The following is a 57,671-nucleotide window of genomic DNA, read 5'->3' as shown; positions in this document are numbered from 1 at the left end:
TGGCACAATTGCGCTAAAGTAATTTTTGAAAAGGCTAAATCCTTTTTATATACCGTGGCAAACAATCACTTTTTAAATGAAGTGGCTCATAAAAAAGTGGTATTAGAATATCAAAAACAAAATACTACCAATAATACATCAATAGAAACTCCTCAGTTTATATTGGAAGAAGATGAATTTCATAAAAAATTAAAAAAAGCGATTGCTGACCTTCCTGAAAGGCAACGAGAAGTTTTTTTACTAAGCAGAATAGATAAGAAAAAATACAGTGAAATTGCTGAAATTGTTGGTGTTTCTGTTAAGGCTGTAGAGAAAAGAATGAGTAAGGCATTACTTACTTTAAAAGAACAAATAGGTAAAGTGTAATAAAAAATACTATTTGTAGTAGGGTAATTAGTTTTTTAATTGTTTTTAATACAAATAGCACGAATAATAGGAAATGAAATTAAATTATAAAGATGAGACTTTTTTAGCCAGATGGATAGCCAATGAGCTTTCCTCTAAAGAGCTGGAAGAATTTCAACAATCTGACGTTTATCATCAATTTAAAGCCATTGATGATGCTTCTCAGTTGTTAAAAACTCCTGATTATAATCAGAAAGAAGCGCTTATCCAAATTCAAAACAAGTTACAATCTAAAAAGGCAGAGAAAAAAGTCGTTAAATTAATTCCTACATGGATGTACGGCGCTGTTGCTACTATAGCTTTGCTACTTAGCTTTTTTTACTTTAATTATAGTACAATTAATATTTCTACAAGTTACGGAGAGCATTCAACTATAACTTTACCAGATAATTCAACGGTACATCTTTCTCCTAACTCTACTGTTAGCTACAAAAAATACAAGTGGGATGGTAATAGAGAGTTATCTTTAAAAGGTAAAGCTTTTTTTGAAGTTGAAAAAGGTAAATCTTTTACTGTAAACACTTCAGAGGGTAACGTTACAGTTTTAGGAACTAAATTTACAGTTAATACTTCTGAAAATTATTTTGAAGTTCTATGCTACGAAGGAAAAGTAAAAGTTACTTCTAAAAGCAATGATGAAACTATTTTAACCTTAGGAAAAGCTTACAGAAATTATAATGAAAAAGCTGAAAAATGGACTTTTAATTCAGATAGCCCTTCTTGGTTAAAAGGCGAAAGTTCTTTCACTAATGTTCCCTTACACCAAGTAATTAAAGCATTAGAAAACCAATTCAACTTAAAGTTTGATTCTTCAAAAATAGATACCGAAAAACGATTTACAGGTACTTATACACATGAAGATGTTAATATAGCATTACAAACTGTTTTTGCTCCTATGAAAATTTCTTATAAATTAGCAAAAAATAGTACTGTTATATTGACATATAATTAATGAATATAAAATTAAGTATACTTTTTATATGCTTAGCAATGTCTATTTTTTCTCAGGAAAAGATAGACATTTCTTTTATAGACACTCCTTTATTAGACGTTCTAAAACAAACGGAAGCTAATTTTGGGGTTAAATTTTCGTATAACCCTGAAATAATTCAAAAAGATATTTTTTCATTTTCACAAAAAAACTGTGAATTAGTATATCTCTTGGGGGAAATTGAGCGTCAAACTTCCTTTGTTTTAAAAAAAATAAACGAGCGCTACTATTATATTACAAAAAATACGACTCTTAGTGAAGAAAATTATACGCTTCTTAATGAAATTCTTGTTACCAACTATATAACCTCTGGAATTAACAAAAAGAAAAATGGAGCTATTTCTATTTTACCAAAACAACTTGGAGTATTACCTGGGTTAACAGAACCTGATGTTTTAGAAAGCTTAAAAATTATTCCTGGAGTTCAAAGTCCTGATGAAACTGCTGCGGGTATATATATTAGAGGAGGGACTCCTAATCAAAACTTAGTACTTTGGGATGGAATAAAAACGTACTATTTAGGCCATTTTTTCGGAATGATTTCTGCTTTTAATCCATACACTACCAAAGAAGTTGTGCTGTCTAAAAGTGGTACAAGTGCTAGATATGGAAATAGAGTTTCTGGAGTAATCGACATAAAAACTTCTGAAGAAATTCCTGGAAAAATTACTGGAAGCTTTGGCTTAAATATGACACATACTGATGCTTTTATTAACGTTCCTTTATCAAAGCAAACAGCTTTATCTTTTTCCGCTCGAAGCTCATATTCTAATATTTTAAAGACTTTTACTTTTAATAAATTATCTACAAGAGTATTTCAAACATATAATAACAATCAAGAAAATTATATTATTGATAAAAACATAAAGTTTAGTAGAGATAATGAGTTTAATTTTTCAGATTACACCGCAAAATTCATCACTAATCCTTCTGAAGAAGAATCGTTAACGTTTAGTTTTTTACACACTAAAAATAAAATGTATAATGATTTTACAGTTCCTGATTATAAAGACAAATACCACGACCAGATAAATATTAAAAATACTGGTATGAGCGCTAATTGGAAAAAGGAAACTAGCGAAACAACAACTCATAACGTAAAAGGGTATTTTTCTACTTTTACATTAGACTACAATGCCAATTATAGTTACTACGAAGATTTTCTTGTTGAATTTTCGAGCAAAAGCAATACTTTAAATGATGTGGGGCTTTCGTATAATGTAAACTACTCTCTTAACGATAAAACAGATATCCTTTTAGGATACGATTTCACATCTACAGAGGCCGAATATGATTTAAAATACTCATACAGTCTACAAGGAGAAAATCAATATCGCTCTCAACAAGATGATAAAAGCTCGAACGATACTCATTCAATTTTTGGAGAATATCTATACGACTCTGATAACTGGAATATAAATACTGGAGTACGTTTTAACTACTTTTCTAAAATTAAAAAGCTTGTTGTAGAACCTAGATTATACCTTGAAAAAAAATTAAATACTAACTTTAGTTTTAAAGCTTCTTATGAGCAAAAACACCAAACACTTAGTCAAATCATAGAGTTCCAATCCTCTAGTTTAGGATTTGACTTGGAAAACCAAATTTGGGCACAGGTAAATGATGATGACATTCCTCTTCAAAAAAGTTTACAAGTTTCTACAGGAATTATTTTTAACAAAGACAATTGGAAAATAGATATTGAACCTTACTACAAAAAAGTAACTGGTATGACCTCGCTAACGAGCGGTTATAACGATCAGACCAACGATTTTTCTGACGGAATAGGTAAAATATATGGTATTGATATATTAATCAATAAAAAAATTAATAATTACAGAACTTGGGTTAACTATTCGTACACCAAAAACAGGTTTAAATTTTTAGATTTAGAAAACAAGTATTTTCCTGCCAATCATGATATCACAAATTATTTTTCATGGTCTCATGCCTATACATTAAACGCTTATGAATTTTCTTTAGGTTGGATTTACAGAACAGGAAATCCTTATACTGCTTTAAGAGATTTTTATGTAACCGATAATGGTTTTCCGGTTGTTTATATAGATACAGACAATATTAACGCTCTTAGACTCCCTAATTATCATCGTTTAGACGCTTCTATGACTTACACGTTTAATTTTTCTGAAAAATGGAAAGGTAAATTAGGAGTATCTGTTTTAAACATTTACAACCAAAAAAATATCTTAAGTAGAACTTATAATGCTATTCCTATTATAAATTCAGATAATGAGATTGAATACCAACAAGAACAAGTTGACAAAGTTTCTTTAGGAATGACACCTAATATTGTTTTTCGTGTTAGCTTTTAATAAAAAAAGGTCCTACTAAAAAGTAAGACCTTTGATGTTAATAATTTCTATATTGTTTTGTTTCTTCAAAAATGTGTTCTAAAATCTGTTTTTCTTGATCATCAAACGCAATACCACGTCTTTCCATCACCACTTCGGCTACTTCAAAAACTTTATTCGTTTTATATTCTGTAAAACCTGATGCTCCTCCCCAACTAAACGATGGTACAAAGTTTCTTGGAAATCCACTACCAAAAATATTAGCAGAAACACCTACAACAGTACCGGTATTAAACATGGTGTTAATTCCGCATTTTGAATGATCTCCCATCATTAAACCACAAAACTGTAATCCTGTTTTAGCAAAACGACCCGTTTCGTAATTCCATAAACGAACTTCAGCATAATTGTTTTTCAAATTCGAATTATTGCTATCAGCTCCGATATTACACCATTCTCCTAAAACTGAATTTCCTAAAAACCCATCATGCCCTTTATTAGAATATCCAAATAACACAGAATTATTCACCTCTCCTCCTACTTTACTATGAGGTCCAAGAGTAGTTGCTCCGTATATTTTCGCTCCTAATTTTAACACTGAATGTTCACACATTGCTAACGCTCCGCGTACTACAACACCTTCCATAATTTCAGCATTCTTACCAATATAAATAGGACCTGTTGAAGCATTTAAAGTAGCAAAAGTTAACTTTGCTCCTTTCTCTACAAAAATATCATCTCTATTAATACAATTAACTGTTTCTGGAATTGGTTGTGATTTTCTTCCATCCGTAATTAAATCAAAATCAGCACGAATAGCCTTATCATTTAAAGAAAAAATATCCCATGTATTTTTAATTTGAATAATATCATCTTCAAACTCTATATGCTCATAAGAAGAAAAATCCACCTCTTCTTGATTATCTGAAGTAAAAAAAGCTATTACATCTTCTCCCTTAAATATCGCTTGATTTTCTTGTAAATTCTTCACCATTTCAACCAAAGGTTTTGTTGGCAAAAAAGAAGCATTTAGCAATACATTTTCTTCCATTTCAACCATTGGATATTTCTCTTCTAAATATTCTTCGGTTACTGTAGTTGTTGTTAAACCCAAGTATTTTTCCCACTTTTCTCTAATCGTTAAAATTCCAACTCTTATATCTGCTACGGGTCTTGTATATGTAAATGGTAATAAAGCAGTACGCACATCACCATCAAATAAAATATAATTCATAATCATCATTTTTTGAAGCAACACAAACTTACCACTTTCAATTCATTTTACAAGTCAAAATATAAATCTTACTTTTGTTATTATACATTCTTCAATTAAACACTATGAAAAAAATTTTAGGTCTAATTTTAATTGGTATTGCCCTTATCGCGGCGTTATACTATGCTTTTATTTATTTTGTTCCTTATAGCGAAGGAGTTCGCTCAGGAGAACTCATAAAAATTAGTTATAAAGGTGTAGTTGTAAAAACTTGGGAAGGAGAAATTAGCCAAGGAATTTCTGGTGCTCAAATTTTTGCTTTTTCAGTTGAAGATAATCAAAAGGAAGTTATTGATAAACTTCAAAAATACCAAGGTCGCTATGTGAAAGTCACTTACAAAGAACGTTTTGGTACGTTCTTTTGGCTTGGAGACACCAAATATTTCATCACACATGTTGAAGAAGAACAATCTCCTCATTTTAGAGGTTTAAACAATGATAATGAATAATATTTTTAGAAATATAGAAGACACTCGCATTAGCATTTCTGAGCTAATGCTTCCATCTCATGCCAATTTTAGTGGTAAAATTCACGGTGGATACATTTTAAAACTAATGGATCAAATAGCTTTTGCTTGTGCATCAAAACACTCTGGAACCTATTGTGTTACAGCATCAGTAGATACAGTTGATTTTTTAAACCCGATAGATGTTGGAGAGTTAGTTACTATGAAAGCTTCTATCAATTATGTAGGAAGAACCTCTATGGTAGTAGGTATTCGTGTTGAATCACAAAACATACAAACTGGTAAGGTTAAACACTGTAACTCTTCTTACTTTACTATGGTTGCTAAAAGTGATGAAAACAAACAAGTAACTGTTCCTGGAATCATTATTAACAATGAAAAAGAAATGCGTCGTTTTTTAGAAGCTATAAAACGCTTAGAAATGAAAAAGAAACGACAAGAAGAATTTAATAGCGATAATTTTGTTGCCAAAGATTACATTGAAGATCTAGAAAAATACAATGTAAAAATAGAGTTATAAAAAAAATCCGAAGTAAATTTTACTTCGGATTTTTTGTCTATTTTCTATTCTCTCAGTTCTCTTATCTAAAAAGAATTATTTACTCAAATACATTTTACGTCTTGCGTATAAATCGTAGAACTGATCGTCTCTTAAACTTTCAATAAATAAGATACTTTCTCCTGTCGACTTCATCTCTGGTCCTAATTTCTTATTTACATTCGGAAATTTATTGAAAGAGAACACTGGTTGCTTAATTGCAAATCCTTCTAATTGTGGATTGAAATCAAAATCAGTTACTTTTTTCTCTCCTAACATCACCTTAGTTGCGTAGTTTACGTAAGGTTCTTTATATGCTTTTGCTATAAATGGAACTGTACGAGATGCACGTGGGTTAGCTTCGATGATATATACTTTATCATCTTTAATAGCAAACTGAATGTTGATTAATCCAACTGTATCCAATGCTAAAGCAATCGTTTTTGTGTACTCTCTAATTTGTTCTAACACTAACTCCCCTAAGTTAAACGCAGGTAAAGTTGCATTTGAATCTCCTGAGTGAATTCCACAAGGCTCTATGTGCTCCATAATTCCGATGATGTACACATTTTCACCGTCGCAAATAGCATCTGCTTCTGCTTCAATAGCTCCTTCTAAGTAGTGATCTAATAATAATTTATTATTAGGAATCTTACGTAATAAATCTACTACATGCTCTAATAACTCCTCTTTATTGATTACAATCTTCATTCCTTGACCTCCTAATACATATGATGGACGTACTAAGATTGGGAAATCTAATTCATCTGCTAACGCTAAAGCTTCATCTGCATTTTCTGCAACTCCAAACTCAGGGTAAGGGATATTGTTATCTTTTAATAACGTTGAGAAACTACCTCTATCTTCCGCTAAATCTAACGCTTTATAGCTTGTTCCGATAATTGGAATTCCATAACGCTCTAATTTTTCAGCTAATTTTAAAGCTGTTTGTCCTCCTAACTGAACGATAACTCCTTCTGGTTTCTCGTGCTTGATAATATCGTAGATATGTTCCCAGAAAACTGGCTCGAAGTATAATTTATCAGCCGTATCAAAATCAGTAGAAACTGTTTCTGGGTTACAGTTAATCATAATGGTTTCGTAACCACATTCTTTTGCTGCATATACCCCGTGAACACAACAGTAATCAAACTCAATTCCTTGTCCAATTCGGTTAGGTCCTGATCCTAAAACGATAACTTTTTTCTTATCAGAAACCACACTTTCGTTTGATACTGAAACTTCTCCGTTAGCAGTTTCAATTTCACTTTCGAAAGTTGAATAGTAATATGGAGTTTGCGCCTTGAATTCCGCAGCACACGTATCTACTAATTTATAAACACGTTTTATTTTTAACTCCTCACGTTTTTTATACACTTCACTTTCTAAACAACCTAACATGTGAGCGATTTGACGGTCACCATATCCTTTTTGTTTAGCTTCTAATAACAATTCTCTGTCAAGTGTATCAATTGTATAGGTAGAAATTTCTTTTTCTAACATATACAACTCTTCATATTGACGTAAGTACCACATGTCAATCTTAGTGATTTCGTGGATTTTACTCAACGGCATTCCTATTTGAATAGCGTCATAAATAGCAAATACACGATCCCAAGAAGCATATTTTAACTTGTCTTTAATTTGGTTGTAATCTTTATAACTTTTACCGTCAGCTCCTATTCCGTTACGCTTAATCTCTAACGATTGTGTTGCTTTGTGTAACGCTTCTTGGAACGAACGCCCAATACCCATTACTTCTCCAACCGCTTTCATTTGTAATCCTAATGTTCTGTCAGATCCTTCAAATTTATCGAAGTTCCAACGAGGAATTTTCACGATTACATAGTCTAACGTTGGTTCAAATAAAGCTGAAGTTGACTTTGTAATTTGGTTATCTAACTCATCTAACGTATATCCTGTAGCTAGTTTAGCTGCGATTTTTGCAATTGGATATCCAGTTGCTTTTGATGCTAATGCAGATGAACGAGATACACGTGGGTTGATTTCAATTGCAATGATATCTTCTTTTTCATCTGGTGAAACCGCGAATTGTACGTTACAACCTCCTGCAAATTCACCGATAGAACGCATCATTTTAATTGCCATGTCACGCATTTTTTGGAATGTTTTATCCGAAAGCGTCATGGCTGGAGCTACTGTAATAGAATCTCCTGTATGGATCCCCATAGGATCCATGTTTTCAATAGAACAGATAATTACAACATTATCGTTATCATCACGTAATAACTCTAACTCGTACTCTTTCCACCCCATCATTGCTTTATCAATCATTACCTCATGGATTGGAGAAATCTCTAATCCTCTTGATAATAATTCTTCAAACTCTTCTTCATTATAAACGATAGAAGCTCCTGCTCCTCCTAAAGTAAACGAAGCTCTAATACATAATGGAAAACCAAACTCTTGTGCTATTTCTTTTCCTTTTAAGAATGAAGTAGCTGTAGCTTGAGGCGCCATAGGCACACCTATTTCTTCCATTAATAAACGGAACTTATCTCTATCTTCCGTAATATTAATTGCATCAATATCTACTCCAATAATCTCTACGTCAAAATCTTTCCAAATTCCTTTTTCATCAGCTTCAATACAAAGGTTTAAGGCTGTTTGCCCACCCATTGTAGGTAAAACAGCATCAATTTGTGGATGTTCTTTTAAAATTTGAACAATCGACTTTGTATTAAGTGGCAACAAGTATACATGATCAGCCATTGATGGGTCTGTCATAATCGTTGCAGGGTTCGAATTAATTAAGATAGTTTCAATTCCGTCTTCTCTCAACGATCTTAATGCTTGCGATCCTGAATAGTCAAATTCACATGCTTGACCAATAACAATTGGTCCTGATCCAATAATTAAAATCGATTTAAGGTCTTGTCTTTTAGGCATTTTAGTTCGTGTTGTGTTGTGGTGTAAAAATAAAAATTGTTTGGTTATAAAAAAAGGCGATACTTATTAGTAACGCCTTTAAATATTAACAATAGTTAATCATTATTTCTTTGGTCTTGATTCAGATGAAACAGACAACTTTTTTCTTCCCTTTGCTCTTCTTCTAGCTAATACTTTACGTCCATTAGCAGAAGCCATTCTTTCGCGGAAACCGTGTTTGTTTCTTCTTTTTCTTTTCGATGGTTGGTACGTTCTTTTACTCATTACAGTATATCTTAAATATCTTCTTTAAATAATGTTTTGCTTTTTGTGAAATTCCGTCTGCTAAAAGCGTGGGCAAATATACAACAGTTTTTCAGTCTGGCAAACCCTATTTTTATTTTTTTTTAAAAAAAGTAGGTTTTGCAAAAGTACTAAAACTCAAACTATCTTTTTTCTCTTTTTTTATTTGCTGTAATTGCCAGACTTCTTACTTTTGCGCAAACCTAACAACACCATGAACAACACAAAATACGTTTTTGTAACTGGAGGCGTAACTTCATCACTAGGAAAAGGAATTATAGCCGCTTCTTTAGCTAAATTATTACAAGAAAGAGGATACTCTGTAACTATTCAAAAATTAGATCCATATATTAATATTGATCCAGGAACATTAAATCCATACGAACATGGAGAATGTTATGTTACTGATGATGGTGCCGAAACCGATTTAGATTTAGGACACTACGAGCGTTACTTAAACATTCCTACTTCACAAGCAAACAACGTAACTACTGGTAGAATTTATCAATCTGTAATTAATAAAGAACGTAAAGGAGAGTTTTTAGGAAAAACCGTACAGGTAATTCCTCATATTACAGATGAAATTAAAAACAGAGTTCAAATTTTAGGAAATACTGGTGATTTTGACATCGTTATTACTGAAATTGGAGGAACTGTGGGAGATATTGAATCTTTACCTTATATAGAAGCTGTTCGTCAATTACAATGGGATTTAGGTGAAGACAATGCTGTAGTTGTTCACTTAACCTTAGTTCCTTATTTGGCTGCTGCAGGTGAATTAAAGACAAAACCTACACAACACTCTGTAAAAATGTTAATGCAAAGTGGTGTTAGTCCTGATATTTTAGTGTGTCGTTCAGAACATGAAATTTCTGATGATATTAAACGTAAACTAGCATTATTCTGTAATGTTAAAAAACAAAACGTAATTCAATCGTTAGATGCTGAAACTATTTACGACGTTCCTAACTTAATGTTTAAAGAAGGATTAGACTACGTTGTATTAGACAAATTACGTTTATCTACTCGTAAACAACCTAAGCTAACTGCTTGGAACCGTTTTTTAGAGCGTCATAAAAACCCTACTTCTACTATTGAAATTGGTTTAGTAGGGAAATATGTAGAATTACACGATTCTTATAAATCAATTACCGAAGCATTTATTCATGCGGGTGCTGCCAATAAAACCAAAGTTAACGTTCGTTGGATTCACTCTGAAGAATTAACTCCAGAAAGTGCAGTAAAACAATTAGAAGGTGTAGACGGTGTTTTAGTAGCTCCAGGATTTGGTGATAGAGGAATTGAAGGAAAAATTGCAGCAGTACAATATGTACGTGAAAACAACATTCCGTTTTTAGGTATTTGTTTAGGTATGCAAATGGCAGTTATTGAGTTTGCTCGTAACGTATTAAACTTAAAAGATGCTAACTCTACCGAAATGGATCCTAAAGTTGCACATCCAGTTATTAACTTAATGGAAGAGCAAAAAGATGTTACTGAAAAAGGTGGAACAATGCGTTTAGGCGCTTGGGACTGTCAATTAACACAAGATTCTAAAGTTTTTCAAGCATATAAAGAAGAATTAATCAGTGAACGTCACCGCCACAGATACGAATACAATAACGAATATAAAGAACAATTAGAAGCAGCAGGAATGAAAACTGCGGGTATCAATCCTAAAACTGGATTGGTAGAAATTGTTGAAATACCTACTCACCCTTGGTTTGTTGGTGTTCAATATCATCCAGAATATAAGAGTACGGTGCTAAATCCGCACCCATTGTTTGTAAGCTTCATTAAAGCAGCTTTAAAACACTCTAAAAAATAATTTCAAAAATCCTGTAACTAAAATTACAGGATTTTTTATTTCTCAATAAAATTGGAATACTGTTTGAACTACTATTCTTAACAAAATTAATCATTGTAAATCCTCTAATAATCTTTGGGGTTTTATTACCTTTGTCGGGTTTTTCAGACAACTAGGAAAACTTTAAGTGACAAGTTGACATTTTAACATATATCAATGGAACAAAAAAAATTTGATTTAAATTCCTTTATAGGAATGCTTTTATTAGGAGGAATTATGCTTTGGTGGATGAATACCCAAAGACCAGACGAAACTCCTGAAGCCACTACTCAAACAGAACAAACCACTAACGCTACCGAAAACGTTCAGAACAACTTAACTGAAAACACCGTTTTAAACGATTCGTTACAGCAAATTGCTTTACAAAATAAGTTTGGAGCCTTTGCTTATGGTGCTTCAACAACTAAAGAAGGTAGTACTACTATTGAAAACAACCTTGTTAAATTAACGGTAGATAACAAAGGTGGACAAATCATTGAAGCCTTAATTAAAAACTATAAAACGTACGATTCGTTACCTTTATACTTAGTTAAAGACAAAAACGCATCGTTCAATATCAACTTCGGTACTACTGACAACCGAATTTTAAACACCAAAGACTTACTATTTACTCCTACCCTTACTAAAAATGGAGAGGCGCAAGTACTTTCTATGAAGTTAAAGGTTGCTGAAGATAAATTCTTAGAGTACCGTTATGAAATGAAAGAAGGTGATTACCGTGTCGGTTTCGCTATTCGTTCACAAGGTTTAAGTAATGTTATCAACAGTTCTCAAGAAATCAACTTAGATTGGAACTTAAAAGGTTTTAGACACGAAAAGAGTTTACAAACCGAAAACATGTACTCTTACTACTATTACAAAGCTGATGATGAAGTAGATTACTTACAAATGGACGATAATGAAGTGGTTAATGATATTGACTGGGTTGCGTTTAAACAACACTTCTTCTCTTCTGTATTAACCTCAGAAACTCCTTTAAACAATGCTACGTTAAAATCTGTTGATTTTGCAGGTGAAGATGTAGATAGCGTTTATACTAAAACCTACGGATTAAAAGCTCCTTTAGCTTTAACTAACGGAGAATTAAATTATAACATGCAATGGTTTTACGGACCCACCGATTATAATTTATTAAAGTCATATAAAGGTACTAGCCTTGACGAAATTGCCGATTTAGGTTGGGGAATCTTCGGTTTCTTAAACCGTACAATATTTTACCCTGTTTTTAACATGTTAAAAGGATTTATTGGTAACTACGGATTAATCATCATTTTAATGACGATTGTTGTTCGTATACTAATGTCTCCTGTTTTATACAAATCATATTTATCTAGTGCTAAGATGAAAGTGATTCGTCCAGAAATGGAAGAAATCAACAAAAAATACCCAGGTAAAGAAAACGCTATGAAGCGTCAGCAAGAAATAATGGCGGTACAGCGAAAAGCTGGAGTTAACATGATGTCGGGTTGTATTCCTGCATTAATGCAAATGCCAGTGTTCTTTGCTTTATTCAAATTCTTCCCTACGAATATCGAATTTAGACAAGAAGGATTCTTATGGGCTACTGACTTATCTTCTTATGATACGGTTTTTCAACTTCCTTTTAAGATTCCATTTTATGGAGATCACGTAAGTTTATTCCCAATTTTAGCATCTGTGGCGATTTTCTTTTATATGAAAATGAACCAAAGTCAACAAGCTAATATGCAGGCACCTACACAAGAAGGGATGCCAGACATGAGCAAAATGATGAAGTGGATGATCTACTTCTCTCCTATAATGATGTTATTCTTCTTTAACAACTACGCAAGTGGATTAAGTTTATACTATTTCATTTCTAACTTGTTAACTATTGCAATTATGTTTATTATTAAAAACTACGTAATTGATGAAGATAAGATTCACGCTCAGATAGAAGAAAACAAAAAGAAGCCTGTTAAAAAGAGTAAATTCCGTGAGCGTTTAGACGCTGCGATGAAGCAGGCTCAAGAACAACAAGCTGCACAACAACGCGCTAAGAAAAAATAAATTACCTACCTTTAGGTTATTCAATTTTAAAAAACCAACTTTTTCTACTCGATGAAAAAGTTGGTTTTTCATTTTTACCCTTTCTATTTTTCGTTGTTAATTTCTCCTTTTTTCACTTCCATTTCTGATTTAACATTCTTTTAACTAAACACCATTAAACCTTTCGGGAAATTTGCAGTCAAACATGCTTTATAAATCAACGTAATGAAGAAATTTACCTTACTTATTATTTTACTAATTAGTTTTACAACTTTTGCCCAACGTGGTTCAAAAATTACTTTAACAGGAAAAGTTGTTGAAACCAACTCAAAACAACCATTAGAATACGCAACATTAGTACTTACAAACATCAGCACTCAACAAATTGTTGGAGGGGTAACTGATGCTAAAGGAAACTTTTCTATAGATGTTTCATCGGGTACTTATGCTGTACAAGTTGAATTTATTGGTTTTAAATCTAAGAACTTAGGAAACCACACACTAACCGAAAATAAAAACTTAGGTGTAATTTCTCTTTCTGAAGATACCGAAACCTTAGATGAAATTGAAATTATTGCAGAAAAATCAACCGTAGAAATACGATTAGATAAAAAGATTTACAATGTTGGTAAAGATATGACTGTTAAAGGAGGTAATGCTTCTGATGTGCTAGATAACGTACCTTCTGTAAACGTAGATGCTGAGGGAGCTGTAAGCTTACGAGGAAATGAAAACGTTCGTATTTTAATTGATGGTAAACCTTCTGCCTTAGTAGGATTAACAGGTACAGACGCCTTAAGAAACCTCCCTGCTGATGCTATTGAAAAGGTAGAAGTAATTACTTCTCCTTCTGCTCGATATGATGCTGAGGGTACTGCAGGTATTTTAAATATTATTCTTAGAAAAGGAAAAATTACAGGATTTAACGGATCTGTAAACTTCTCAGTAGGAGATCCTGACTTATATCAAGTAAGTAGTAACTTAAACTACCGTACAAAAAAAATTAATATCTTTTCTAACCTAGGGTATTCATACAGAAAAGGTCCAGGAAATTCTTTTAGTGACTTCACTTATTTATCTGATGGTGTAATCGATAGTTTAAGTACAGAAAAAAGAGTTTTTGATAGAAAAAATAAAAACTTTAATGGTTCTTTTGGACTAGAATACTACTTAAATGATAAAAGCTCTATTACAGGTACTGTTTTCTATAGAAATAATGATGGAGAAGATATCGCAACCAACAACACCCGTACTTTTGCTCCAGATGAATCTCTTATTAGGAGTTCTGAAAGAATTGAGTTTGAAACAGAAGATGATGTCGATACCCAATATTCATTAAACTATACGAACAATATAGACGACAAAGGTCAAAAATTAATCATCGACTTACAGTATAGCGAAAACGAAGAAGATGAATATGCTAACATTACAAACAATTCTGTTTTAACTGAAAGAAATAATCAAATCACTAAATCTAAGAACAGATTATTACAAATAGATTATGTATTACCTTTTGGTGAAAAAAGCCAGTTAGAATTAGGACATAAAGCTGATTTACAAGATCTAACTTCTGATTTTAAAGTACGTGATGCAAATGGGCAACCTTTTGAGTTTGATCCTTCAAACGCTATTGATTTTAAACAATATATTTATGCCTACTATGCTCAATATGGTAGTAAAATAGATAAATTCTCTTATCTTTTAGGATTACGTGCTGAATACACAGATATAGATTTAAAAGTTTTAAATACTGGAGACTTTTCTGACAAAAACTATACGGAATGGTTTCCAACCGTTAATTTAGGGTATGAATTTAATGAAACTGATAATTTAACTTTAGGGTATGCACGTAGATTACAAAGACCACGCCACTGGTTTTTAAACCCTTTTGAAACCCGAAGTTCTAGCACTAATGTTTTTAAAGGAAACCCTGATTTAAATCCTGCTTACACTAGTTCTTTTGATTTAGGATATACTACACGAGTTAGTAAAATTACTTTAAACTCATCTTTATATTATCAATTTTCAACAGATTTAATTAGACCTGTATCAAGAGTAGAAACTAGAGATAACGGAAACGTGTTTGTTCGTCAATTCTTAAATTTAAATGATGAAAATCGTTACGGTTTCGAATTAACAACTAACTATAATCCTGTTAAATGGGCACGTTTATCAGCAACCTTTAACTATTTTAAGTTTAATACTGATGCTTTCGATTACTCTTTTTCTTATATAGATGCTGATACTGGTAATACAGTAACAGAAACAAAAACATTACCCGAAGTTAATAGTAGTAGTTGGTTTGCTCGTTTTAATTCTAGAATTACCTTACCTGCAAAAATCGATTGGCAAACACGTATTATGTATCGTGGTCCTCAAGATGATGCACAAGGAAGTAGAGAAGGTATTTTTGTAACAAACTTAGCTTTTAGTAAAGATATTTTTAAAGAAAAGGCTTCTGTAGTATTAAATGTTAGCGACTTGTTTAACGAACGTAAAAGAAAAGGCTACACCAATACTGAAGATGTAAGATCATACCAAGAATTCCAGTGGAGAGAACGCCAAATATCTTTAAGCTTCACGTATCGTTTCAACCAAAAGAAAAAACGTGAACGCCCTGAACGAAACGGAGATTTCGATGGTGGTGGTGAAGGGTTTTAATACTTCATTCAAATACAATAATAAAAAGAGAGCTGAACAATCAGCTCTCTTTTTTGTTGTAAAAACTTAGGTTGACAAACTTATTTCTAGTTAAATAAAGGCACAAAAAAACCACGTAAATAACGTGGTTTGAATATTTTTTTATGATATCTAAAGATTACTTACCTTCTTCGGCAGCTCTTTTAGCTTCTCTTTTTAATTTCATGTTTTCCCAGATAGTTCCACCAATCCAGTAAGGAACTACAAATGTTAATAAGAAAATTAACAGCCAAAATCCAGCTGTAAAAATAAACATGAATAATACTAATCCTGAGAATTCTGAAAAATCTAACATTTGTTTCTTCTTAATAATTGTTATGCCACAAAATTATAACTATTTTTCTTTTCTTCCAATAAAATCTAATAAAAATAACTCGTAAAAACTATAAGAATTTGTAATTTTGGACATCATTAATTTTTAGCATTTTAAATCATTTCATAATGACAAAATATAGAATTGAGAAAGACACTATGGGACAGGTAGAAGTACCTGCTGATAAATATTGGGGAGCACAAACTGAGCGTTCTCGTAACAATTTTAAAATTGGCCCTGCTGCCTCTATGCCTTTAGAAGTAGTATACGGATTTGCATACTTAAAAAAAGCTGCTGCTTACACTAACGCAGAGTTAGGTGTTTTAGCTGCTGAAAAACGTGATTTAATTGCACAAGTATGTGATGAAATTTTAGAAGGAAAGCACGATGATCAATTCCCTTTAGTAATTTGGCAAACAGGTTCTGGTACACAAAGTAACATGAACGTTAACGAAGTTATAGCAAACCGTGCTCATGAAATTGCTGGAAAAGTAATTGGTGAAGGTGAAAAAACTATCCAACCGAACGATGATGTAAACAAATCGCAATCGTCTAACGATACTTTCCCAACGGGTATGCACATTGCTGCTTACAAAAAAGTTGTAGAAGTAACCATTCCAAGTGTTGAGCAATTACGTGATACGTTACAAGCAAAAGCAGAAGCTTTTAAAGATGTTGTAAAAATTGGACGTACGCACTTAATGGATGCTACTCCCCTAACCTTAGGACAAGAATTTTCTGGATATGTAGCGCAATTAAACTTCGGATTAAACGCTTTAAAAAACACCTTAGCGCATTTAGCGCAATTAGCTTTAGGAGGAACTGCGGTAGGAACTGGGTTAAACACTCCTGCTGGTTATGATGTGTTAGTTGCTAAATATATTGCTGAGTTTACAGGATTACCATTTGTTACTGCTCAAAATAAATTTGAAGCCTTAGCAGCGCACGATGCTTTAGTTGAAACACACGGAGCTTTAAAACAATTAGCGGTTTCATTAAATAAAATTGCCAACGACATTCGTTTAATGGCTTCAGGACCTCGTTCAGGAATTGGAGAAATCATCATTCCTGCTAACGAACCAGGATCTTCTATCATGCCAGGAAAAGTAAATCCAACACAAGCAGAAGCTATGACTATGGTTTGTGCACAAGTTATGGGTAACGATGTTGCTGTAACTGTTGGTGGTACGCAAGGTCACTACGAATTAAACGTATTCAAACCTATGATGGCTGCTAACGTATTACAATCAGCTCAATTAATTGGAGATGCTTGTGTATCGTTTGATGTAAACTGTGCCGCTGGTATTGAACCAAACCAAACAAGAATTACTGAGTTATTAAACAACTCATTAATGTTAGTTACAGCATTAAATACTAAAATTGGATATTACAAAGCTGCTGAAATTGCAAATACAGCACACGCTAACGGAACTACTTTAAAAGAAGAAGCAGTACGTTTAGGATATGTAACTCCAGAACAATATGACGAATGGGTAAAACCAGAAGATATGATTGGAAGTTTAAAGTAAAAACGTATTTTTGTTATAAAACCATAAAAGCCACTTAATTGTGGCTTTTTTTAGCTAATAAAATCTGTTAGTAATTTGATAAAAATTTGTCAATTCGAGTGAATTTTACTCATTTTTATGAGTAAAATTAGTATCGAGAATAAAATTAAGAAATATGAATACACACGAAGAATATATGAGCGAAGCAGTAAAAGCTGCTTTAAAAGGAATGCAGAACAACGAAGGAGGGCCTTTTGGTTGTATTGTTGTTAAAGATGGAAAAATCATCGGAAGAGGAAACAACAAGGTTACTTCTACCAACGACCCAACTGCACACGCAGAAGTAACAGCCATTCGTGATGCTTGTAAAAATATAGGTTCTTTTCAATTAGATGGATGTACTGTATATACCTCTTGCGAACCTTGCCCTATGTGTTTAGGCGCTATTTATTGGGCACGTCCTGATAAAGTTTTTTACGGAAGTAACCAGCAAGATGCTGCTAATATTGGTTTTGATGATGAATTTATTTACAAAGAAATTCCGTTACCATACGAAAAAAGAAGCATTCCGTTTGAACAAATTGGACGTAACATTGCCTTAGAACCTTTTCAGAAATGGTCTGAAAAAGAAGATAAAATTGAATATTAAAAAGTAAATTCCCTTTGTATTTTTTACAAGGGAATTTTTTTTAACTACTATTTTTAGTGAAGTAGTAAACACTTTTATTCATTTATATCACTCACTTTAAACTTAGGATTTCTCCTCAATAAAAATCACCTTCTTTCTTCTATTTATTTTTTATATTTGAGAAAATAAAAATTGCTAAACTTTATTATATCCCATGTTATTGTCGGGATAAAACAAATAAAGTTTGACATATAACAAGTTGCCAACCATTAAAAAATTACGCTCTGAATGATTGAAATTAACAAGAAAACTTTTGAATACGCTTTAACTGAATTCAAAAATATTGTGGAAAAAGACACGACTGAAAAACTCGTTGAATTTAAAACAAACAGTTTCATAAATGAACGCGAAAACTACAAATACGCAGTTTTAGAACAAGCAAAAAATAGTCTTTTGACCAAAACTTGGAAAGAGGATGAAATTGGAAATGGCAGAATTTTAAAATCAGTAAAAGATTCAATTCAGACAAATGTCATTTACAATTATGAAACTCATCAAAACAATTTAATTGATTGGAGAAAAAAGGACAATTTTAGTAAACTAAAAGCGAATCAAAAAAACGAAAAATTACTTTTTGATTTTTTTAAAAGTAAAATCAAAGACAAAAAGGCTTTTGACCAATTTTCAGAATTGGGATTTTCATATCAATTAATTGCATATTTATTCTTTATTAAAAACTCTCAAAAATATCTTCCGATTTCACAAACGAGATTTGACTTAATTTTTAGTTCTTTAAATATCGACTTAAAAACAAGTCATAATTCATCTTGGGAGAATTATCAAGAATATGTTGGAATAATTAAACAATTTCAAAACTATCTTAAAACAAAGTTTAGCGGAATTGAATTGCTTGACGCTCATTCGTTTTTATGGATTTATGGTTTTCAATTTGAGAAATCTAAAGAAAGTAAAGAAGTAAGAATTCAATCTAAAAAAACTGGCGAAAAGAAAAAACCTGAATTGCCAAATTACCAACCGAGAAAAGCTATTGACTTGGAAACTTTGGTAGAACCTGAAACCGAAATTGATTATATAAAACAACTTGAAAAACAAATAGAAATCGGAAATTTAGCCGAAGAAATTGTTTTGAAGAGCGAAATAGAGTTTTTAAGAACTGATTATCCAGATTTAGCCGAAAAAGTTCGTTCAATTGCTAATAATCCGAAACTTGGTTTTGACATTATTTCGTTTGAAATAGATGGAACACAGAAACAAATTGAAGTCAAGGCTATTTCGACTAACAAATCGAACAAAAGTTTCTTTCTATCTCGAAACGAATTTAGAAAGTCAAAAGAATATCCAAATTATTATTTATACTGCGTTTCTGAATTAAGTTTAGAAAAGCCAAAAATATTGAGAATTAAACAACCGAATTTTGAAAACGAAAATGATTTTAAAATGGAACCTATGACTTATAAAATAACATTTGAATAGAAAAATAAAGGTTGGCTACACCGTATATAATTTATTGCTGGCTTATCGCCTACTTACGAAAGTCCTCGCGGACTTTCTTGGTCGGTAATTATTTACTAAATTAGTTGCTTAAACCACGCAACAAACCATATACAAACACGTTACAAAACTTAGTCTACGGCAAAATCTCAATCAACAACCCAACTCCCCCTAAAAACAAACACAACGGAGAAAAATACTTGGTATCGTTTATGGCAAACTCTGTCGCTTTTACTTTCTTAAAAAAGCCTACATAGTTAAAATCCCCTATAGCTCTAATAAGAAAAATACTAGCCACTACATAAAGTCCATACTCTTTTAGCCATGTGGGCATTGAACCTAACGTAAAAAGCTGTATTTTTTCTGCATACACTACTGGAAAACCACTGATAACCATAGCCACCAAAAACGTTAGTATTTTAGGCGGATTCATTGCTTTTTCATTGGCTATTTTGGTTGGTATTACAGCATTTACCCATAAAGTTCCACCAAAAGCCCAATAAACGTGAATTAACGAGATAAAAAAGAGAATTAAAACACAAATCACTCCTAAAAAATGTACCATAAATTGTAGTTTTTACCGTAAGTTTGTCTAACAAATTTAAGTATTTAACATGACAACTTTATTCATAAACATCAAAGAATTAATCCAAATCAGAGAAACAGATACCAAAAAAGTATCAGGAGCTGCGATGAACATTTTACCTACCATAAAAAACGCTTTTTTATTGGTTAAAAACGATGTTATTATCGATTATGGAAGCATGAAAAAAGCCCCTACTTCTGCTGATAAAACGGTGGATTGTACAGGTAAAATGATGTTACCTACTTGGTGCGATTCGCATACACACATTGTATATGCAGGAAATCGTGAACAAGAGTTTGTGGATAGAATTAACGGTTTGAGTTATGAAGAAATTGCCAATCGTGGTGGTGGTATTGTAAATTCTGCTAAGAAATTACAAGAAACTTCAGAAGAAGAGTTGTACCAACAATCGGCAAAACGATTGGAGGAAGTGATTGCTTTAGGTACGGGAGCGGTTGAAATAAAATCAGGATATGGTTTAACTGTTGATGCTGAGTTAAAAATGTTACGTGTTATTAAAAAACTACGCGAAAACTACAATATTCCTATCAAAGCTACTTTTTTAGGGGCACATGCTTTCCCTACCGAATATAAAAACAACAAAGAAGGATACATTAATTTAATTATTGAAGAAATGTTACCTAAAGTTGCCGAAGAAAATTTAGCGGATTTTGTAGATGCTTTTTGTGAAACTGGATATTTTTCGGTAGAAGATACTGACAGAATTTTAACCGCTGCGCAACAATACGGATTAAGGCCAAAGGTACACGTAAATCAGTTTACTACCATTGGTGGAGTTCAGGTAAGTATAAAACACAATGCATTGTCGGTAGATCACTTAGAAATAATGAATCCTGAAGATATCGAAGCCTTGAAAGGAACACAAACTATGCCTGTAGCATTGCCTTCGTGTTCGTACTTTTTAAGTATTCCGTACACGCCTGCTCGTGATATTATCAAAGCAGGATTACCTCTTGCTTTAGCTACTGATTACAATCCAGGTTCAACGCCTTCTGGCAACATGAATTTTGTCGTAGCAACAGCTTGTATTAAAATGAAAATGACTCCTGAAGAAGCGATTAATGCTGCAACGATTAACGGAGCATATGCGATGAACTTATCTGATGAAGTTGGAAGTATTACCAAAGGAAAAAAAGCGAATTTAATTCTTACCAAAGAAATTCCTTCATATGGGTTTTTACCGTATTCATTCGGAAGTAATTTAATTGATTCAGTATTTATTAACGGGAAAGAGCTGTAAATTACACCTTGTCATTCCGAGTGATAAAAAGAAACCGTAAGGTTCAGCGAAGCTAAATCTCATTAAGGTGAGTTACAAACATTCTTAAGACTTCTCTCTTCGTTCGAAATGACATTTTAACAAAGCTTGTCATTCCTGCGTAGGCAGGAATCTCTTAGAGGATATTAAGATGCATAAAACCAATCATCAATATTATATTTATATCATCACCAATAAAAAAGATGGTGTTTTATATATTGGTGTTACTAACAATCTTGAAAGAAGAATCTTTGAGCATAAAAACAAACTTATAAAAGGTTTTTCTTCAAAATATAACCTAGATAAATTGATTTACTTTGAAGAACATCAATTTATTGAGGAAGCTATCAAAAGAGAGAAAAACATGAAAAAGTGGAAAAGAGAATGGAAGATAAATTTAGTAATCAAAGAGAATCCTAATTGGGACGATTTAGCTAAAAACTGGTACAACTAACAAAAGATTCCTGCCTACGCAGGAATGACAATACAACAATATGCTAACAATATTCAACGAAAAAGACATACAAGGACTTGTAACTCCTCGTGAAGGAGAAACAAAATTAGGAGAATGCGTTGCTGTTATCAATCCTAAAAAAGAATTACAATCAGCGCTTGAAAATTCAGATGCTTCCTTTGTAATTTTAGGAGTTCCTGAAGATATTGGTGTTCGTATGAATGGTGGAAATGGTGGCGCACATACCGCTTTTATTCCAACTTTAAAGTCTTTTTTAAACACCCAACAAAACCAATTTATCGACGGAAATGATATTCTAATTTTAGGATATCTAGACTGTTTAGATGATGTATATGATTTTGATGTTTCTGATAGAGAAAAGGGTGATTTATTAGTAAAAGCTATTGATAAAGAACTTTCAAGCCTTATCAAAAGAATTGTTGAAAGTGGTAAAACTCCAATCATTATTGGTGGCGGACATAACAATGCCTACGGAAATATTAAGGGACTTTCACAAGCTAAAGAAAAACCTATAAATGTAATCAATCTAGATGCACATACCGATTTACGTCGTTTGGAGGAACGTCATAGTGGTAATGGGTTTTCGTATGCTTTACAAGAAGGTTTTATCAACCATTACTTTATGTTTGGATTGCATGAAAACTATACACCTCAGTATATTTTTGAGATGATTCATGACAGTTTAAACCTAGAATACAACACTTTTGAAGAATTAGAAGTCTATCAATCTACTTCTTTTGATGGAGAATTACAACGCGCTAAAAACTTTATTCAAGAGCAACCTTTTGGTATTGAAATAGACTTAGATTGTATTCAACATTTCCCAAGTAGTGCCATGACTCCGAGTGGATTTACACCACAACAAGCACGTAGGTTTACACATTATTTTGGGAAGCTACAAAACGCCTCATATCTACATATTTGTGAAGGTGCTCCCGCAGTAGTTAAAGATGAAATTGCTAACGGACAAGTTGGAAAATATATCAGCTATCTAATTTCTGATTTTATAAAGGCTAAAAGTAATTCATAAAAAGTTGTCATTTCGAACGAAGAGAGAAATCTTAAGAATGTTTATTTCTCAATTTTAAGATTCCTCCTCGTACCTCGTTCGGAATGACGAATTTCTTTATTTTTTGGCAATCGTCCTGCGATTAAAACAATTGCTCTTTTTTTACTTGCTCATATTCAGAAATTATAGCTTCCAGCACTTCTTTCGCTGGTTTAATTTCGTGAATCAATCCTGCTACTTGACCAATCTCAAGCTCACCATCGTCTAAATTACCTTCAAACATTCCTCGTTTAGCACGAGCGCGTCCTAATAACTCTTTTAAATCTTCTATCGTTGGATTTTGTTGATATAATTCTTGTACTTCTTGATAGAATTTATTTTTCACCAAGCGAACTGGTGCTAACTCTTTTAATGTTAAATGCGTGTCACCATCTTTTACATCTACAATTGTTTTTTTGAAGTTTTCATGCGCTGATGATTCCACAGTTGCAGCAAAACGACTTCCTATTTGTACACCATCTGCTCCCAATACCATTGCCGCTAACATACCTCTACCCGATCCAATTCCACCTGCAGCAATTACAGGAATTTCAACTTGTTCTTTTACCATCGGAATTAACGTAAACGTAGTGGTTTCTTCACGTCCGTTATGACCTCCTGCTTCAAAACCTTCACAAACTACGGCATCAACTCCAGCAGCTTCCGCTTTTAAAGCAAATTTCACTGAACTTACTACATGTACTACAGTAATTCCTTTTTCCTTTAAAAAAGATGTCCAGGTTTTCGGATTTCCAGCAGAAGTAAATACAATCTTCACTCCTTCTTCAACAATGATATCCATGATTTTTTCAATATCAGGATATAACATTGGTACGTTTACTCCGAAAGGTTTATCAGTTGCTTTTTTACATTTTTGAATATGTTCTCGTAATACATCAGGATACATAGAACCTGCTCCGATTAACCCTAATCCACCTGCATTAGATACTGCTGAAGCTAGTCTCCATCCTGAAACCCAAATCATTCCACCTTGAACGATTGGATACTGTATATTAAATAGTTTAGTAATTTTATTTTGCATCTCGTAAATGTACAATCATTAGCTAGGAAGCACAAAAAAACCTCGAGAAAATCGAGGTCTTATTTTATTTATTATTTAGCTATCTAATCAATAACTCTTGTCTTTATATTAAGAGCAATACTGTAAACATATGGTATTTTTCTGTTCATTTCTTCAGCAGGCTCCCATCCTTTAATCGATTCAAAAAAGTTACTTATCTCTTTTCTTAATTTATTTGGAATCGTATTAGCTACCCATACATCTCGAATTCTACCATCAACATCAATAATAAAATTTATATCAATTTTAGTATTAATAGCATAGCTTAGATTATCCATTAAGTAGTTTATTTTTGAACTAAACTCTTCTTCTCCTTTTTTAAAAACAGGCTTTCTAAACTTTGTATAAACATCATCTTTAAGCTCTTCTCCTTTTTCATTAAACAAGATATATTTTTCTATATCTCCACTTACATCATAATAAAATTTTGCTGCTAAATTACCATTGTAGTGATAATACTTCCATAAACCTGAAGGAACTCCGTTTTTATGAAACCCTGTGTAATTTTTATTTCCATTATCAAATAATGTAAGTATTTTTCCTTCTAATTCACCCCCTACATTATAAAAAGATCTTTTTGATAGTTTTCCATTTCGGTGAAATTCTAGAGATTTTCCTACATATTTCTTTCCTACATTATTTTTTGAGAACCTTTTCTTAAAAATTTTACCATCTCTATAATAGAGTGCAAACTCCCAAAGAGAATCTTTTTTTACAATGGTCTCAATATATTTAGCATCATTTTTATTAGTCGTTATTTTTAATTCTCTATCTAAATAACTTGTAATAGAATCTTTTTGAGAGTATCCATTAGCACAAATGAATACTACAAATAATAGCAATATTTTTTTCATAATTTATATTTTTCTTTTTCTACGAAATCACTCCCGAGCCTAATAATTCTTCATTTGTATACCAAGCAACAAATTGTCCTTCTTGAATCGCTGATTGAGGATTATCAAACTCAACATACAATCCATTTTCTACTTTATGTAGCGTTGCTTTTTCTAAAGGTTGACGGTAACGAATACGTGCCTCTACTTCCATCGTTTCACCAGTTTGTAATGCTAAATCTTCACGCACCCAATGCAATTCTTCATTAGAAACAAACAAGACATTACGATACAATCCTTGGTGATCCTTTCCTTCTCCTGTATAAATGATATTGGTATCAACATCTGTTTCGATAACAAATAGTGGCTCTTTAGTACCACCAACCGCTAAGCCTTTACGTTGTCCTTTAGTGAAATAATGTGCTCCTTGATGCTTACCTACAACTTTTCCATTTTCTTTGTTGTAAGAAAACTTTGTAGAAAAGTAAGCTAACTCACCTTCTTTATTCTCAAATTGAGGAGTTGTACGATTGTACTGTTCAAAATCTGTTGGAATTTGAATTATTTCTCCTTCTTTAGGCTGTAATTTTTGCTGTAAGAAATCAGGAAGTCTTACTTTACCAATAAAACATAATCCTTGGCTATCTTTTTTATCGGCAGTAATTAAATCGGCTTCTTTTGCTATTTCACGAACTTCTGGTTTTGTCAACTCACCTATTGGAAACAATGCTTTTGATAATTGTTCTTGTGATAACTGACATAAAAAGTACGACTGGTCTTTATTGGTATCTTTTCCTGCTAATAATTTATATACAGGCTTTCCATCAATAATTTCTTCTGCTTTTCTACAATAATGTCCCGTTGCTACATAATCAGCTCCTAAACTTAATGCGATGTCCATAAACACATCAAATTTAATTTCGCGATTACATAATACATCAGGGTTAGGTGTGCGTCCTTTTTCGTATTCGTTAAACATATAGTCAACAATACGTTCTTTGTATTGCTCACTTAAATCAACCGTTTGAAAAGGAATTCCTAATTTTTCTGCAACAATCATTGCGTCGTTACTATCTTCTAACCACGGACATTCATCGGAAATAGTTACTGAGTCATCATGCCAGTTTTTCATAAACAGCCCAATAACTTCATATCCTTGTTCTTTTAGTAAATAAGCTGTTACACTACTATCTACACCTCCCGAAAGTCCTACTACTACTCTTTTCATTTTGTACTTTTGAAGCTGCAAATTTACGAAATAATAAATGTTTTTATTATGGAAATATTTGATGACATCATTATAAAAATTGATGGACTCAAGTATACCTGAGTCCATCATCATTTATTATAAACTTAATTTTGTATTTACTATCTCTAGCTGTTAATTTTTGGGTATTGAATGTACGGTTCTTTTTCTTTTATCGGTAACGACTTCTCCATCCATATAAAACTCCCATTTACCGTCTCTTTTTCCGTTTTTATACATCCCTTTTTCTTTTAGGTTTCCTTTTAAATCGTAATATTTTCCTTCATCTTCAAGTTTTCCTTCTACATAATTTACCTCCTCAATCATAATACCTGAATCGGTAAATATTTTAGACATTCCGCTTTTTTTTCCTTCTTCATAATAGGTTTCTTCGGTTAGTTTTCCGTTTCTGTAATAATTTTTTACTACTCCATCTAACTTACCATCCACATATTCTTCTTCTGAAAATAATTTTCCATCAGTAAAATAATACGTCCATTTACCTACTCGTTTTTTCCCTATCATCCAACCTTCTGTTTTCACTTTTCCTTTTGGTGTGAAAAATTGAACAAAAGCACTATCAGATTTTGTTGAAAATTCTTTAGTCATAGACGGAACTCCATAAGAATTTAGTTCATAAAACTTAAAAGTTCCTATTTCTTTACCGTTTTTGAACTGTCCTGTATATCGAACATCGTTTTTATCATCATCATAATATTTTTTCCACACTCCATCTCTCTTTCCGTTAGCATCTAACTGATTTATTTTTTGTGCCTGCGCAGTGCTTATAAAAAATGCTGACAATAGAAGTGCTGTTGAAAATATCCTGTTTATATTTATCATGCTATTATTTCTTTTACTATTCAAATTTACATAAACCATACCAATATGAATGCTGATTTTTTAATTTCTGTTTTAAATGATGTTGATACTGCTGCTAGAATAAACAGAGAAAAAGCTTCAAATATTGTATTACAAAACCCAATACTTGTAAAAAACTTAGTAGAATTTACTTTTGATATCGATAATAAACTATCTATCAAAGCTGCTTGGGTATTGGAATGGATTTGCACTCATCACGGAATAGAGCATATTCTTCCTTATTTAGAAATTTTTACTCAAAACATTTCCAAAGTACATTTTGATAGTGCTATAAGACCTTGTGCTAAAATTTGTGAACACATAGCTATTGCATATACTTCTAAAACAGCAAATAAAACTCAGCAACAACTCACCCAAAAACATATAGATTTAATTATTGAAACTGGATTCGACTGGTTAATTACCAATCAGAAAATAGCAGTTAAAGCTTATACCATGAATACTTTATACTTATTTGGCTTACAAAAAGATTGGGTGCATCCTGAACTGGAACATGTTATTCGTACTAAAGTGATTCATGAAAGTAAAGGTTGTGCTGCGAGAGGTAAAAAGGTTTTAGTTTTTATTGAAAAGAGTAAATCTTAATCTTACTCATTCAAATTCGTAGGTTTTCTGTACCCTTGAAAAGGTTGCTTTAATAGCTCTTTTAAACTAGAGTTTTTTTCTTCATCAGGAAATGTATCGACTCCATACACTATTTTTTCTCTATCTAACTCCATGTACGTTCCTAATAAACGATCCCAAATAGAAAAAATATTTCCATAGTTAGAATCGGTATAGGGTAATAAGTTATGGTGATGCACTTTGTGCATATCTGGTGATACAATTACATAACTTAATACTTTATCTAATTTTTTAGGCATCTTAATATTAGCATGTGTTAATTGCGTAAATACCAAAGACATTGATTGATATAACATAATGATACCTATTGGGGTTCCGACTAAAAAAACGCCTAGTAAAGTAAATGTAAAACGGATAACACTCTCTATCGGGTGATGTCGGTTTGCAGTGGTAGTGTCTACCTTATGATCTGAATGATGTACCAAATGTACCATCCACAAAGGTTTTACTTTATGCTCTACCAAATGTGCTAGATAAGCTCCGAAGAAATCTAAAAACAATACCCCTAATAACACATACAACCACAACGGCATTTCTGGTAACCAATTAATTAAGCCAAAATTAGTTGCTTGTACCCAATCGGCAGTTTTTAATAATAAAAAAGCCAAAACGAAATTGACAATTACCGTAGTTGCAGTAAAAAACAAATTAGGCCATGCATGCTTCCATTTATTATATTTAAAATTGAATAACGGTACAGCACCTTCTAGTAGCCAAAAAAAAGCAATTCCGCCTACTAAAATAATACTTCTATGACTAGAAGGAATGGTTTCAAAATAGTGTATAAGGGTTTCCACAATGATATATTTTCTCTAAAAATAGAAAAAATATATGATTTTCTTCCTTTCTACTTTACTGAGGCAACCTTTTTTTAAGCTCTTCTACAATCCTATAAGTAGCAGGACAAACCTCTGTGTTTTTAATCGTCAAATCAGCTAACTGAATAAATTTCTTGCGATTGGTATGTGGATATTCCGAGCAGGCTTTCGGGCGCACATCATAAATAGAACAAGTATTATCAGACTCGTCTAAAAAAGTACAAGGAGCAGATTGCAACACCATAAAATTGTCTTCATCTCTTCTTAAATACTGCTTAGTAAAATCAACCACCTTCATTTTTAAGTGCTTTGCTATACGCTCAATATCTTTTTCTGTAAAAATAGGTGAAGTCGTTTTACAACAATTAGCACATGCTAAACAATCAGTACGCTCAAATTCTTCATCATGCAGCTCTTGCATTAATAAATCTAAACGCTTTGGTGTACGCTTTTTTAACTTTTGAAAATACTTCTTATTTTCTTGTAAAGCGTCATTCGCTAATTTCGATAAGTTTTCTAGGTCTTTATCCATACCGCAAAGGTACAAAAGCAGTATTGAAGTATGCTATAGAAGTGCTTCAAAAAATCATCTGTAAAATCGTGGGAATAAAAAATTAAAAACACTAATTTTGTCCGATAATCTAAAAAGAACCAATGAATATTCAATCGTTAATTGAAGCGAAAGTAAAAGAAGGATTTTTAGCCTTGTATGATGTAGAAATTCCTAATGTAGAATTTCAAGCAACCCGTAAAGATTTTGAAGGAGACGTTACTGTTGTTGTCTTCCCATTACTACGGTACAAAAAAGGAAATCCTGTTCAAATTGGTGAAGATTTAGGTAAATACTTAGTTGAAAACATCAACGAAATTACTAGCTACAATGTCGTAAAAGGTTTTTTAAACTTAGTTGTTGATGATTCTTTCTACGTAAACTTTTTTAATGAAATTGCATCAGATGCAACTTATGGCTTTGTAAAAGAAGACAAAACAGATGCACGTATGGTGGAATATTCTTCTCCTAACACTAACAAACCTTTACACTTAGGACATGTTCGTAATGTATTGTTAGGATATTCTGTTGCTGAGATTTTAAAAGCTGCGGGACATAAGGTTTACAAAACACAAATTATCAACGATCGTGGTATTCATATTTGTAAGTCAATGTTGGCTTGGAAAAAATTTGGAGAAGGTCAAACTCCTGAATCAACTGGATTAAAAGGCGATAAACTGGTTGGAAATTACTACGTAAAATTCGATCAAGAATATAAAAAAGAAATTAGCAACCTAGTCGCTTCTGGTGTTCCTGAAGACGATGCTAAAAAACAAGCTCCTTTATTTGTTGAAGCACAAGAAATGTTACGTAAGTGGGAAGCTGGTGATAAGGAAGTTGTTGCTCTTTGGGAAATGATGAACGGATGGGTATACAAAGGTTTCGACGTTACTTATGAAAACATCGGAGTTAACTTTGATAAATTATACTATGAAAGTAACACCTATTTATTAGGAAAAGATATTATTGAGGAAGGTTTACAAAACGGAGTTTTCTACAAAAAAGAAGACAGTTCTGTTTGGTGTGATTTAACTGACGAAGGGCTAGATGAAAAATTAGTGTTACGTTCAGATGGAACTGCAGTATATATGACACAAGATATTGGAACTGCTATTCAACGTTCTAAAGATTTTCCTGATGTAAACGGAATGGTATATACCGTAGGTAACGAACAAGATTATCATTTCAAAGTGTTATTCTTAATCTTACAAAAATTAGGATACTCTTGGGCAAAACAATTATTCCATTTAAGTTACGGAATGGTTGATTTACCTTCAGGAAAAATGAAATCTCGTGAGGGTACTGTAGTTGATGCTGACGATTTAATGGATGAAATGACAAACACTGCTCGTGAAATTTCACAAGAATTAGGAAAGCTAGAAGGGTATTCAACTGAAGAAAAAGAGGAATTATATAAAACTATCGGATTAGGAGCTTTAAAATACTTCATTTTAAAGGTAGACCCTAAGAAGAGAATTTTGTTTGACCCACAAGCATCGGTAGATTTCCAAGGAAATACAGGTCCGTTTGTACAATATACGTATGCAAGAATTCAATCTATCATACGTAAAGCTGATTTTGATTATTCAACACCTGTATCAGTAGAATTACACGAAAAAGAAAAAGAATTGATCAAACAATTAGAATTGTACCCTGAAGTAATTCAGCAAGCGGCGAGTAATTATTCACCAGCTGTGATAGCTAATTACACTTATGATTTGGTAAAAGAGTTCAACTCATTCTATCAAAACGTATCAATTTTAGGAGAAGAAAATCAAGATAAAAAAGTATTTAGAGTTCAGTTATCTAAAAAAGTAGCTGATACCATAAAATCTGCATTCAAATTATTAGGAATTCAAGTTCCTGAAAGAATGTAGTAATCAATGAAGCAATGAGTTAATGAGAAAGTTAACTACTTATAAAGTTCATTAATGGCTTGCGTTAGGGATTGAACGGTTTGTTTGAGCTCTTTTTTCTTTGGTTGTTGAGCGTAGTCGAAACACCAATTAAAAAAAGCGAGTAGTGAAAGCCCGCTCGAACGCCCTAATTAATAAAAAATTAAAAGGTTGAACGATTAAAAAATTCAATCGAAAAAATAAAAACAACTAAAAGATTGAATGATTCTGTAATTAAAATGAGCTTTAATCTTTTAATTTTAAATCTTTAAATAACGAAACATGAAATACGACGTACTAATAATCGGAAGCGGTCCTGGAGGTTATGTAACTGCTATTAGAGCCTCTCAATTAGGGTTTAAAACCGCTGTAGTTGAAAAGGAAAACTTAGGTGGAATTTGCTTAAACTGGGGGTGTATTCCTACCAAAGCTTTATTAAAATCTGCGCAAGTATATGATTATTTAAAACATGTTGATGAATACGGTTTAAAAGCAGAAGCTATCGATAAAGATTTCGAAGCTGTGATTAAGCGTAGTCGTGGTGTTGCTGAAGGAATGAGCAAAGGTGTTCAGTTCTTAATGAAGAAAAATAAAATTGATATCATCGACGGATTTGGTAAGGTGAAACCAGGAAAAAAAGTAGATGTTACTGATAAAGATGGTAAAGTAACTGAGTATTCAGCTGACCATATTATTATTGCTACAGGAGCTCGTTCACGTGAGTTACCAAGTTTACCACAAGACGGTAAAAAAGTAATTGGTTACCGTGAAGCGATGAGCTTACCAAAACAACCAAAATCGATGATTGTTGTAGGTTCGGGTGCTATTGGAGTTGAGTTTGCACACTTCTATAACTCGATGGGAACTGATGTAACTGTGGTTGAATTTATGCCAAATATTGTTCCTGTTGAAGATAAAGATGTTTCTAAACAAATGGAGCGTTCTTTCAAGAAAGCTGGAATTAAAGTAATGACTAGTTCTTCTGTTGAGTCTGTTGATACTTCTGGTGATGGAGTAAAAGCAACTGTAAAAACTAAAAAAGGAGAAGAAATTTTAGAAGCAGACATCGTTTTATCTGCTGTTGGAATTAAAACAAATATTGAAAACATCGGTTTAGAAGATGTTGGAATTATTACTGATAGAGATAAAATCTTAGTAAACGACTGGTATCAAACGAACATCCCAGGATACTATGCGATTGGAGATGTAACTCCTGGTCCTGCTTTAGCGCACGTTGCTTCTGCGGAAGGAATTACTTGTGTAGAAAAAATTGCAGGATTACACACTGAAGCTATTGACTATGGAAATATTCCTGGTTGTACCTATGCTACTCCAGAAATTGCTTCTGTTGGTTTAACAGAAGAGCAAGCAAAGGAAAAAGGTTACGAATTAAAAGTTGGTAAATTCCCATTCTCTGCCTCTGGTAAAGCAAAAGCAGCGGGTACTCCTGACGGATTTGTAAAAGTTATTTTCGATGCTAAGTATGGTGAATGGTTAGGATGCCACATGATTGGTGCTGGTGTAACTGATATGATTGCTGAAGCTGTTTTAGGTCGTAAATTAGAAACTACTGGTCACGAAGTCTTAAAAGCCATCCACCCTCACCCAACAATGAGTGAAGCGGTTATGGAAGCTGTAGCTGATGCTTATGATGAAGTAATTCACTTATAAAATATAGATTTCAGATTATTCAATTTCTAGATTTTAGAAAACACATAAAGATTGACAAACCTCACCAAAATGGTGAGGTTTTTTTTATATTTGAAATATGAAAAAAATATTCACACTATTCGTTTTATTATGCTGTTTTTATTCTTGTAAAACAGAGGAAAAGAAAGCACCTGTAAACCCGTTAACAGTTCCTTTTAACGAACGTCCAACTCCTCAACTTCCAAATGCTAACAATAGTACTGTTAATATTATTGGAGGAGCACATTATATATGTCCTAAAAATTGTGAAGGAGGTACATCAAGTATACAAGGTACCGCTTGTCCTGTTTGTAAAACTCCTCTTGCGCATAACCAAGCGTTTCACAATTCTCAAAACACGAACTCAAACACACCAATATCGACACCTATAGCTCCAACTACTTCTAGTGGACCAAATGCTTCTGGACAATATCATTATACCTGTGCTAATGGTTGTGCTGGTGGTGGAGATGCTGCTGGAAAATGTAACAGTTGTAATGGGGATTTAGCTCATAACGCTGCTTATCATCAGTAAAAAAGGAAGTACATAACTAGAGAACTATTTAATCTCCATTTATTTATCAGGTTTAAATATTAGATTCTCAACCTTAAGATATACAAAGCTCACCAATTGGTGAGCTTTTGTTATTTTAATAATTACATTTTTAAAAAACCTTAATTAAAACCATTATAAATTACAGTTAAAGCAACAATTAAACAAAAAAAAAATTTTAGGAATGATTATTGTTAAATTTTTAAAACATTAACACAATACCATTACTATGAAAAACTATCTACAAAACAGTTTAACATTGGGGGGATAATTGTTATAGAAAAAGAAAAAACTCGAAGCTGCTAACTTCGAGTTTTGTTTTATCTAATTTATGATAACTAATTATTATCTAATTAACTTCTTGTATTTGATACGTTTTGGCATTAAATCACCTCCTAAACGTTTCTTTTTGTTCTCTTCATAATCAGAGAAAGAACCTTCAAAGAAATACACTTGGCTATTTCCTTCAAAAGCTAAAATATGTGTACAAATACGATCTAAGAACCAACGATCGTGACTAATTACTACGGCACATCCTGCAAAATTTTCTAAACCTTCTTCTAACGCTCGTAAGGTATTTACATCTAAATCGTTTGTTGGCTCATCTAATAAAAGTACGTTTCCTTCTTCCTTTAACGTCATTGCTAAATGTAAGCGGTTACGCTCTCCCCCTGATAATGTAGATACTTTTTTATTTTGCTCATTTCCTGAGAAATTAAAACGACTTAAGTATGCTCTAGAGTTTACTTGCTTTCCTCCCATCATTACTAAATCCTGACCTTCTGAGAAGTTTTCCCAAATAGTTTTTTCAGGATCAATATTTGAATGCGACTGATCTACATAGGCTATTTTAGCTGTTTCCCCAACAGAAAAGTTTCCAGCATCAGGAGTTTCTTCTCCCATGATCATTCTGAAAATAGTAGTTTTACCTGCTCCGTTCGGACCAATAATTCCAACAATTCCTGCTTGTGGAAGATTGAACTCTAAGTTTTCGTATAATAATTTATCTCCATATGCTTTAGAAACACCTGTAGCTTCTATTACATTGGTTCCCAAACGTGGACCATTCGGAATGTAGATTTCTAATTTTTCTTCCGTTTGCTTTTGGTCTTGGCTCATTAATTTTTCATAGTTCTTCAAACGTGCTTTTTGCTTAGTTTGACGACCTTTTGCTCCTTGACGAACCCATTCTAACTCTCGTTCTAGGGTCTTTTGACGCTTAGAAGCAGTTTTACTTTCTTGTGCTAAACGTTGAGATTTTTGATCTAACCAAGAAGAGTAGTTTCCTTTCCAAGGAATACCTTCACCTCTATCCAATTCTAAAATCCATCCTGCAACGTTATCTAAGAAATAACGGTCGTGCGTTACCGCAATTACCGTTCCTTTATATTGTGCTAAATGATGCTCTAACCAGTGTACCGACTCAGCATCTAAGTGGTTGGTAGGCTCATCAAGTAATAAAATTTCTGGTTCTTGTAATAATAAACGACATAAGGCTACACGACGACGCTCTCCTCCAGATAATACTCCGATTTTTTTATCTCCTTCAGGGGTACGTAAGGCATCCATTGCAATTTCTAACTTGGTATCTAATTCCCAAGCGTTTGAAGCATCTATTTTATCTTGTAGCTCCGCCTGACGCGCCATTAACTTATCCATTTTATCTGGATCAGAATACACTTCTTCCAATCCAAACATATCGTTTATTTTGTTGTATTCATCTAAAATAGCAACCGTTTCTGCTACTCCTTCTTTAACAACTTCTAAAACAGTTTTTTCTTCGTCTAATTGCGGTTCTTGCTCTAAGTATCCAACCTTATACCCTGGAGAAAAAGTAACATCTCCTTGATAATTCTTTTCTACTCCTGCAATAATCTTTAACAAGGTAGATTTACCCGAACCGTTTAAACCTAAAATACCAATTTTAGCTCCGTAAAAGAAACTTAAATAAATATCTTTTAAAACTTGTTTTCCTGTACTTTGATAGGTCTTAGAGACCTTATTCATTGAAAAAATGACTTTTTTATCGTCGCTCATTTGTTTTGTTGTTTATAATTTATTGTTTGTGGTTTAGGGTTTTCTGTTGAATTTTTGTCCTTTGATATCTGAATTTCTTAGATAATACATGAAAGCTCCTATTTTATTCTTTTCAATTTCACACATTTCAGATAATTTTTCAAATTGTTCTTTTGTAATCAATTTTTTATCAAAAGCTCTATAAGTTTGAGATTTTAGTTCTCCTGCAGAACCTTTAGCATAACTTAAAAAGTTATGAAATTCACGATTTCCATCTCTATCAAAACCTTCTGCTATATTATCCATTATTGAACCCGAACTTCTTTCTATTTGATCTTTCAAGCTATGATTCTTTGATAAATTAGATTTTTGAAAAAGTTCTTCAACATATTGACAAATTAACCTTCCTCTTTGCCAAACTTCTAAATCTTCAAACTTTTCAATCTTTCCCATAATTTAGTTTTATAGCTTTATTATTTTTGAAATTTAGCAAGAACTTATTAACAAAAAACTACAAACCATAAACTTATTTTAAACTCTACCTTTTAGGGCATTAAACACCCATGCATTTGCAAAAAAACCTAAACCAACAGCACCAAAGCCATATCCAGCTATTTCATCATACTTGAATATTGCTAATCCAATAAGTAATATTCCCATTAAAATCATTACAAGCGTTGCCCAACCTAGGACAGTGTTTTTGTTCATTGCCATAATTTACTTTTTTCAAAAAAATTGTGAGCCACAAATATCGGTAATTATTTACACTTATTCATGTTTATAATACGCATAAAAAAAGTCCTGCGAAAGCAAGACTTTTTTAGTGATTTTAAATTTATATAAAGCTAAATTTCAGCAGCTAATCTACTTCCTTGATTTATCGCTCTCTTTGCATCTAATTCTGCTGCTACGTCTGCTCCACCTATTACATGTACTTTCATTCCTTTTGCTTGTAAAGGCTCTAACAATACTTTAAACGGAACCTGACCTGCACAAATAATTACATTATCTACTGGTAATACTTTTTGCTCTTCGTTTTGTGTATAGTGTAAGCCCTCATCATCAATTTTTGTGTATTGTACTTCATTAATAAACTGTACTTTTTTCTTTTTTAATACAGAGCGATGAATCCATCCTGTAGTTTTTCCTAAGTTACCACCAAACTTTCCTGAACTACGCTTAAACATAAATATTTCTCTAGGAGAAGGATGAATTTTAGGTGTTACACCTTCTATTCCTGCACGTGCTGCTAACTTTTTATCAATTCCCCATTCTTCTAACCATGCATCTATATTTTGAGAAGTACTTTCTCCTTCGTGGGCTAAGTATTCTGAAACGTCAAAACCAATTCCTCCTGCTCCAATAACTGCAACACGTTTACCAACAGGTTTCTTTAATTTTACAACATCTATATAACTCAAAACTTTTTCGTGATCGATTCCTTCAATTCTAGGAGTTCTTGGCGTAATTCCAGTAGCTAGAATAACCTCATCAAAATTTGCATTGTATAAATCTTCCGCAGTAACTCGTGTGTTTAACTTTACATTTACGTTGTGTAATTCTAGCTGCTTGTTAAAATATCTAATTGTTTCGTAAAATTCTTCTTTCCCTGGAATTTGCTTAGCAATATTGAATTGCCCTCCGGTTTCTGAATCAGCATCAAACAAAGTTACTTGATGTCCTCTTTGTGCTGCTACAGTTGAAGCTGCTAACCCTGCTGGACCTGCTCCTACTACTGCTATTTTTTTCTTTTTTGAAGTCGGATTATAGTTCAATTCCGTTTCATGACAAGCTCTCGGATTTACTAAACAGCTTGCCACTTTCTTCTGAAAAGCATGATCTAAACAAGCTTGGTTACAAGCTATACAAGTATTTATTTCATCTACTCTTTCTTCTTTTGCTTTATTTACCCATTCTGGATCCGCTAAAAATGGACGAGCCATAGAAATCATATCTGCATGACCTTCTGCTAACACTTTTTCAGCAGTTTCTGGCATGTTAATTCTGTTGGAAGTAACTAATGGAATAGATAACTCCTCTTTCATTTTTTTGGTAACCCAAGTAAATGCTGCTCTAGGAACCGATGTTGCTATAGTTGGTATTCTCGCTTCATGCCAACCAATACCTGTATTGATAATGGTTGCTCCAGCTTTTTCTATTTCTTTTCCTAATTGTACTACTTCTTCCCAAGAACTTCCTTGCTCAACCAAATCTAACATTGACAAACGATAGATGATGATAAAATTTTCACCTACTGCTTCTCTAATTTTACGTACCAATTCAACAGCTAAACGGATTCTATTTTCATATTCTCCTCCATAATCATCGGTTCTTTTATTGGTTCTTGTAACAATAAATTGATTGATTAAATAACCTTCAGACCCCATGATTTCTACTCCATCATACCCTGCTTCTTGCGATAACTTCGCGCAGTTAACAAAATCTTTTACTGTTCTTCGTATTCCTGATTGTTTTAACGCAAATGGTTTAAACGGTGTTATTGGTGATTTTATTTTTGAAGGCGCTACATTAAACGGATGATATCCATAGCGACCTGAATGCAAAATTTGCATACATATTTTCCCGCCTTCTTTATGCACTGCTTCTGTGATTACTTTATGCTCACGTGCATGTTTTTTCGTACTCATACGAGCAGAAAAAGGTGCTGTCCACCCCTGAATATTAGGCGAAATTCCTCCAGTAACAATCAACCCTACTCCACCTTTAGCACGTTCAGCATAATAAGCAGCAATACGCTCTATTCCGTTTTTTTCTTCCTCTAAACCTGTATGCATAGACCCCATTAAGATTCTATTCTTCAAGGTTGTAAATCCTAAATCTAAAGGCTCAAAAATATGTTTGTACTTCATTATTCTAGTATTAAAATATTATGCACGCATAATAAATGGCAAGATACGATTTTTTAGAAAATAAAAAACTCGAAGTTTACATCTTCGAGCTCTATATTTTATTATCTGCTAAAATGGAGTTTTTGAATCATTTCTGGAGAGAGTGAGTCTGCGTAAACCCCATAAGCATCTACTAAAACTCCTTTAACTCCTGTTTTGGTTTGAATTGCATACACAACCGAATTATCACCTGGACTACTCATACCTTCAAAACGATATACCTCAACTACTTCAAAAACTTCTGGTGAATAAACTTCTTTGGTCGTTTTACTTTCTATTTGTGAATAAGTGAGGTTAAAATCATGCGTAAAGCCTCTTTTTTGTAGATCATTTAAGGCTTCTGAAAGTGTGTCGTATGTATACATAATTGTAATCTTTTTAGCTTACTTTTAAAGATACAACTTTTAAATCACAACCTCAATTATAGCCATAAAAAAAGAGTAAAAAACGGTGGTTACTGTCTTATTTTATCTAATAAATTACTGAGCTGAGTCGCTTCCTCCTCTGTTAGGTTATCAACAAAATCTAAATGTAAATTTTTATCAATTTCTTCCAACAACTCCTCTCCTTTCTTAGTTATACTTATGTAAACTACTCTTCTATCATGTTCGCAACGTATACGATTAATTAAACCTTTCTCACAAAGTTTATCCATTAATCTTGTAGCGTTTGGCGCGCGTTCAATCATTCTATCCTTAATTGTTTGCACTTTAATTGCTTCTTTAGCTCCCCTTAAAATACGTAGGATATTAAATTGTTGCGAAGAGATACTGTATTGTTTAAAAAACTCATTCTCTTTACTGCTTACCCAATTCGCAGTGTATTTTATATTGATAAATGCTTTAATTCTATCATTTGGAAATTTGGAATTGATGTCTTTTGAAATATCGCCCATAGTTTTGGTTATTGGCTGTTTGCTTTTAGCTGTTAATTAATAACAAATGTACTAGCTATGACTAACTACCCTCTTAGTTTTAAATCTTGCATTAATTTGTTAAACGTATCTGATGTTGGTGTTAAGTACACTTCATCATCAATAAATAAAGTTGGATACTTTACTTGCCCTTCATACAACTCTTTACTATGCTCTCTAGCTTCTTCATCTATAGAAACGTCTTTGTATACAAAAGGCACTTCTGCAGAATTTAAAAAGTTCTTATAAGCTACAGTATGCGCATGTCCTTTTCTTCCGTATAAAACTATCTTCATTTTAATCTCCTTTCTTTTTTGCAAAAATACAACAACCCTTAATTATTTACCAAGGAAAATAAATCTATTTCAAATAATTAAATGGAATATTTTTTAACTACCCTTTTTACATAGGGAAATATTATCCTTTAAACTCAACTTTTACATGAGCTCCATCACAATAGGGTTTATTTTGAGAAGCACCGCACCTACAAAAGGCCGTTGTTTTACTTTTCTTTTCAACCTTTCCGTCTGAATTTGTAACATGTAATGTTCCGTAAATTAATAACGGACCATCTTCTAAGGCTTCTACTTTTGTTTCAGTATGTGCAGCTGCTTGACTTCCATCCTTTTTAGACATATAGGATAGCGCTCCAGACGGGCATTCTTCTACTTGTTTTTTTATTTTATCTGTAGAAGCTCCGTCCATATTGACCCAAGGTTTATTCTGCGGATTGAATACTTGTATTAATCCTTTCCAACATTTTTTAGAATGGATACACTTATTGGGTTGCCAAACTACAGTAATATCATCATTACTGTACTTTTTAATAATTTCTTTAGCTCCTGACATGACTTTATGTTTTAAGAATTATACCTCTTTCTCGAAAGTCTTCACTGCTTTTATCAAGTCTTCATTAAACTCCTCATTTACAACACTTCCGTCTTTAAAGTTATCATAAAATTTTGGCAAAGAAAAATCGGTTATGATATTTGCTCCCATATGCGGAAATCCGTTTTTAGCAATCGCCATAGAAGAAGCTCCTCCTCTTCCCCCAGGTGATGTAGATAACAGCAACATTGGTTTGTTATTCCAAAGTTTTTGCTCTATGCGCGACATCCAATCTACAATATTCTTAAAAGCCACTGTAAAATTTCCGTTATGTTCTGCTAATGATAACATAATACCATCAGCTTCTTTAAGCTTGTTTAAAAAGATTACTGCATTCGCAGGAAATCCATTCTCTATTTCTTCATCAACCCCATAAATTGGCAGTGGGTAATCATTCAAATCTAAAACTTCTACCTCAAAGTCATTTAATAAACTAGAGGCATATACCACCAATTGTTTGTTTATGGATTTTTTGCTGTTACTACCTGCAAATGCAATAATTTTCTTCATTTAAGTCGTTATTTTTGAATTAATTTCTGTTTCTCCTTTTACCATTTTAGCTACAGGACATTTACCTGCTATTTCTAACAACTTGGTACGTTGTTCTTCTGTAACTTCTTTTTCAAAAGAAATTTCTTCAATTAATGATTTTTTTATTCCTTCGGGAGTTAGCTGTTCTTTTTGACTCACATTTACCGTGATTTTTCCTAAATCCCAACCTTTACGTTCTGAATACATACGCAAAGTGATAGAAACACAACCGCCTATTGCAGTTAATAAATATTCTACTGGAGTTGGTCCGTTATCATCTCCTCCTTTGTCTAAAGGTTCATCAATAACAGCAAAATGATTTCTCATTTTTGCTTCTGCTAAATAATTACGATCTGTTAAAGTTACTTTTGAAGTCGGATTATTACTCATTATATTTTTTTACTATAAATATACGAAACTATTAATAGAATCATAGCAATTATAGCTCCCATTTGCTCACCATCTCCAATCATAAAATGAGCAAAGAATGCCAATATAAAAGCAAAGAAATACCCTGCATACGCCCATTCATTTAAAAACTTACCTCTAAAAAACCATAGCGCTACCAATCCTAACAATTTAACTACTGCATACGGGTAAATAATGTAAGTTGGATACCCAAATGCGTCAAACATTTTAGCTACTTCTTCATAATTAAAAAAGTACATCCCTGACGAGAAAAACATTAATAAGGTTAACAAACCAGTAGCTACATAAAAAATAATTTTGTCTTTTTTCATTTTGTTATTTTTTAAATTCTTTACAAATGTATACAAAATAATCAAATATATACCATGGAATATAAAAACACGGTAATTAATTGTTTTTTAATTTATCTTTATATATTTATAATAATAAACTAAACTGATGGAAATAATTGATTATAAAGAAGAATACGCTTCAAGTTTTTACAATTTGAATATTGAATGGCTACGAACTTTTTTCTACGTAGAACCTTACGATGAAGAAGTTTTAAGCAACCCTAACAAATACATTATTGATAAAGGCGGATACATTTTCTTTGCCAAATTAAATGATGAAATTGTAGGCACAGTTGCCTTAATGCTTATGAGTGAACCAAATGTTTATGAGCTAACCAAAATGGCTGTTTCACCTAATCATAGAGGTCACAAAATAGGACAGAAACTAATGCAACACTGTATTGATTTTGCTCAAAAAAACAACTTTGACAAGCTTGTTTTATATTCAAACACTGTTTTAGAAAATGCTATTTATATCTATAGAAAATATGGTTTTGTAGAAATTCCTGTAGAAGAAAATTGTCCGTATGAACGATGCAATATTAAAATGGAGCTAAAAACAAAACTCCCTTAAAATTAAGGGAGTAAACTTCAAAATAAAATTTACAACTATTAATTATAAATTTATAACTTTTTAATTTTTTAGTGCTTGATAAAATTTCCCGTTATGCAAACAAACAACTGAAACAAACTAAACATAAACGGGAAATTTACAGACAACTAAAATTATTTATACACTAACTATCAAAGTATTTATGCTACCTCTTCTACAACTTCTTTATTTTTTGAAGAAGTTTCAAACTGATTAGAAGTATTCTTTTCACCTCCTGCTTTTAACGCCTTTTCTCCAGCAAAAAATGTTTTATGATCATCTCCTAAATCAGAACCTGCCATTCGTTGATGCTTTACACAAGAAACTCCTTTTCTAATTTCTTGTCGTTGTACTCCTCTTACATAGGCTAACATTCCTTCATTACCAAAATAACCTTCGGTTAAATCGTTCATATGTAATGCTGTGGTATGATAGGTTGGTAACGTAATTAAATGATGGAAAATTCCTGCTTCTCTTGCACTATCTATTTGGAAAGTACGGATTTTCTCATCAGCCCTGTGACACAGTTCTGTTCCGTCGTAAGCTGCATTCATTAAATTGTTTCTGTCGTATCCCGTCATATTTTCACCTTCAGCAACCATTTCATCATATACTTGATTACGGAAATTCAACGTCCAGTTAAACGAAGGCGAATTGTTATACACCAACTTCGCATTAGGAACTACTGCTCTAACTCTATTTACCATATGTGCAATTTGGCCCACATGAGGTGTTGGCGTTTCAATCCATAATAAATCAGCTCCGTTTTGTAAACTAGTAATACAATCTAGCACTACCCTATCAATATTCGTTCCTTCTCTAAACTTATACAAACCATTAGCCAAACGTACAGGACGCACTAGCTTTCCATCACGTTTTAATAATACATCATCTTCTTTTGCTTCATCAATTGTAATTTCTTCAGCTTCTACAAAGGCTAAATATTGAGAAGCTAAATCTCCTGGCTCTTGACTTACTGGTAATTTTTGAGTTAATCCTGCTCCTTCCGAATCGGTTCTAGCAACAATAACCCCATCTTCTACTCCCAATTCTAAAAAAGCATATCGAATTGCATTTAATTTTGCTATAAAATCCTCATGTGGCACGGTTACTTTTCCATCTTGATGTCCGCATTGTTTGGCATCAGAAACTTGGTTTTCTATCTGGATAGCACAAGCACCCGCTTGAATCATTTTTTTAGCTAACAAATACGTAGCTTCTTCATTTCCAAAACCAGCATCAATATCAGCTATGATGGGTACCACATGTGTTTCAAAATTATCGATTTCGTCTTGCACATCTTCTCCGTTTTCTAATCTTCTAAATAAATCATTTAACTCAACTGCATCCGCTTGACGTAAAAAGTCATAAATTTCTTCAATCAAAGCTGGAACCACTGTCTTTTCATGCATCGATTGGTCTGGTAACGGCCCAAATTCAGAGCGTAACGCAGCAACCATCCATCCTGAAAGGTATAAATATCGTTTACTCGTTGTTTTGTGATGTTTTTTTACCGCAATCATTTTTTGTTGCGCTACAAATCCATGCCAACACCCTAACGATTGTGTATAATTAGATGAATCTGCATCGTAATCTGCCATATCTTTTCGCATGATAGCGGCAGTATATCTAGCGATATCTAACCCCGTTTTAAATCGATTTTGCGCTACCATTCTAGCAGCATTTTCAGGAGAAACTGAGCTCCAAGTTGTCCCGTACTTTTTCTTTAATTCTTTTACAGTTTGTAAAGCAGAACTATAATTAGCGTGTGCTAAATTTTTCATAATTTTGTAATTGATAAGGTTATTAATTTTTATTGATAGCTTGCCCTCTTGAATGTTGCCGCATTTTTGGGGGCTTTTTCTCGATAATTGAGATTTAAATATTTTAAGTTTAATTGCTTTTTTCTACAAATATTTATATGCTGGTAGGGTTAAAAACTCAACAAATTCTTTGTTTAAAATCAACTCATCAAATAATTGAACCGCTAATTCAAACTTCCCATTACCATACCTGTCTTTGCCTACATAACTTTTTATTTTTTTGAGTTCTTCTTTTTTGAATTGCTCATACATTCCTTCTGTGAATGTTCGACCATCTTCTAACAACTCATTATTCTGTAACCACAACCACACTTGTGTTCTAGAAATTTCAGCAGTTGCCGCGTCTTCCATTAAATTATATAAAGCTGCTGCTCCCTGTCCCATCAACCAAGATTCTATATACAAAATACCTACATTAATATTTTCTCTAATTCCTTCTTCTGTAATAGTTCCCAAAGGTTGTTGCACCAAAGCTTCTTCTGTTATATGAACATCTTCTCTTAATTTATTAATTTGATTAGGTGCTTTCATGTATGCATCGAACACTTCCGTTGCTAACGACACCAATCCAGGATGCGCCACCCAAGTGCCATCATGTCCATTCATTACTTCTCTTTCCTTCCCTTTTCTTACTTTATCAAAAGCTACTTTGTTGGCTGCTTCATCATTCTTAACGGGGATTTGTGCTGCCATTCCGCCCATGGCATGCACTCCACGTTTATAACAAGTTTGAATAACACGTAACGAATAGGCTCCCATAAATGGGGTTTCCATCGTTATTTGTGCCCTATTTGGAACAAAGAAATTGGTATGATTCCTGAACTTTTTAATATATGAGAAGATATAATCCCAACGCCCACAGTTTAAACCTGCCATGTGATCTTTTAACTCATAAATAATTTCATCTAACTGAAAACTTGCCGTAATCGTTTCAATCAATACCGTTGCTTTAATAGTTTTTTGAGGAACTCCAATATAGTCTTGTGCAAATACAAAAACATCATTCCACCATCGAGCTTCTTTGTAATGTTCTAGTTTAGGTAGGTAAAAATAAGTAGCACTTCCTTTCGCTAACAAAGTTTTGATGTTATGAAAGAAGAACAAACCGAAATCTACCAGAGAACCAGACATTTCTACACCTTCTACCAACAAATGTTTTTCGTTTAAATGCAAACCTCTTGGGCGTACTAATAACGTAGCTACGTTCTCATTTAATTGATACGTTTTATTTTTTGACGCATTGTAAAATGAAATTGTTTTGTTTACAGCATCTCTTAAATTTATCTGTCCATCTAAAATATTTTGAATCGTGGGTGCATTACTATCTTCAAAATCTGCCATAAACATTTTTGCCCCTGAGTTTAAAGCATTGATAACCATTTTTCGCTCTACAGGACCAGTAATCTCCACCCTTCTATCTAATAAATCTTCTGGCAACTCAGCACAAACCCAATCACTTTCTCTTATCTCTTTGGTTTCAGAAGGAAAAGAAGGAAAGTTTCCAGCATCAAAATACGCTTGTTCTATTTCTCTTTCTTCTAATAATTGAAGTCTTTGTTGGTTGAATTTTTCATGTAGTTGTATCAAAAATACTTTTGCTTCTTCTGTCAAAACACTTTCATACTTAACTGTATCAAAACCTATACATTGAACTTCTTTTACTAAAACATCTTGATTCATACTATTTTATTTTTATTGATTGACAGTTCAATATTAAAAAAAAGAACTGAAACAAAAAAGCGAACGTTCGCTAAAAATATAAAATTTACTAATTTTTATTAATTCGCTAATTTTTATACCTTTGAATTACGAATCTTTTAATAAAACACTTTGGAAGAAGAATACATCAGACTTGTTTTTGGTTTAAAACTGAAACAAATACGCACAGATAAAAACCTATCTCTCTTTGGATTAGCTAAACTAACAGGCTTATCTAAATCCTATTTAAATGAAATTGAAAAGGGAAAAAAATACCCAAAAACAGATAAAATCGTTATCCTTTCAGAGAAGTTAGAAGTGCCTTACGATCATTTGGTATCCTTAAAACTTGATAAAAACTTAGCTCCTATTGGTGAAATTTTACAATCGAAAATTTTAAAAGAAATACCGCTTGACCTATTTGGTATTCAGGAAAACAATTTAATTGATATTATTGCCAATGCTCCAGCTAAAGTAAATGCGTTTATCAGTACTATTATTAAAATTGCTCAAAATTACAATCTAACAAGAGAAAGCTTTTTTTTGGCTGCCTTACGTTCTTATCAAGAAGCACATAATAATTATTTTGAAGATATAGAGAGTAAAGTAATCGAATTTGCGAAAGCGTATCATATCAAGTTAGATGAACCAATCAATTCAAAAGATTTAGAAGATGTTTTAGTCGAAGAATACGGATATACTATTGATACCGAAGAATTATCTCAACATCAAAAATTATCTGAGTTAAGAAACATCTTTATTCCAAAAACTAAAACACTCTTATTATATAATGATATAAGTGAAGCTCAAAAAACATTTATTTACGCAAAAGAATTAGCCTACAACTATCTTGATGTAGAAAATCGTTTATACACCTTCCCTTGGATAAAATTTGAAAGTTTTGATCAAGTCTTAAATAACTTCATAGCTTCTTATTTTGCAGGTGCTTTAATTATTCCAAAAGATGATTTAACTAAAAAGTTAACCCACTTATTTTCTTTACAAACGTGGCAACCGTTGCAATTACACAAAATCATCCGAAGTTATAACTGTTCAGACGAAACTTTTTATCAGCGTTTAACTAATATTCTACCTAAATATTTTAGTATTAAAAACTTGTTCTTTTTACGCTTTACACACAAAGAAGACTCTCCTATTTATAGGCTTTCTAAGGAACTACATATTACACAGCAACAAAGTCCGCATGCAAATCGCAACAATGAGCATTATTGTAGAAGATGGGTTGCGATTAAAACTATTCAAGATTTAGAAGCTTCCAAAGAGAAAAAATCTGCTTATGGAATTCAAATATCATCCTACGAAAATTCTGACAATGAATATTTAGTATTATCTGCTGCCACAGCTGATCCTTTCAAAGAAAACATCAATAGAAGTGTGAATATTGGTATGCTACTTTCTCCTCACTTAAAGCGTAAACTTCAATTTTTTAATGAAGATATGTTTATTAAAAGAACTGTTGGGGTTACCTGCGAAACTTGCGCTGTACAAAATTGTAAAGAGCGAGTAGCCGAACCTAGCGTTTTAATAAAACAATCAAGAAATAAAGAAATAGAAAAAATCGTAGAAAACATCATTCAATCGCACACCTAAACACCTTGTTTTATACATTGATTTTCTTATTTTAGCACACGCAAACAAATAACTTACCATGGATCTTAACTTCAATAAAAACGAAGACCACAATAAACTTTTAGTATCAGATTTACGTAGACGCTTAGCCAAAGTTAAATTAGGAGGCGGACAAAAGCGTATTGATAAACATCACGAAAAAGGAAAAATGACCGCTCGTGAACGTATCGACTATTTATTAGACGACAAATCAAAATCTATCGAAATTGCTGCATTTGCTGGTGAAGACATGTATCAAGAACACGGTGGATGTCCTTCAGGTGGTGTGGTTGTAAAAATGGGATATGTTAGCGGTAAGCAATGTATTGTTGTTGCTAATGATGCTACAGTAAAAGCAGGTGCTTGGTTCCCTATTACAGGAAAAAAGAATTTAAGAGCACAAGAAATAGCAATTGAAAACAAACTACCTATTATTTATTTGGTAGATTCTGCTGGAGTTTACTTACCAATGCAGGATGAGATTTTTCCTGATAAAGAACACTTCGGAAGAATTTTTAGAAACAATGCTGTAATGAGTAGCATGGGAATTACCCAAATCGCTGCTGTTATGGGAAGCTGTGTTGCTGGTGGTGCTTACTTACCTATTATGAGTGATGAAGCACTTATCGTAGACAAAACAGGAAGTATTTTCTTAGCTGGTAGTTATTTAGTTAAGGCTGCTATTGGTGAAACTATTGATAATGAAACATTAGGTGGAGCAACCACACACTGTGAAGTATCTGGGGTTACCGATTACAAAGCAAAAGATGATAAAGATGCTTTAGACACCATTAAAAACTTAATGGATAAAATTGGAGATTATGACAAAGCTGGTTTTAACCGTAAAGAAGCGTTCCTTCCAAAAGAAAACGAAGATGATATTTTCGGAATTTTACCAAAAGCTCGTAATGAGCAATACGATATGATGGAAATCATTAAACGTTTGGTAGATAATTCTGAATTTGAAGAATACAAAGCAGGCTACGGTCAAACTATCATTACAGGATATGCTCGTATTGATGGATGGGCAGTAGGTATCGTTGCTAACCAACGTAAAATTGTAAAATCGAAAGGAGCTAAAACAAAACCTAGCGAAATGCAATTTGGAGGAGTAATTTATAACGATTCTGCTGATAAAGCTACTCGATTTATTGCTAACTGTAACCAAAAGAAAATTCCGTTAGTTTTCTTACAAGATGTTACTGGATTTATGGTAGGAAGTAAATCCGAGCATAGCGGAATTATTAAAGATGGAGCTAAAATGGTAAATGCTGTGAGTAACTCTGTAGTCCCTAAGTTTACGGTAGTTATTGGTAACTCTTACGGAGCTGGAAATTACGCAATGTGTGGTAAAGCCTACGATCCACGCCTTATTTTCGCATGGCCTAGTGCAGAATTAGCTGTAATGAGCGGTGCTTCTGCTGCTAAAGTATTATTACAAATTGAAACAGCTGCTCTTAAAAATAAAGGAGAAGAAATCACTCCTGAAAAAGAAGCAGAATTATTCGATAAAATTAAATCGAGATACGATAATCAAATATCTCCTTATTATGCTGCTGCTAGAATTTGGACAGATGCTGTGATTAATCCTTTAGACACCAGAACTTGGATTTCTATGGGAATAGAAGCAGCTAACCACGCTCCTATTGAAAAACCATTTAATTTGGGCGTTTTACAAGTTTAAAACTCTAAAAACAGCATGAAGAGGAAAGTATTTTGGGGCTTTATAACCCTTGTAATTGGATTTGCAATCTATCAGGTTTATATTTTCACCTTATCAGAAAATGACAACATTAAACCTATTTACTTAGTTCCTGATGATGCTGTTTTTATTGTTGATACTGAAAGACCAATTGACACTTGGGATGAAATAAGCTCAAGTGAAATTTGGGCACACCTTCAAACGAACCAACAAATCAATAAACTATCGGAAGGTCTTAATAGTTTAGATGATACTTTTAAAGCTAAAAAAGAAATTTTTGACTTTATTGGAGAGCGTAACTTAGTTATCTCTGTACATGTATACAGTCCTAAAAAATACGGGTTATTATATATTGCTGATCTACAAAAATTCTCCAAACTTATTTTCCTAAAAAGGGCAATTAGTAATTTAGCTGGTGAAGGTTATAGAGTTACTAAACGAGTATATAAAGAACATGAAATTATTGAGCTTTACAATAAAGAGACACGAGAAACCTTACACCTTTCTTTTATTAAAAATCAGGTAATAGCTTCCTACACTCATACTCTCGTTGAGAAATCAATAGACCAATACTTAAACCCTGTGATTGGTCGTGATGTAAATTTTGTAGAAATAAAAGAGAAAACAGATAATGATGGCTTTTTCAATATCTATCTTCAACACAAATATTTAAAAGATTATTTAAGTTGTTTTACAAACTCTGCTAGTTTAGAGTTTTTAAATAGTAACAAACAAGCTTTCTTTTATACAGGATTAGATATTTCTATAGTTGAAGGAGTTATAGTACAAGCTACTGGTTACACAAATGTTGATAGCAATTCACAAACCTATTTAAAAGTTTTACAAAATTCAGGAGTTGGTAAACGTAGTGTAGCTAAAATAGCTCCGAAAAACACTTCTTTATACCTTAGTTTTGCTTTTGATGATTTTAAAACCTTTAATAGCAACTTAGAAAAACTTCAACAAGAAAATCCAGCCGATTTTAAAATGTATTCTGATCAACTTACAATGATTGAGGATAAGTTAGATATAAATGTTTCTGAACATATATACAGCTGGATTGGGAATGAAATAGCTTTAGTTCATTTTAACACTGAGCTTTCAAAAAACAAAAAAGATATCGCTGCTATTATTAAAGCTGATGATATTGATGACGCTAAAGAAAACCTTCACTTAATTCTATCAAAAATTAAAGAAAATACACCTTTAAAATATAAGCAAATCGATTATAGAGGCTATCCTATTAATTTTTTTGATCTAAAAGGATTCTTTAAAATGCTAGCTGGTAATGTGTTTTCTAAAATGGACAAGCCTTACTTTACTATTATTGATGATTTCGTTGTTTTTAGTACAAGTCCGAACACTATTAAAGAAATTATCAACAATCATTTAATAGGTTATACACTTGAAAACTCTGAAAGTTTCGATGATTTCAACTATAATTTCGAAAAGAAATCTAGTGTGTTTGCTTATGTTAACACACCAAATTCGTACAAAGACCTTTTAAGTTTGGTTGATAACAAAACTCGAACTCAACTTCAAAAAGACAAACCTTATATTACTTGTTTTTCTCAAGTCGGTTTGCAACTTATTGCCGAAAACGATTTATTTAAAAGCAATATTTCTTTTGTTTATGAACATCCAGAAGAAATTGAGATCCATCTTAAAAAAGAGGAGGAATTAAAAAAGAAATTACTTGAAGAGTTAACTCCTTATAAAGACTCTATAAACACTCAAAGTTCAGAAAACTTTTTTAACCTCGCTCCTATACATCCGTCAGATTTAAGTGCCAAATCGTATCAAGAATTTTATGAAAATGGAAAACTAAAATTTGAAGTTGATTTAAACGATGGTTTAAAAGATGGTTCTTACAAATCATATTATCAAAACGGAAATATAAAAGTTAAAGGACATTACAAAAAAGACAAGCAAAGTGGCACTTGGAAAGCTTATAACGAACAAAATGGTGATGTAATTTTCAAAAAACAATTTTAATTGTAATATTTTACAGCATTAATTACATTTGCCAAGCAAAATTAAAACAGAATACACATGGGAAGAGCATTCGAATTTAGGAAAGCAAGAAAGATGAAACGTTGGTCAGCTATGGCTAAAACCTTTACTCGTATTGGTAAAGATATCGTTATGGCGGTTAAAGAAGGAGGTCCTAACCCCGAAACCAACTCTCGTTTACGTGTAGTTATTCAAAATGCAAAAGCTGCCAACATGCCTAAAGACAATGTTGAGCGTGCTATTAAGAAAGCATCTGATAAAAACACAGAAAACTATAAAGAGGTATTATTTGAAGGATACGCACCTCACGGAGTAGCTGTTTTAGTAGAAACTGCTACCAACAACAACAATCGTACAGTAGCTAATGTTCGTGCTGCTTTTAACAAGTGTAACGGAAACTTAGGTACATCTGGTTCTGTAGCTTTTATGTTTGACCATGTAGTAAACTTCAAAATAAAAGAAGAATCATTAACGATGGATTTAGAAGAATTTGAAATGGAAATGATTGATTTTGAAGTTGAAGAAGTATTTACTGATGAAGAAGACAACTCAGTTATGTTATATGCTCCATTCGGTCAATTCGGATCTATTCAAAAATATTTAGAAGAAAACAATATTGAAATTATTTCTTCTGAATTTGAACGAATTCCTACTACAACTACTGCTCTTTCTGATGAACAGAAAGAAGAAGTAAACAAACTTTTAGAAAAATTAGAAGAAGATGATGACGTAAACAATGTATATCATTCTATGGAAGAGTAAGATACTTCCCTTAAAGAATTTAAAATCCAATGATAAGCTCATTGGATTTTTTTATTTTTTGTACTTTCGCACGGTCATACTAAAACAAACTAGTCTATGGATTACAGAATGACTATCATCATTCCAGTTTTTAATGAAATTGATAACTTAGATAGAATACACAGTACGTTCACTGATTACTTTTCTAAAAGTAAAACTAAAAGCAAGGTTTTATTTATTGATGATGGTTCTACCGATGATAGTTTCAATAAAATTTCTGAAATCTGTACAAACAACTCTGACTTTGAATACTTAAAATTTAAAGAAAATTGCGGATTAAGTGCAGCTATCAAAGCTGGTATTGACCATATCGACACCGAATTAATCGGATATATCGATGCCGATTTACAAACCACTCCTTACGATTTCGATATTTTATTAGAGGATATTGATAATTACCAAGCTGTAATTGGATATAGAGGAAAAAGAAAAGATACTTTAAGTAAAAAAATACAATCATTAATTGCTAACAGCATACGCCGTAGTTTAATTAACGATGGAGTTATTGACACTGGTTGTCCGTTAAAAGTACTTCGTACAGATGTTGCTAAAAAGATTCCTTTCTTTAAAGGAATGCACCGTTTTATTCCTGCTTTAATTTTATTACAGAATGGAAAAATAAAACAACTAAAAGTGCAGCATTTTGAGCGTATTGCGGGTACTTCAAAATTCAATATTTTCAATAGATCTTTAAAAGCGTTACGTGACACTTTTGCTTACAGATGGATGCGAAAAAGCTATATAAATTATACTATTGAAAAGTCTAAAATTAGCTAATGAGCGACTGGCTTTCATATAAATCTTTTGTATACATTATCGGTTTTGCTGCTCAGATTTTATTTTCAGCAAGGCTTTTATTACAATGGATTCAATCTGAAAAAGTAAAAAGAGTACTAACACCTGAATTGTTTTGGCAATTAAGTTTAATTGCTTCCTTTTTGCTTTTTGTTTACGGATGGTTACGAGACGATTTTGCTATTATGTTAGGGCAATCGTTAACCTACTATATCTATATTAGAAATATGCAATTACAGGATTCGTGGATAAAACTACCTAAATTTCTGCGTGGTTTTTTACTTATTTTTCCTTTTTTAATTGCCTTATATTCCTTTAAGAATAACCAAATTGATGTTGAGCGATTGTTCCGCAATGAAGAGATTCCTATTAACTTATTAATCTGGGGAAGTATTGGTCAAATTATTTTCACACTGCGTTTTATCTATCAATGGATTTATTCTGAGCGTAAAAAAGAATCTTCGTTACCTTTAGGATTTTGGTTGTTAAGCCTTGTAGGATCGCTTATGATTTTAAGCTATGCGATTATAAGAAAAGACCCTGTATTATTCATTGGACAATTATTCGGTTTTGTTATTTATATCAGAAACGTTTTTATCTTATTAAAACAAGATAAAGTGTTAAAAACTAACTCATAAACTTATTCTTTTTTCAGAATGAAAAACAAACTAACCTTTAATATATTTTTAGTAATAGCTGCTATTAGCTTACTTATTAATGTAGGCTCGTACGGAGTTATTGAAAGTAGCGACGCTAGATATGCCGAAATAGGTAGAGCCATGCATGTTTCTGGTGATTATATGCATCCTAACTTGTTAGATGTTCATCACTATCACAAACCTCCATTTACCTATCAAATTACAGCTTTAGGCTACAAAATATTTGGTATTAATGCTTTTGGAGCTCGTTTCTTTTTACAATTAGCTGTTTTACTTCAACTTGTATTGGTCTACCGCTTAAGTATTTCATTATTCAACAATAAAAAAACGGCACTTTGGTCTGCTATTATCTATTTCAGCTTTCCGTTGGTTTTAATGTCATCGCGAAACTTAACTACCGATGCTTTTTTAGCTACCTTTGTTTTACTAAGTATTTATAGTTGGGTAAAATATCGCCAATCTGGAATTATAAAATGGCTCTATGCTTTTACTCTAAGTTTAGCGTTAGGTTTTTTAACAAAAGGACCTGTAATATTTATTGTTCCTGTAATTTTCATTTTATTTTATAACCGTACAGAAAAGGCAAAAAGAAATTTTTCTATCCATCATATTACGGCTTGGACTTTATTTTTAATTATTGCAGCATCTTGGTTTGCATACCTAGGCTATAGCAATCCTGCTTTTTTAGATTATTTCTTAGGAAAACAGACCGCAGATAGGTTCTCAAAAAATGCCTTCGGAAGAACAGAACCATTTTGGTACTTCTTAGCTTTTGCTCCGCTAGTTGGTTTACCATGGTTTTTAGCATTTATTTATTTACTGAAAGATCAAAAAGAATTATTGAAAACAAAAACAATTCACTTCGCTATGTTAATGGCGTTTGTAATTCCTTTGATTTTCTTTTCAATTTCTTCTTCAAAACGAATTTTATACATTTTACCATTATATGGTTTACTTGCTATCTTAATAGCTGATTTGTTTTCACGAATTAACACAGAAAAAATCAAAACCATTAATGCTTTTATTCTTGGTTTTTCTAGTTTAATTCTATTAACTTTTATTGTAGCTCCATTTATTAATACTGGAATGATTTTTCCGTATTATTTAGCGATTGCTAGTTGCACCGTCGCAATCATAATATTCTTCCTTTATAAATCTAAAGAAGAAGTTAAATTTAAACCAGTACTTACCTCATTTGTTGTTACGGTGTTTTTATTGATCAGTGCTTCAACAATCTTAGCTAAGAACGAATTAAAAGTCAATGCTTCGAAGCCTGTAACAGACTTTATTATTAATGAAAATCTTAATTCTAGAGATATTTTAGTCTACAATATTAGAAAATCATCCATAGCTTTTGGATTGAATAAATCGATTATTTCCTTATACGATGGGCATGAATCTTTAAACAGAGAAACTCAGTTTGAAACAGATACAAAGTGGAAAAATCACTTAATCAATCTTAAAGATGCTACTGAGTTAGAAAGTTTACATGAAATCGTAGAAAAACCTACTGTTTTAATACTTTATAAAAAGCAACTTCCAGAAAGATTAGATTGGTTAGCAAAGAACTACCCTAACAAAAAAGTAATGGGTAAATGGACTGTTTTATACTAACCTATAAATTATAACAACCTTACTAAATCCATCGTTTTCTTACGTTGGATTTTTTTTGTCTCTGTTTCTACAAATTGATCTACGAAGTAAATATCTTTTGGAGTTTCATATTTAGTCAGATTCTTTACTTCGTTCAAGATAACATTGTATTCTTTCCCTTCTATGACAAGCACTAATTTTTCTCCTAACACCTTATCTGGAACACCAATAACAAAAAAACGATTCGAGATAATTTTAGACAGTTTTTCTTCAATTTTTTCTGGATGTAGCTTAATTCCACCTGAATTAATAACATTATCGTAGCGCCCTAACCATTCAAATTCTGTTTCAGAAATTAAATCCACTACATCATTTGTAACGATTCTTTCCTCTGATACTTTAGGAGCTTCAATGATCAAGCAATTTCGATTGTCTTGTGAAAGATGTACGTCAGGTAAAGTCTTGTAATAAGATTTCTCACTATCGTTCGAAATGACATTATTCAGTTTTTTCACAGAAATATGTGTAATAGTTTCTGTCATTCCATAGGTAGCAAAAACTAGAGTAGACAAGTTCTGAATTTCTCCTATCAAGTCATTAGATACCACTCCACCACCTACAATTAGTTTTTTAACCTTATGTAAATCTTTTAACGAGTTTTGTAACTGCATTGGCACCATTGCAGAAAATTCATACACTTTATTTATTCCTTCCAATGGATTAGAAATTGCTTCTACAACATCAAGCTTCCACCCTAACGTTAAAGCTCGGACAAGCATCATTTTTCCTGCAATATAATCGGTAGAAAGACATAATAAAGCAGTGGTATTTTCTTTCAATTCAAAAAAAGCTCCCGTTGCCTCTGCTGAGTTTTTCATAAACTCTTTTTTCAACGGAATTGGTTTCGGTTTTCCTGTAGACCCTGAAGTTTGCACTACTACAAAATCTTCAGCATTAAACCAATCTGATAAAAATGAAAAGACAGAATTATTAATTTTTTTAGAAAAACTCAAGAGTTCTTCTTCCGAAGAAAAAGACTTTTCATTTAACTGAAAATTTTTATGAAAGCTGTTTTTTTTCACAATATTCAGGATAGTATACTATAAAATTTCTTTAGTGATTACTGGTTTTTCAATCTTACCAAACAATTTTTCTTTCCAGTTTTTCCAGCCATATTTTTTTTGTAAAAACATTATATATAACGGATAAATAAAAAACACAGGAATAATCATTTGATATATTAAATTCGGCTCAGAATGATCAATAAATAAGGCATCGGTTTGAAAAACTGCCCAATTTGAAGCTACTAAAACAGCCGCTGCAATATTATTTGCTGCGTGAATTCCTAAAGCTAACTCTGCTCCTTCATCTAACAAGGTGATAATTCCGAATAAAAAACCTGTTCCAATATAAAAACCCATAATTCCGTAACCTAATTTGGATACTTCTGGATTTAATATATGCATTAACCCAAACAACGTTGAAGTTACGATTAGTGGAACCCATCTGGTTTTAGTTAAAATTCCTATTCCTTGCATTAAATAACCTCTAAACAACAACTCCTCTAACGATGTTTGAATCGGGATTAAAATGATACAAATTGTTAATAGTAGAAAAAACGGAACTGGTTTAAAATTCCACACAAATTCTTCTGGTGCTAACAAATAACCTATAAAAAGAAAAAATACCGTCATTAAAAACCAAGAAACAAACCCATAAAAAAAACGATTCCAATCTACTTTACTCCTACTTGTTACTACAGAAGTAAATGGTCGTAAATGCACGAACTTGACAAATACTATCAGCAAAACTAAAAGTACAGCAAATGGCATTAAATTTTCAATTAGGAAAATATTTTTGTTTCCTTGAAAATTGGCTGTGTCTTCCATCAAGCCTTTATATACTTCTGGTAATAAAAAATAGATTGCGAAGTTTAATAAAAAGGGAGACATTACTATTACAATTGTAAGTAACCACCTCCACCAACTATTTTCACCTTTATATGCTTGTTGTATAAAGTCCATTTTTAAATTTTAAAATCCCAATGTTTATTCGTGTTATAACCTAAGCTTCCATTTGTAACTTCTAGCGGACTCTCAATGTTATTTGTAAACAAACTTCCAGTTCCTAATCCTTGCGGTAACGGATTGTTCAATGAGTAGGTCCATTGTGCTATTGCGTTTAAGCCTATATTACTTTCTAATGCCGAAGTAATCCAGTTTCCTGTATTATGATTGGCTGCTATTTGAATCCACTCGTTGCTTCCTTGAAAACCTCCAACCAAACTTGGCTTTAAAATGATGTATTGTGGTTGAATTATACTAATACAATTTTCTTTTCCTTCGGAAGAAAACACGCCTATTAGTTCTTCATCTAACGCAATTGGTAGCGGAGTTTCCTCACACAATTTCGCCATTTCTTGCCACTGACCTTGTTTGATAGGTTGTTCTATTGAATGTAACTCCAACTCGGCTAATCTTTGTAGTTTTTCTAAAGCATTTTCAGGTAAAAATGCTCCATTTGCATCTACTCTTAACTCTATTTCTTTGACTGAAAACTCTTTTCTGATAGAATTCAACAATGCTATTTCTGTATCGAAATCAATAGCTCCAATCTTCATTTTTATTGTTGTAAAACCTTGCTGTAACTTATCCTTTATTTGTTGTTGCATAAAGGATTTATCACCCATCCAAATTAATCCGTTTATTGAAATTTGCTCTTTTCCTTTAGAAAAATCTGATGGAAATAATTCAAACGGATTTTCACTTTCTAATGATAAAAAGGCTTGTTCTAATCCATATTGAATCGATGGGAAATGTACCAATTCTGCCAATAAAACATCTAAACCAAGATTAATATTGTTACAGACCCACTGTAATTTCTCTTCATAATCAGGTCTGTCATCAACACTTAATCCGCGAAATAAACCACATTCACCAAAGCCTTGTTTTCCTTCTCTTTCTAAAACTAAAAACCAAGTTTCTTTGGTTCTTAAAATTCCACGAGAAGTTCCACTAGCTTGCTTAAAATTCAATAAATATTTATGATAGGTAGCTTTAATCAACTGCTTGTTTTT

Annotated in this window: 53 protein-coding genes (1 of these 53 only partly in view); 26 read left to right on the top strand and 27 right to left on the bottom strand. The window is 32.4% G+C overall.

Translation table 11 applies throughout. The features are described 5' to 3' along the window. The 3 genes from ACR9ES_RS00520 to ACR9ES_RS00510 all read left to right on the top strand — a co-directional run. On the top strand, positions 1-366 hold the 3' portion of the coding sequence (locus ACR9ES_RS00520; protein WP_274634512.1) for an RNA polymerase sigma factor. The gene continues 153 nt to the left of window position 1, outside the view; the window shows 366 of its 519 coding nt (coding positions 154-519); the start codon falls outside the window, past its left edge; its stop codon occupies positions 364-366. Between the two features lie 73 nt (positions 367-439). Then, the gene (locus tag ACR9ES_RS00515) at positions 440-1,357 is read left to right on the top strand and encodes a FecR family protein (protein ID WP_274634511.1); all 918 of its coding nucleotides are present in this window, start codon (positions 440-442) and stop codon (positions 1,355-1,357) included. Then, positions 1,357-3,729: a TonB-dependent receptor plug domain-containing protein gene (locus ACR9ES_RS00510; protein ID WP_435254683.1), complete on the top strand. Its 2,373-nt coding sequence runs from the start codon at positions 1,357-1,359 to the stop codon at positions 3,727-3,729. Before ACR9ES_RS00515 ends, ACR9ES_RS00510 begins: the two co-directional genes overlap by 1 nt. Before the next feature lie 37 nt (positions 3,730-3,766). On the opposite strand, the gene ACR9ES_RS00505 is transcribed toward ACR9ES_RS00510, so the two are convergent. Beyond that, the gene (locus tag ACR9ES_RS00505) at positions 3,767-4,942 is read right to left on the bottom strand and encodes a GlmU family protein (protein WP_435254682.1); all 1,176 of its coding nucleotides are present in this window, start codon (positions 4,940-4,942) and stop codon (positions 3,767-3,769) included. Positions 4,943-5,046: 104 nt separating this feature from the next. On the opposite strand from ACR9ES_RS00505, the gene ACR9ES_RS00500 reads away from it, so the two are divergent. Both ACR9ES_RS00500 and ACR9ES_RS00495 read left to right on the top strand, forming a co-directional pair. Further along, positions 5,047-5,430 carry a 6-phosphogluconate dehydrogenase gene (locus ACR9ES_RS00500; RefSeq protein WP_274634508.1) on the top strand — a complete coding sequence of 128 codons (384 nt, stop codon included), beginning with the start codon at positions 5,047-5,049 and terminating at the stop codon, positions 5,428-5,430. After that, positions 5,423-5,968 (top strand): acyl-CoA thioesterase, encoded by a 546-nt coding sequence (locus ACR9ES_RS00495; protein ID WP_435254681.1) that lies wholly within the window; start codon positions 5,423-5,425, stop codon positions 5,966-5,968. Before ACR9ES_RS00500 ends, ACR9ES_RS00495 begins: the two co-directional genes overlap by 8 nt. A 75-nt stretch (positions 5,969-6,043) precedes the next feature. On the opposite strand, the gene carB is transcribed toward ACR9ES_RS00495, so the two are convergent. Both carB and rpmH read right to left on the bottom strand, forming a co-directional pair. Further along, the gene (gene carB, locus ACR9ES_RS00490) at positions 6,044-8,896 is read right to left on the bottom strand and encodes a carbamoyl-phosphate synthase large subunit (RefSeq protein ID WP_435254680.1); all 2,853 of its coding nucleotides are present in this window, start codon (positions 8,894-8,896) and stop codon (positions 6,044-6,046) included. Positions 8,897-8,998: 102 nt separating this feature from the next. Then, complete coding sequence (gene rpmH / locus ACR9ES_RS00485) at positions 8,999-9,160, bottom strand: 50S ribosomal protein L34 (RefSeq protein WP_028891113.1); 162 nt, start codon at positions 9,158-9,160, stop codon at positions 8,999-9,001. A gap of 232 nt (positions 9,161-9,392) precedes the next feature. Between rpmH and ACR9ES_RS00480 the strand changes: the two genes are divergently transcribed. The 3 genes from ACR9ES_RS00480 to ACR9ES_RS00470 all read left to right on the top strand — a co-directional run bounded on the left by ACR9ES_RS00480 (position 9,393) and on the right by ACR9ES_RS00470 (position 15,713). Then, on the top strand, positions 9,393-11,006 hold the full coding sequence (locus tag ACR9ES_RS00480; protein ID WP_435254679.1) for a CTP synthase: 1,614 nt from the start codon (positions 9,393-9,395) through the stop codon (positions 11,004-11,006). A 195-nt stretch (positions 11,007-11,201) separates the two neighbouring features. Then, positions 11,202-13,073: a membrane protein insertase YidC gene (gene yidC / locus ACR9ES_RS00475; RefSeq protein WP_435254678.1), complete on the top strand. Its 1,872-nt coding sequence runs from the start codon at positions 11,202-11,204 to the stop codon at positions 13,071-13,073. Positions 13,074-13,277: 204 nt separating this feature from the next. Then, positions 13,278-15,713 carry a TonB-dependent receptor domain-containing protein gene (locus ACR9ES_RS00470; RefSeq protein WP_435254677.1) on the top strand — a complete coding sequence of 812 codons (2,436 nt, stop codon included), beginning with the start codon at positions 13,278-13,280 and terminating at the stop codon, positions 15,711-15,713. Between the two features lie 157 nt (positions 15,714-15,870). Here ACR9ES_RS00470 and ACR9ES_RS00465 read toward each other — a convergent pair whose 3' ends face one another. Continuing rightward, positions 15,871-16,047: a hypothetical protein gene (locus ACR9ES_RS00465; RefSeq protein ID WP_028891109.1), complete on the bottom strand. Its 177-nt coding sequence runs from the start codon at positions 16,045-16,047 to the stop codon at positions 15,871-15,873. A 146-nt stretch (positions 16,048-16,193) separates the two neighbouring features. Between ACR9ES_RS00465 and fumC the strand changes: the two genes are divergently transcribed. From fumC to ACR9ES_RS00450, 3 genes are all read left to right on the top strand, one after another. Next, positions 16,194-17,594, top strand: coding sequence for a class II fumarate hydratase (gene fumC, locus ACR9ES_RS00460; RefSeq protein ID WP_435254676.1), 1,401 nt, complete (start codon positions 16,194-16,196; stop codon positions 17,592-17,594). Between the two features lie 154 nt (positions 17,595-17,748). Next, positions 17,749-18,222, top strand: a complete 474-nt coding sequence (locus ACR9ES_RS00455; RefSeq protein WP_435254675.1) for a nucleoside deaminase — start codon at positions 17,749-17,751, stop codon at positions 18,220-18,222. A gap of 267 nt (positions 18,223-18,489) precedes the next feature. Continuing rightward, entirely contained in the window at positions 18,490-19,695 is a 1,206-nt protein-coding gene (locus ACR9ES_RS00450; RefSeq protein ID WP_435254674.1) for a DUF3883 domain-containing protein, read from the top strand. A 154-nt stretch (positions 19,696-19,849) separates the two neighbouring features. Here ACR9ES_RS00450 and ACR9ES_RS00445 read toward each other — a convergent pair whose 3' ends face one another. Next, complete coding sequence (locus ACR9ES_RS00445; protein ID WP_435254673.1) at positions 19,850-20,278, bottom strand: DUF3995 domain-containing protein; 429 nt, start codon at positions 20,276-20,278, stop codon at positions 19,850-19,852. A gap of 49 nt (positions 20,279-20,327) precedes the next feature. On the opposite strand from ACR9ES_RS00445, the gene hutI reads away from it, so the two are divergent. The 3 genes from hutI (at position 20,328) to ACR9ES_RS00430 (ending at position 23,083) form a co-directional block, all read left to right on the top strand. Beyond that, the gene (gene hutI, locus ACR9ES_RS00440; RefSeq protein ID WP_435254672.1) at positions 20,328-21,560 is read left to right on the top strand and encodes an imidazolonepropionase; all 1,233 of its coding nucleotides are present in this window, start codon (positions 20,328-20,330) and stop codon (positions 21,558-21,560) included. 169 nt (positions 21,561-21,729) lie between these two features. Then, on the top strand, positions 21,730-22,032 hold the full coding sequence (locus tag ACR9ES_RS00435) for a GIY-YIG nuclease family protein (RefSeq protein ID WP_435254671.1): 303 nt from the start codon (positions 21,730-21,732) through the stop codon (positions 22,030-22,032). 40 nt (positions 22,033-22,072) lie between these two features. Continuing rightward, a complete protein-coding gene (locus ACR9ES_RS00430) occupies positions 22,073-23,083 on the top strand; it encodes a formimidoylglutamase (RefSeq protein WP_435254670.1) in 1,011 nt (336 codons plus the stop codon). Between the two features lie 121 nt (positions 23,084-23,204). On the opposite strand, the gene ACR9ES_RS00425 is transcribed toward ACR9ES_RS00430, so the two are convergent. From ACR9ES_RS00425 to ACR9ES_RS00410, 4 genes are all read right to left on the bottom strand, one after another. After that, positions 23,205-24,143, bottom strand: coding sequence for an NAD(P)H-dependent flavin oxidoreductase (locus ACR9ES_RS00425; protein WP_435254669.1), 939 nt, complete (start codon positions 24,141-24,143; stop codon positions 23,205-23,207). A gap of 83 nt (positions 24,144-24,226) precedes the next feature. Beyond that, positions 24,227-25,036 (bottom strand): toxin-antitoxin system YwqK family antitoxin, encoded by an 810-nt coding sequence (locus tag ACR9ES_RS00420; protein ID WP_435254668.1) that lies wholly within the window; start codon positions 25,034-25,036, stop codon positions 24,227-24,229. Between the two features lie 19 nt (positions 25,037-25,055). Further along, the gene (mnmA, locus tag ACR9ES_RS00415) at positions 25,056-26,243 is read right to left on the bottom strand and encodes a tRNA 2-thiouridine(34) synthase MnmA (RefSeq protein WP_435254667.1); all 1,188 of its coding nucleotides are present in this window, start codon (positions 26,241-26,243) and stop codon (positions 25,056-25,058) included. Between the two features lie 153 nt (positions 26,244-26,396). After that, positions 26,397-27,104, bottom strand: coding sequence for a toxin-antitoxin system YwqK family antitoxin (locus ACR9ES_RS00410; protein WP_435254666.1), 708 nt, complete (start codon positions 27,102-27,104; stop codon positions 26,397-26,399). A 45-nt stretch (positions 27,105-27,149) separates the two neighbouring features. On the opposite strand from ACR9ES_RS00410, the gene ACR9ES_RS00405 reads away from it, so the two are divergent. Beyond that, the gene (locus ACR9ES_RS00405; protein ID WP_435254665.1) at positions 27,150-27,728 is read left to right on the top strand and encodes an adenylosuccinate lyase; all 579 of its coding nucleotides are present in this window, start codon (positions 27,150-27,152) and stop codon (positions 27,726-27,728) included. Positions 27,729-27,730: 2 nt separating this feature from the next. Here ACR9ES_RS00405 and ACR9ES_RS00400 read toward each other — a convergent pair whose 3' ends face one another. Together ACR9ES_RS00400 and ACR9ES_RS00395 are read right to left on the bottom strand one after the other, a co-directional pair. After that, entirely contained in the window at positions 27,731-28,564 is an 834-nt protein-coding gene (locus ACR9ES_RS00400; protein ID WP_435254664.1) for a sterol desaturase family protein, read from the bottom strand. 55 nt (positions 28,565-28,619) lie between these two features. After that, the gene (locus ACR9ES_RS00395) at positions 28,620-29,117 is read right to left on the bottom strand and encodes a YkgJ family cysteine cluster protein (RefSeq protein ID WP_274634898.1); all 498 of its coding nucleotides are present in this window, start codon (positions 29,115-29,117) and stop codon (positions 28,620-28,622) included. A gap of 122 nt (positions 29,118-29,239) precedes the next feature. Between ACR9ES_RS00395 and argS the strand changes: the two genes are divergently transcribed. From argS to ACR9ES_RS00380, 3 genes are all read left to right on the top strand, one after another. Further along, entirely contained in the window at positions 29,240-31,012 is a 1,773-nt protein-coding gene (gene argS / locus ACR9ES_RS00390; protein WP_435254663.1) for an arginine--tRNA ligase, read from the top strand. Between the two features lie 300 nt (positions 31,013-31,312). Beyond that, positions 31,313-32,701: a dihydrolipoyl dehydrogenase gene (gene lpdA, locus ACR9ES_RS00385; RefSeq protein WP_435254662.1), complete on the top strand. Its 1,389-nt coding sequence runs from the start codon at positions 31,313-31,315 to the stop codon at positions 32,699-32,701. Positions 32,702-32,798: 97 nt separating this feature from the next. Further along, positions 32,799-33,254, top strand: coding sequence for a hypothetical protein (locus tag ACR9ES_RS00380; protein ID WP_435254661.1), 456 nt, complete (start codon positions 32,799-32,801; stop codon positions 33,252-33,254). A 363-nt stretch (positions 33,255-33,617) separates the two neighbouring features. Here ACR9ES_RS00380 and ettA read toward each other — a convergent pair whose 3' ends face one another. From ettA to ACR9ES_RS00325, 11 genes are all read right to left on the bottom strand, one after another. Then, the gene (gene ettA, locus ACR9ES_RS00375) at positions 33,618-35,309 is read right to left on the bottom strand and encodes an energy-dependent translational throttle protein EttA (protein WP_274633515.1); all 1,692 of its coding nucleotides are present in this window, start codon (positions 35,307-35,309) and stop codon (positions 33,618-33,620) included. A 33-nt stretch (positions 35,310-35,342) separates the two neighbouring features. After that, on the bottom strand, positions 35,343-35,741 hold the full coding sequence (locus ACR9ES_RS00370) for a four helix bundle protein (protein ID WP_435254660.1): 399 nt from the start codon (positions 35,739-35,741) through the stop codon (positions 35,343-35,345). Positions 35,742-35,819: 78 nt separating this feature from the next. Next, complete coding sequence (locus ACR9ES_RS00365; RefSeq protein WP_299002611.1) at positions 35,820-35,996, bottom strand: CAL67264 family membrane protein; 177 nt, start codon at positions 35,994-35,996, stop codon at positions 35,820-35,822. 137 nt (positions 35,997-36,133) lie between these two features. Next, positions 36,134-38,158, bottom strand: a complete 2,025-nt coding sequence (locus tag ACR9ES_RS00360; RefSeq protein ID WP_435254659.1) for an FAD-dependent oxidoreductase — start codon at positions 38,156-38,158, stop codon at positions 36,134-36,136. A 101-nt stretch (positions 38,159-38,259) separates the two neighbouring features. Further along, positions 38,260-38,562, bottom strand: a complete 303-nt coding sequence (locus ACR9ES_RS00355) for a phosphoribosylpyrophosphate synthetase (protein WP_274633513.1) — start codon at positions 38,560-38,562, stop codon at positions 38,260-38,262. Positions 38,563-38,651: 89 nt separating this feature from the next. After that, the gene (locus tag ACR9ES_RS00350; protein WP_274633512.1) at positions 38,652-39,092 is read right to left on the bottom strand and encodes a MarR family winged helix-turn-helix transcriptional regulator; all 441 of its coding nucleotides are present in this window, start codon (positions 39,090-39,092) and stop codon (positions 38,652-38,654) included. A 65-nt stretch (positions 39,093-39,157) separates the two neighbouring features. Beyond that, on the bottom strand, positions 39,158-39,406 hold the full coding sequence (locus ACR9ES_RS00345) for a glutaredoxin family protein (RefSeq protein WP_274633511.1): 249 nt from the start codon (positions 39,404-39,406) through the stop codon (positions 39,158-39,160). Positions 39,407-39,527: 121 nt separating this feature from the next. After that, positions 39,528-39,959, bottom strand: a complete 432-nt coding sequence (locus ACR9ES_RS00340) for a (4Fe-4S)-binding protein (RefSeq protein ID WP_274633510.1) — start codon at positions 39,957-39,959, stop codon at positions 39,528-39,530. 18 nt (positions 39,960-39,977) lie between these two features. Continuing rightward, positions 39,978-40,508, bottom strand: coding sequence for an NADPH-dependent FMN reductase (locus ACR9ES_RS00335; protein WP_299002568.1), 531 nt, complete (start codon positions 40,506-40,508; stop codon positions 39,978-39,980). Then, on the bottom strand, positions 40,509-40,919 hold the full coding sequence (locus ACR9ES_RS00330) for an OsmC family protein (protein WP_299002566.1): 411 nt from the start codon (positions 40,917-40,919) through the stop codon (positions 40,509-40,511). Further along, positions 40,919-41,269 carry a DoxX family protein gene (locus ACR9ES_RS00325; RefSeq protein WP_435254658.1) on the bottom strand — a complete coding sequence of 117 codons (351 nt, stop codon included), beginning with the start codon at positions 41,267-41,269 and terminating at the stop codon, positions 40,919-40,921. Before ACR9ES_RS00325 ends, ACR9ES_RS00330 begins: the two co-directional genes overlap by 1 nt. 127 nt (positions 41,270-41,396) lie before the next feature. Between ACR9ES_RS00325 and ACR9ES_RS00320 the strand changes: the two genes are divergently transcribed. Continuing rightward, positions 41,397-41,864, top strand: a complete 468-nt coding sequence (locus ACR9ES_RS00320; protein ID WP_435254657.1) for a GNAT family N-acetyltransferase — start codon at positions 41,397-41,399, stop codon at positions 41,862-41,864. 179 nt (positions 41,865-42,043) lie between these two features. Here ACR9ES_RS00320 and ACR9ES_RS00315 read toward each other — a convergent pair whose 3' ends face one another. Then, positions 42,044-43,666, bottom strand: a complete 1,623-nt coding sequence (locus tag ACR9ES_RS00315) for an isocitrate lyase (protein WP_435254656.1) — start codon at positions 43,664-43,666, stop codon at positions 42,044-42,046. Positions 43,667-43,789: 123 nt separating this feature from the next. After that, positions 43,790-45,385 carry a malate synthase A gene (gene aceB, locus ACR9ES_RS00310; protein WP_435254655.1) on the bottom strand — a complete coding sequence of 532 codons (1,596 nt, stop codon included), beginning with the start codon at positions 45,383-45,385 and terminating at the stop codon, positions 43,790-43,792. 150 nt (positions 45,386-45,535) lie between these two features. Between aceB and ACR9ES_RS00305 the strand changes: the two genes are divergently transcribed. From ACR9ES_RS00305 to ACR9ES_RS00275, 7 genes are all read left to right on the top strand, one after another. Continuing rightward, the gene (locus ACR9ES_RS00305) at positions 45,536-47,014 is read left to right on the top strand and encodes a helix-turn-helix domain-containing protein (RefSeq protein WP_435254654.1); all 1,479 of its coding nucleotides are present in this window, start codon (positions 45,536-45,538) and stop codon (positions 47,012-47,014) included. Positions 47,015-47,072: 58 nt separating this feature from the next. Beyond that, the gene (locus tag ACR9ES_RS00300) at positions 47,073-48,716 is read left to right on the top strand and encodes an acyl-CoA carboxylase subunit beta (RefSeq protein ID WP_435254653.1); all 1,644 of its coding nucleotides are present in this window, start codon (positions 47,073-47,075) and stop codon (positions 48,714-48,716) included. 15 nt (positions 48,717-48,731) lie between these two features. After that, on the top strand, positions 48,732-50,729 hold the full coding sequence (locus tag ACR9ES_RS00295; protein ID WP_435254652.1) for a DUF3352 domain-containing protein: 1,998 nt from the start codon (positions 48,732-48,734) through the stop codon (positions 50,727-50,729). Positions 50,730-50,786: 57 nt separating this feature from the next. After that, on the top strand, positions 50,787-51,509 hold the full coding sequence (locus ACR9ES_RS00290) for a YebC/PmpR family DNA-binding transcriptional regulator (RefSeq protein ID WP_274633500.1): 723 nt from the start codon (positions 50,787-50,789) through the stop codon (positions 51,507-51,509). A gap of 96 nt (positions 51,510-51,605) precedes the next feature. Continuing rightward, on the top strand, positions 51,606-52,325 hold the full coding sequence (locus ACR9ES_RS00285) for a glycosyltransferase family 2 protein (protein WP_435254651.1): 720 nt from the start codon (positions 51,606-51,608) through the stop codon (positions 52,323-52,325). Continuing rightward, positions 52,325-52,981 carry a lipid-A-disaccharide synthase N-terminal domain-containing protein gene (locus ACR9ES_RS00280; RefSeq protein ID WP_435254650.1) on the top strand — a complete coding sequence of 219 codons (657 nt, stop codon included), beginning with the start codon at positions 52,325-52,327 and terminating at the stop codon, positions 52,979-52,981. The genes ACR9ES_RS00285 and ACR9ES_RS00280 overlap by 1 nt, the downstream gene beginning before the upstream one ends. Positions 52,982-52,999: 18 nt before the next feature. Further along, entirely contained in the window at positions 53,000-54,616 is a 1,617-nt protein-coding gene (locus ACR9ES_RS00275; RefSeq protein WP_435254649.1) for an ArnT family glycosyltransferase, read from the top strand. A gap of 8 nt (positions 54,617-54,624) precedes the next feature. Here ACR9ES_RS00275 and ACR9ES_RS00270 read toward each other — a convergent pair whose 3' ends face one another. Genes ACR9ES_RS00270 through ACR9ES_RS00260 form a run of 3 tightly spaced genes read right to left on the bottom strand, consistent with a single transcriptional unit; the run spans position 54,625 to position 57,659 of the window. Beyond that, positions 54,625-55,677 (bottom strand): AMP-binding protein, encoded by a 1,053-nt coding sequence (locus ACR9ES_RS00270; protein ID WP_435254648.1) that lies wholly within the window; start codon positions 55,675-55,677, stop codon positions 54,625-54,627. 18 nt (positions 55,678-55,695) lie between these two features. Further along, positions 55,696-56,619, bottom strand: coding sequence for a CPBP family glutamic-type intramembrane protease (locus ACR9ES_RS00265; protein WP_435254647.1), 924 nt, complete (start codon positions 56,617-56,619; stop codon positions 55,696-55,698). 2 nt (positions 56,620-56,621) lie between these two features. Then, complete coding sequence (locus ACR9ES_RS00260; protein WP_274633493.1) at positions 56,622-57,659, bottom strand: o-succinylbenzoate synthase; 1,038 nt, start codon at positions 57,657-57,659, stop codon at positions 56,622-56,624. Positions 57,660-57,671 lie beyond the last annotated feature (12 nt).

Source organism: Tenacibaculum sp. A30, from assembly GCF_051200845.1.
Lineage (GTDB): Bacteria > Bacteroidota > Bacteroidia > Flavobacteriales > Flavobacteriaceae > Polaribacter.
This window is presented reverse-complemented; position numbering and strand designations above follow the sequence as displayed.

What these genes read in the sequence shown, in the direction of transcription:
- ACR9ES_RS00515 (WP_274634511.1), top strand. Translation starts at nt 440, where the DNA reads ATGAAATTAAATTATAAAGATGAGACTTTTTTAGCCAGATGGATAGCC.
- ACR9ES_RS00510 (WP_435254683.1), top strand. Translation starts at nt 1,357, where the DNA reads ATGAATATAAAATTAAGTATACTTTTTATATGCTTAGCAATGTCTATT.
- ACR9ES_RS00505 (WP_435254682.1), bottom strand. Translation starts at nt 4,942, where the DNA reads ATGAATTATATTTTATTTGATGGTGATGTGCGTACTGCTTTATTACCA.
- ACR9ES_RS00500 (WP_274634508.1), top strand. Translation starts at nt 5,047, where the DNA reads ATGAAAAAAATTTTAGGTCTAATTTTAATTGGTATTGCCCTTATCGCG.
- ACR9ES_RS00495 (WP_435254681.1), top strand. Translation starts at nt 5,423, where the DNA reads ATGAATAATATTTTTAGAAATATAGAAGACACTCGCATTAGCATTTCT.
- carB (WP_435254680.1), bottom strand. Translation starts at nt 8,896, where the DNA reads ATGCCTAAAAGACAAGACCTTAAATCGATTTTAATTATTGGATCAGGA.
- rpmH (WP_028891113.1), bottom strand. Translation starts at nt 9,160, where the DNA reads ATGAGTAAAAGAACGTACCAACCATCGAAAAGAAAAAGAAGAAACAAA.
- ACR9ES_RS00480 (WP_435254679.1), top strand. Translation starts at nt 9,393, where the DNA reads ATGAACAACACAAAATACGTTTTTGTAACTGGAGGCGTAACTTCATCA.
- yidC (WP_435254678.1), top strand. Translation starts at nt 11,202, where the DNA reads ATGGAACAAAAAAAATTTGATTTAAATTCCTTTATAGGAATGCTTTTA.
- ACR9ES_RS00470 (WP_435254677.1), top strand. Translation starts at nt 13,278, where the DNA reads ATGAAGAAATTTACCTTACTTATTATTTTACTAATTAGTTTTACAACT.
- ACR9ES_RS00465 (WP_028891109.1), bottom strand. Translation starts at nt 16,047, where the DNA reads ATGTTAGATTTTTCAGAATTCTCAGGATTAGTATTATTCATGTTTATT.
- fumC (WP_435254676.1), top strand. Translation starts at nt 16,194, where the DNA reads ATGACAAAATATAGAATTGAGAAAGACACTATGGGACAGGTAGAAGTA.
- ACR9ES_RS00455 (WP_435254675.1), top strand. Translation starts at nt 17,749, where the DNA reads ATGAATACACACGAAGAATATATGAGCGAAGCAGTAAAAGCTGCTTTA.
- ACR9ES_RS00450 (WP_435254674.1), top strand. Translation starts at nt 18,490, where the DNA reads ATGATTGAAATTAACAAGAAAACTTTTGAATACGCTTTAACTGAATTC.
- ACR9ES_RS00445 (WP_435254673.1), bottom strand. Translation starts at nt 20,278, where the DNA reads ATGGTACATTTTTTAGGAGTGATTTGTGTTTTAATTCTCTTTTTTATC.
- hutI (WP_435254672.1), top strand. Translation starts at nt 20,328, where the DNA reads ATGACAACTTTATTCATAAACATCAAAGAATTAATCCAAATCAGAGAA.
- ACR9ES_RS00435 (WP_435254671.1), top strand. Translation starts at nt 21,730, where the DNA reads ATGCATAAAACCAATCATCAATATTATATTTATATCATCACCAATAAA.
- ACR9ES_RS00430 (WP_435254670.1), top strand. Translation starts at nt 22,073, where the DNA reads ATGCTAACAATATTCAACGAAAAAGACATACAAGGACTTGTAACTCCT.
- ACR9ES_RS00425 (WP_435254669.1), bottom strand. Translation starts at nt 24,143, where the DNA reads ATGCAAAATAAAATTACTAAACTATTTAATATACAGTATCCAATCGTT.
- ACR9ES_RS00420 (WP_435254668.1), bottom strand. Translation starts at nt 25,036, where the DNA reads ATGAAAAAAATATTGCTATTATTTGTAGTATTCATTTGTGCTAATGGA.
- mnmA (WP_435254667.1), bottom strand. Translation starts at nt 26,243, where the DNA reads ATGAAAAGAGTAGTAGTAGGACTTTCGGGAGGTGTAGATAGTAGTGTA.
- ACR9ES_RS00410 (WP_435254666.1), bottom strand. Translation starts at nt 27,104, where the DNA reads ATGATAAATATAAACAGGATATTTTCAACAGCACTTCTATTGTCAGCA.
- ACR9ES_RS00405 (WP_435254665.1), top strand. Translation starts at nt 27,150, where the DNA reads ATGAATGCTGATTTTTTAATTTCTGTTTTAAATGATGTTGATACTGCT.
- ACR9ES_RS00395 (WP_274634898.1), bottom strand. Translation starts at nt 29,117, where the DNA reads ATGGATAAAGACCTAGAAAACTTATCGAAATTAGCGAATGACGCTTTA.
- argS (WP_435254663.1), top strand. Translation starts at nt 29,240, where the DNA reads ATGAATATTCAATCGTTAATTGAAGCGAAAGTAAAAGAAGGATTTTTA.
- lpdA (WP_435254662.1), top strand. Translation starts at nt 31,313, where the DNA reads ATGAAATACGACGTACTAATAATCGGAAGCGGTCCTGGAGGTTATGTA.
- ACR9ES_RS00380 (WP_435254661.1), top strand. Translation starts at nt 32,799, where the DNA reads ATGAAAAAAATATTCACACTATTCGTTTTATTATGCTGTTTTTATTCT.
- ettA (WP_274633515.1), bottom strand. Translation starts at nt 35,309, where the DNA reads ATGAGCGACGATAAAAAAGTCATTTTTTCAATGAATAAGGTCTCTAAG.
- ACR9ES_RS00370 (WP_435254660.1), bottom strand. Translation starts at nt 35,741, where the DNA reads ATGGGAAAGATTGAAAAGTTTGAAGATTTAGAAGTTTGGCAAAGAGGA.
- ACR9ES_RS00365 (WP_299002611.1), bottom strand. Translation starts at nt 35,996, where the DNA reads ATGAACAAAAACACTGTCCTAGGTTGGGCAACGCTTGTAATGATTTTA.
- ACR9ES_RS00360 (WP_435254659.1), bottom strand. Translation starts at nt 38,158, where the DNA reads ATGAAGTACAAACATATTTTTGAGCCTTTAGATTTAGGATTTACAACC.
- ACR9ES_RS00355 (WP_274633513.1), bottom strand. Translation starts at nt 38,562, where the DNA reads ATGTATACATACGACACACTTTCAGAAGCCTTAAATGATCTACAAAAA.
- ACR9ES_RS00350 (WP_274633512.1), bottom strand. Translation starts at nt 39,092, where the DNA reads ATGGGCGATATTTCAAAAGACATCAATTCCAAATTTCCAAATGATAGA.
- ACR9ES_RS00345 (WP_274633511.1), bottom strand. Translation starts at nt 39,406, where the DNA reads ATGAAGATAGTTTTATACGGAAGAAAAGGACATGCGCATACTGTAGCT.
- ACR9ES_RS00340 (WP_274633510.1), bottom strand. Translation starts at nt 39,959, where the DNA reads ATGTCAGGAGCTAAAGAAATTATTAAAAAGTACAGTAATGATGATATT.
- ACR9ES_RS00335 (WP_299002568.1), bottom strand. Translation starts at nt 40,508, where the DNA reads ATGAAGAAAATTATTGCATTTGCAGGTAGTAACAGCAAAAAATCCATA.
- ACR9ES_RS00330 (WP_299002566.1), bottom strand. Translation starts at nt 40,919, where the DNA reads ATGAGTAATAATCCGACTTCAAAAGTAACTTTAACAGATCGTAATTAT.
- ACR9ES_RS00325 (WP_435254658.1), bottom strand. Translation starts at nt 41,269, where the DNA reads ATGAAAAAAGACAAAATTATTTTTTATGTAGCTACTGGTTTGTTAACC.
- ACR9ES_RS00320 (WP_435254657.1), top strand. Translation starts at nt 41,397, where the DNA reads ATGGAAATAATTGATTATAAAGAAGAATACGCTTCAAGTTTTTACAAT.
- ACR9ES_RS00315 (WP_435254656.1), bottom strand. Translation starts at nt 43,666, where the DNA reads ATGAAAAATTTAGCACACGCTAATTATAGTTCTGCTTTACAAACTGTA.
- aceB (WP_435254655.1), bottom strand. Translation starts at nt 45,385, where the DNA reads ATGAATCAAGATGTTTTAGTAAAAGAAGTTCAATGTATAGGTTTTGAT.
- ACR9ES_RS00300 (WP_435254653.1), top strand. Translation starts at nt 47,073, where the DNA reads ATGGATCTTAACTTCAATAAAAACGAAGACCACAATAAACTTTTAGTA.
- ACR9ES_RS00295 (WP_435254652.1), top strand. Translation starts at nt 48,732, where the DNA reads ATGAAGAGGAAAGTATTTTGGGGCTTTATAACCCTTGTAATTGGATTT.
- ACR9ES_RS00290 (WP_274633500.1), top strand. Translation starts at nt 50,787, where the DNA reads ATGGGAAGAGCATTCGAATTTAGGAAAGCAAGAAAGATGAAACGTTGG.
- ACR9ES_RS00285 (WP_435254651.1), top strand. Translation starts at nt 51,606, where the DNA reads ATGGATTACAGAATGACTATCATCATTCCAGTTTTTAATGAAATTGAT.
- ACR9ES_RS00280 (WP_435254650.1), top strand. Translation starts at nt 52,325, where the DNA reads ATGAGCGACTGGCTTTCATATAAATCTTTTGTATACATTATCGGTTTT.
- ACR9ES_RS00275 (WP_435254649.1), top strand. Translation starts at nt 53,000, where the DNA reads ATGAAAAACAAACTAACCTTTAATATATTTTTAGTAATAGCTGCTATT.
- ACR9ES_RS00265 (WP_435254647.1), bottom strand. Translation starts at nt 56,619, where the DNA reads ATGGACTTTATACAACAAGCATATAAAGGTGAAAATAGTTGGTGGAGG.